General features: G+C 69.6%; 51 protein-coding genes (2 of these 51 only partly in view). 22 read left to right on the top strand and 29 right to left on the bottom strand.

Annotation, left to right across the window (positions count from 1 at the left end; all coding sequences use genetic code 11):
- The 8 genes from GRI72_RS09215 to GRI72_RS14575 form a co-directional block, all read right to left on the bottom strand.
- On the bottom strand, window positions 1–398 hold the 5' end (the start) of the coding sequence (locus tag GRI72_RS09215) for a cation:proton antiporter domain-containing protein (RefSeq protein ID WP_160733598.1). The gene continues 1258 nt to the left of window position 1, outside the view; only the first 398 of its 1656 coding nucleotides appear in the window; it begins with the start codon at window positions 396–398; its stop codon lies beyond the left edge, outside the window.
- 76 nt (window positions 399–474) lie between these two features.
- Window positions 475–1533: a phytase gene (locus GRI72_RS09210; RefSeq protein WP_160733597.1), complete on the bottom strand. Its 1059-nt coding sequence runs from the start codon at window positions 1531–1533 to the stop codon at window positions 475–477.
- Window positions 1533–4364, bottom strand: coding sequence for a TonB-dependent receptor (locus tag GRI72_RS09205; protein ID WP_160733596.1), 2832 nt, complete (start codon window positions 4362–4364; stop codon window positions 1533–1535). The genes GRI72_RS09210 and GRI72_RS09205 overlap by 1 nt, the downstream gene beginning before the upstream one ends.
- A 246-nt stretch (window positions 4365–4610) precedes the next feature.
- Window positions 4611–5126, bottom strand: a complete 516-nt coding sequence (gene rpsI / locus GRI72_RS09200; RefSeq protein ID WP_160733595.1) for a 30S ribosomal protein S9 — start codon at window positions 5124–5126, stop codon at window positions 4611–4613.
- A complete protein-coding gene (rplM, locus tag GRI72_RS09195; protein ID WP_160733594.1) occupies window positions 5126–5605 on the bottom strand; it encodes a 50S ribosomal protein L13 in 480 nt (159 codons plus the stop codon). The genes rpsI and rplM overlap by 1 nt, the downstream gene beginning before the upstream one ends.
- Before the next feature lie 132 nt (window positions 5606–5737).
- Entirely contained in the window at window positions 5738–6454 is a 717-nt protein-coding gene (locus GRI72_RS09190) for a hypothetical protein (RefSeq protein ID WP_160733593.1), read from the bottom strand.
- Window positions 6451–6783, bottom strand: a complete 333-nt coding sequence (gene cutA / locus GRI72_RS14580; RefSeq protein WP_202389028.1) for a divalent-cation tolerance protein CutA — start codon at window positions 6781–6783, stop codon at window positions 6451–6453. The genes GRI72_RS09190 and cutA overlap by 4 nt, the downstream gene beginning before the upstream one ends.
- A complete protein-coding gene (locus tag GRI72_RS14575; RefSeq protein WP_202389027.1) occupies window positions 6780–7841 on the bottom strand; it encodes a COX15/CtaA family protein in 1062 nt (353 codons plus the stop codon). Before GRI72_RS14575 ends, cutA begins: the two co-directional genes overlap by 4 nt.
- A gap of 159 nt (window positions 7842–8000) precedes the next feature.
- Between GRI72_RS14575 and GRI72_RS09180 the strand changes: the two genes are divergently transcribed.
- The 4 genes from GRI72_RS09180 to GRI72_RS09165 all read left to right on the top strand — a co-directional run bounded on the left by GRI72_RS09180 (window position 8001) and on the right by GRI72_RS09165 (window position 10779).
- Window positions 8001–8372 carry a MerC domain-containing protein gene (locus GRI72_RS09180; protein ID WP_160733592.1) on the top strand — a complete coding sequence of 124 codons (372 nt, stop codon included), beginning with the start codon at window positions 8001–8003 and terminating at the stop codon, window positions 8370–8372.
- A 17-nt stretch (window positions 8373–8389) separates the two neighbouring features.
- Window positions 8390–9373, top strand: coding sequence for a sulfur carrier protein ThiS (thiS, locus tag GRI72_RS09175; RefSeq protein WP_160733591.1), 984 nt, complete (start codon window positions 8390–8392; stop codon window positions 9371–9373).
- A gap of 85 nt (window positions 9374–9458) precedes the next feature.
- The gene (locus tag GRI72_RS09170; protein WP_160733590.1) at window positions 9459–9986 is read left to right on the top strand and encodes a hypothetical protein; all 528 of its coding nucleotides are present in this window, start codon (window positions 9459–9461) and stop codon (window positions 9984–9986) included.
- 67 nt (window positions 9987–10053) lie between these two features.
- Window positions 10054–10779, top strand: coding sequence for a sterol desaturase family protein (locus GRI72_RS09165; RefSeq protein ID WP_160733589.1), 726 nt, complete (start codon window positions 10054–10056; stop codon window positions 10777–10779).
- A gap of 7 nt (window positions 10780–10786) precedes the next feature.
- Here GRI72_RS09165 and GRI72_RS09160 read toward each other — a convergent pair whose 3' ends face one another.
- Window positions 10787–12016 carry an ABC transporter permease gene (locus tag GRI72_RS09160; RefSeq protein WP_160733588.1) on the bottom strand — a complete coding sequence of 410 codons (1230 nt, stop codon included), beginning with the start codon at window positions 12014–12016 and terminating at the stop codon, window positions 10787–10789.
- A complete protein-coding gene (locus tag GRI72_RS09155; RefSeq protein ID WP_160733587.1) occupies window positions 12013–13005 on the bottom strand; it encodes an ABC transporter ATP-binding protein in 993 nt (330 codons plus the stop codon). Before GRI72_RS09155 ends, GRI72_RS09160 begins: the two co-directional genes overlap by 4 nt.
- 48 nt (window positions 13006–13053) lie before the next feature.
- Here GRI72_RS09155 and queG point away from each other — a divergent pair, with 48 nt between their 5' ends.
- A complete protein-coding gene (queG, locus tag GRI72_RS09150) occupies window positions 13054–14115 on the top strand; it encodes a tRNA epoxyqueuosine(34) reductase QueG (protein WP_160733586.1) in 1062 nt (353 codons plus the stop codon).
- Here the strand turns inward: queG and GRI72_RS09145 are convergent.
- The 8 genes from GRI72_RS09145 to GRI72_RS09110 all read right to left on the bottom strand — a co-directional run bounded on the left by GRI72_RS09145 (window position 14099) and on the right by GRI72_RS09110 (window position 24041).
- Entirely contained in the window at window positions 14099–15322 is a 1224-nt protein-coding gene (locus GRI72_RS09145; protein WP_160733585.1) for an NAD(P)/FAD-dependent oxidoreductase, read from the bottom strand. The two genes, queG and GRI72_RS09145, sit on opposite strands and share 17 nt — an antisense overlap.
- Window positions 15323–15379: 57 nt before the next feature.
- Window positions 15380–20104 (bottom strand): NAD-glutamate dehydrogenase, encoded by a 4725-nt coding sequence (locus tag GRI72_RS09140; RefSeq protein WP_160733584.1) that lies wholly within the window; start codon window positions 20102–20104, stop codon window positions 15380–15382.
- Window positions 20105–20276: 172 nt separating this feature from the next.
- On the bottom strand, window positions 20277–21257 hold the full coding sequence (locus GRI72_RS09135; RefSeq protein ID WP_160733583.1) for an LLM class flavin-dependent oxidoreductase: 981 nt from the start codon (window positions 21255–21257) through the stop codon (window positions 20277–20279).
- Window positions 21254–22087 (bottom strand): tetratricopeptide repeat protein, encoded by an 834-nt coding sequence (locus tag GRI72_RS09130; RefSeq protein ID WP_160733582.1) that lies wholly within the window; start codon window positions 22085–22087, stop codon window positions 21254–21256. The genes GRI72_RS09135 and GRI72_RS09130 overlap by 4 nt, the downstream gene beginning before the upstream one ends.
- A gap of 30 nt (window positions 22088–22117) precedes the next feature.
- Window positions 22118–22873 carry an alpha/beta hydrolase gene (locus tag GRI72_RS09125; RefSeq protein ID WP_160733581.1) on the bottom strand — a complete coding sequence of 252 codons (756 nt, stop codon included), beginning with the start codon at window positions 22871–22873 and terminating at the stop codon, window positions 22118–22120.
- Window positions 22874–23029: 156 nt separating this feature from the next.
- Window positions 23030–23221, bottom strand: a complete 192-nt coding sequence (locus GRI72_RS09120) for a helix-turn-helix transcriptional regulator (protein ID WP_160733580.1) — start codon at window positions 23219–23221, stop codon at window positions 23030–23032.
- Window positions 23218–23769, bottom strand: a complete 552-nt coding sequence (locus GRI72_RS09115; RefSeq protein ID WP_160733579.1) for a hypothetical protein — start codon at window positions 23767–23769, stop codon at window positions 23218–23220. The genes GRI72_RS09120 and GRI72_RS09115 overlap by 4 nt, the downstream gene beginning before the upstream one ends.
- A gap of 65 nt (window positions 23770–23834) precedes the next feature.
- Window positions 23835–24041, bottom strand: coding sequence for a hypothetical protein (locus GRI72_RS09110; RefSeq protein ID WP_160733578.1), 207 nt, complete (start codon window positions 24039–24041; stop codon window positions 23835–23837).
- 336 nt (window positions 24042–24377) lie between these two features.
- On the opposite strand from GRI72_RS09110, the gene thrS reads away from it, so the two are divergent.
- The gene (gene thrS, locus GRI72_RS09105; RefSeq protein WP_160733577.1) at window positions 24378–26402 is read left to right on the top strand and encodes a threonine--tRNA ligase; all 2025 of its coding nucleotides are present in this window, start codon (window positions 24378–24380) and stop codon (window positions 26400–26402) included.
- Window positions 26403–26411: 9 nt separating this feature from the next.
- Window positions 26412–27155 (top strand): TSUP family transporter, encoded by a 744-nt coding sequence (locus GRI72_RS09100; RefSeq protein ID WP_160733576.1) that lies wholly within the window; start codon window positions 26412–26414, stop codon window positions 27153–27155.
- A gap of 161 nt (window positions 27156–27316) precedes the next feature.
- Here the strand turns inward: GRI72_RS09100 and GRI72_RS09095 are convergent, their stop codons facing one another.
- On the bottom strand, window positions 27317–28285 hold the full coding sequence (locus GRI72_RS09095; RefSeq protein WP_160733683.1) for an agmatine deiminase family protein: 969 nt from the start codon (window positions 28283–28285) through the stop codon (window positions 27317–27319).
- A gap of 40 nt (window positions 28286–28325) precedes the next feature.
- Entirely contained in the window at window positions 28326–30011 is a 1686-nt protein-coding gene (locus GRI72_RS09090) for a M28 family metallopeptidase (RefSeq protein WP_160733575.1), read from the bottom strand.
- Between the two features lie 114 nt (window positions 30012–30125).
- Between GRI72_RS09090 and glnE the strand changes: the two genes are divergently transcribed.
- The 6 genes from glnE to GRI72_RS09060 all read left to right on the top strand — a co-directional run bounded on the left by glnE (window position 30126) and on the right by GRI72_RS09060 (window position 40389).
- Window positions 30126–32846 (top strand): bifunctional [glutamate--ammonia ligase]-adenylyl-L-tyrosine phosphorylase/[glutamate--ammonia-ligase] adenylyltransferase, encoded by a 2721-nt coding sequence (glnE, locus tag GRI72_RS09085; protein WP_160733574.1) that lies wholly within the window; start codon window positions 30126–30128, stop codon window positions 32844–32846.
- Entirely contained in the window at window positions 32843–33316 is a 474-nt protein-coding gene (locus GRI72_RS09080; protein WP_160733573.1) for a peroxiredoxin, read from the top strand. Before glnE ends, GRI72_RS09080 begins: the two co-directional genes overlap by 4 nt.
- The gene (locus GRI72_RS09075) at window positions 33313–34158 is read left to right on the top strand and encodes a ferritin-like domain-containing protein (RefSeq protein WP_160733572.1); all 846 of its coding nucleotides are present in this window, start codon (window positions 33313–33315) and stop codon (window positions 34156–34158) included. The genes GRI72_RS09080 and GRI72_RS09075 overlap by 4 nt, the downstream gene beginning before the upstream one ends.
- 109 nt (window positions 34159–34267) lie before the next feature.
- Complete coding sequence (locus GRI72_RS09070; RefSeq protein WP_419880242.1) at window positions 34268–34975, top strand: M23 family metallopeptidase; 708 nt, start codon at window positions 34268–34270, stop codon at window positions 34973–34975.
- Window positions 34976–35186: 211 nt separating this feature from the next.
- Entirely contained in the window at window positions 35187–36737 is a 1551-nt protein-coding gene (locus tag GRI72_RS09065) for an acyl-CoA synthetase (RefSeq protein WP_160733571.1), read from the top strand.
- 436 nt (window positions 36738–37173) lie between these two features.
- Window positions 37174–40389 carry a type ISP restriction/modification enzyme gene (locus GRI72_RS09060; RefSeq protein WP_160733570.1) on the top strand — a complete coding sequence of 1072 codons (3216 nt, stop codon included), beginning with the start codon at window positions 37174–37176 and terminating at the stop codon, window positions 40387–40389.
- A gap of 87 nt (window positions 40390–40476) precedes the next feature.
- On the opposite strand, the gene GRI72_RS09055 is transcribed toward GRI72_RS09060, so the two are convergent.
- Complete coding sequence (locus tag GRI72_RS09055) at window positions 40477–41376, bottom strand: UTP--glucose-1-phosphate uridylyltransferase (protein ID WP_160733569.1); 900 nt, start codon at window positions 41374–41376, stop codon at window positions 40477–40479.
- 93 nt (window positions 41377–41469) lie between these two features.
- Between GRI72_RS09055 and murA the strand changes: the two genes are divergently transcribed.
- The 3 genes from murA to GRI72_RS09040 all read left to right on the top strand — a co-directional run bounded on the left by murA (window position 41470) and on the right by GRI72_RS09040 (window position 43635).
- A complete protein-coding gene (gene murA, locus GRI72_RS09050) occupies window positions 41470–42753 on the top strand; it encodes a UDP-N-acetylglucosamine 1-carboxyvinyltransferase (RefSeq protein ID WP_160733568.1) in 1284 nt (427 codons plus the stop codon).
- An 80-nt stretch (window positions 42754–42833) separates the two neighbouring features.
- A complete protein-coding gene (locus GRI72_RS09045; protein WP_160733567.1) occupies window positions 42834–43061 on the top strand; it encodes a hypothetical protein in 228 nt (75 codons plus the stop codon).
- Window positions 43062–43128: 67 nt separating this feature from the next.
- Window positions 43129–43635, top strand: coding sequence for a DUF305 domain-containing protein (locus GRI72_RS09040; protein WP_202389026.1), 507 nt, complete (start codon window positions 43129–43131; stop codon window positions 43633–43635).
- A gap of 60 nt (window positions 43636–43695) precedes the next feature.
- Here GRI72_RS09040 and GRI72_RS09035 read toward each other — a convergent pair whose 3' ends face one another.
- The 3 genes from GRI72_RS09035 to GRI72_RS09025 form a co-directional block, all read right to left on the bottom strand.
- Window positions 43696–43938, bottom strand: a complete 243-nt coding sequence (locus tag GRI72_RS09035; RefSeq protein WP_160733680.1) for a ribbon-helix-helix domain-containing protein — start codon at window positions 43936–43938, stop codon at window positions 43696–43698.
- A gap of 13 nt (window positions 43939–43951) precedes the next feature.
- On the bottom strand, window positions 43952–44674 hold the full coding sequence (gene phbB, locus GRI72_RS09030; RefSeq protein WP_160733566.1) for an acetoacetyl-CoA reductase: 723 nt from the start codon (window positions 44672–44674) through the stop codon (window positions 43952–43954).
- Window positions 44675–44828: 154 nt separating this feature from the next.
- The gene (locus tag GRI72_RS09025; protein ID WP_160733565.1) at window positions 44829–45566 is read right to left on the bottom strand and encodes a hypothetical protein; all 738 of its coding nucleotides are present in this window, start codon (window positions 45564–45566) and stop codon (window positions 44829–44831) included.
- 344 nt (window positions 45567–45910) lie between these two features.
- Between GRI72_RS09025 and GRI72_RS09020 the strand changes: the two genes are divergently transcribed.
- From GRI72_RS09020 to holA, 4 genes are all read left to right on the top strand, one after another.
- Complete coding sequence (locus GRI72_RS09020; protein WP_160733564.1) at window positions 45911–46357, top strand: DUF3576 domain-containing protein; 447 nt, start codon at window positions 45911–45913, stop codon at window positions 46355–46357.
- Window positions 46358–46462: 105 nt separating this feature from the next.
- Window positions 46463–48982, top strand: coding sequence for a leucine--tRNA ligase (gene leuS / locus GRI72_RS09015; protein WP_160733563.1), 2520 nt, complete (start codon window positions 46463–46465; stop codon window positions 48980–48982).
- Window positions 48979–49473, top strand: coding sequence for an LPS assembly lipoprotein LptE (gene lptE, locus GRI72_RS09010; protein ID WP_160733562.1), 495 nt, complete (start codon window positions 48979–48981; stop codon window positions 49471–49473). Before leuS ends, lptE begins: the two co-directional genes overlap by 4 nt.
- Complete coding sequence (gene holA, locus GRI72_RS09005) at window positions 49470–50495, top strand: DNA polymerase III subunit delta (RefSeq protein ID WP_160733561.1); 1026 nt, start codon at window positions 49470–49472, stop codon at window positions 50493–50495. Before lptE ends, holA begins: the two co-directional genes overlap by 4 nt.
- A 6-nt stretch (window positions 50496–50501) precedes the next feature.
- Here the strand turns inward: holA and GRI72_RS09000 are convergent, their stop codons facing one another.
- From GRI72_RS09000 to GRI72_RS08990, 3 genes are read right to left on the bottom strand one after another with little or no spacing between them, the layout of a single operon-like run.
- Window positions 50502–51071: an LptA/OstA family protein gene (locus GRI72_RS09000; protein WP_160733560.1), complete on the bottom strand. Its 570-nt coding sequence runs from the start codon at window positions 51069–51071 to the stop codon at window positions 50502–50504.
- Complete coding sequence (locus GRI72_RS08995) at window positions 51071–51736, bottom strand: LPS export ABC transporter periplasmic protein LptC (protein ID WP_160733559.1); 666 nt, start codon at window positions 51734–51736, stop codon at window positions 51071–51073. The genes GRI72_RS09000 and GRI72_RS08995 overlap by 1 nt, the downstream gene beginning before the upstream one ends.
- Before the next feature lie 24 nt (window positions 51737–51760).
- Entirely contained in the window at window positions 51761–52378 is a 618-nt protein-coding gene (locus GRI72_RS08990; RefSeq protein WP_160733558.1) for a ribonuclease D, read from the bottom strand.
- Between the two features lie 81 nt (window positions 52379–52459).
- On the opposite strand from GRI72_RS08990, the gene ung reads away from it, so the two are divergent.
- Entirely contained in the window at window positions 52460–53149 is a 690-nt protein-coding gene (gene ung, locus GRI72_RS08985; protein ID WP_160733557.1) for a uracil-DNA glycosylase, read from the top strand.
- Here the strand turns inward: ung and GRI72_RS08980 are convergent.
- Window positions 53139–54464: a carbohydrate porin gene (locus GRI72_RS08980; protein ID WP_160733556.1), complete on the bottom strand. Its 1326-nt coding sequence runs from the start codon at window positions 54462–54464 to the stop codon at window positions 53139–53141. The genes ung and GRI72_RS08980 overlap by 11 nt on opposite strands.
- A gap of 129 nt (window positions 54465–54593) precedes the next feature.
- Here GRI72_RS08980 and GRI72_RS08975 point away from each other — a divergent pair, with 129 nt between their 5' ends.
- A complete protein-coding gene (locus GRI72_RS08975; RefSeq protein WP_160733555.1) occupies window positions 54594–55700 on the top strand; it encodes a DUF3667 domain-containing protein in 1107 nt (368 codons plus the stop codon).
- A gap of 22 nt (window positions 55701–55722) precedes the next feature.
- On the opposite strand, the gene ftsH is transcribed toward GRI72_RS08975, so the two are convergent.
- On the bottom strand, window positions 55723–56549 hold the end of the coding sequence (gene ftsH, locus GRI72_RS08970; RefSeq protein WP_160733554.1) for an ATP-dependent zinc metalloprotease FtsH. Its footprint extends 1135 nt past the window's final position; only the last 827 of its 1962 coding nucleotides appear in the window; its start codon lies off the right edge, out of view; its stop codon occupies window positions 55723–55725.

Genomic DNA, 56549 nt, shown 5'->3' with positions numbered 1-56549 from the left:
AGGAGGACGACCGTGCTGGCAACCGAGAGCGCGAGGCCGAAGACCAGCCCGGCCGCGATCGACCAGCCGAGCCAGGTGGCGAGGGCGAGGCCCAGCCCGGTCGCGACCGCGATCTGCAGCACCGCGCCGGGCAAGGCGATCCGCCGCACCGAGAGGAGATCGCGGAAGGAGAAATGGAGCCCGACGCCGAACATCAGCAGCATGACGCCGATTTCCGCCAGTTCGTTGGCGAGCGCGGTATCGGCGACGAAGCCTGGGGTGAAAGGCCCGACCAGCACGCCCGCGAACAGGTAGCCGGCGACCGGGGAAACGCGCAGCTTGTGCGCCAGCGCCCCCATCAGGAATGCGGCAACGAACCCGGCGACTATCGTTCCGATCAACGGGGTGTGGTGCGGCATCGCGTTCTCCGTGGCTGCGCGCGCTTTCTCGGGCACGCGCAGCCACGGGTCAACTCGTTGCCGGGCGGTGCGCGCCCTAGTTGCCGTCGGCCGTGGCTTCGGGGCCGACGCCGCGCGCCAAGGCCTCGCGGATCGCGTCCCACCGCACGAGCTTGAAGTTCTGCGCCGCCGCGCCGTTCATGCCGTCCTGCGCGACGAACAGGCCGCGGGGGAAGGCGGGCCCGAAATCGCCGAGGACGAGATCGATGCCGTCAGTTTCCTCCGCGCCGCCGAGCGCGCCGTCGACGATGCGGAACCGGCCGACCGGTTCCATCCCCGGCAGGCGGAACGCGGCATAGGCATTGTCGCCCTGGCTCGAAGCGACGAGCAGGCCGCCCTCGCGCCCTTCCGGCGCGATCGCGAGCCCCTCGACATCGGCGACCAGCATCGCGTTGTCCACCGGCGCGACCAGTTCGCCGGGGGTGCCATCCATGCGGAAGCGCCAGATCCCGGCCGTCTCTTCCCCGACGTAGAGCGTGCCGTTGCGCGGATCGACCACGCACCCTTCGGGCTGGGTCGCCAGCTTGTGGCGGAAGACCGTTTCCACCGCCGGGCGGCCGCCGTTCCAGCGCAGCGCCTGGCCGTGCAGCGAACCGTCCTTGACCGGCGAATAGAGCATCGCGTCGGCGCCGTCGCGGCCCGGCCCCATGCAGAAGCCGTAGCCTTCGCCCGGGCCGACATCGAACGTCTCGACCCGGTTGAGCCGGCCGCGCGCGGTATCGAGCGTGAACAGCGCGACCCGGGCCAGCGCCGGGTCGGTCCGGTCGCTCGCGCCCACCAGCACCGTGCCGTCGGCCAGTTCGACCAGATCCACGTTGTTGAGCCGCCCGCCGGCAAGGAAGTGGCGCGCCTTCCCGTCGAGGCCATAGACGTAGAGCCCGGCCTTCTTGTCGGTCGCGACCACCAGGCTCGCGGCCGGGTCCGCGGCGTTGCGCCAGATCGCGGGATCGTCCGCCGCGTCGGCATTGGCCGTGCCGACCGGATCGGTTTCTGCCGTCGCGGTCACCGCGACCGCGGGATCGCCCACGATCGGCGTGGTCGTGCATCCTGCCGCGAGCATTGCGGCCAGCGTCGCGGAAATCACTGCGCCCCGCATCAGAAGGTCACCCGTGCGCCGAGTTTCATGGTCCAGCTATATTCCTCGAACTGGTAGAGGTTCTTGCGCGCGCCGACCGTGTTGTAGGCGAAGTACTTCGCGTTGTTGATGTTCACCCATTCGTAGAACAGCTGGATATTGTCGTTCACGCGGTACTTCGCGCTCAGGTCCAGCTGGAAATGGTCGTCCACCAGGCGGTCTTCCGCCGCCTCGTCGCCCAGCTCGTCGAGGTACTTGTCGCGGTATGTGCCGGCGAGGCGCAGGCTGACCGGGCCCTTCTCGTAACCGAGCGCGATATTGGCCGTGTGCTTCGAGGTCGTCGGCAGCATGATCTCGCGCAGGTCGTCGGGGTCACCGTCGATCGGGACGCGGCCGGTCGCGTCGGTATAGGTATAGTTCGCCTGGGCGATCAGGCCGTCGAAGGGCGATGGCAGCATGTCGAACTTCTGCGCGATCGAGAACTCGGCGCCGAAGACTTCGGCGCTCGGACCGTTGATCGGGATCTCGGCCTCGTCGAAGGCGATGCCCCGGTACTCCCCGTCCTCGCGCACGGTATCGACGATGAAGTTCTTGATATCCTTGTAGAACACCGCGGCCGTGATCGCCCCGTTGCCGGAAAAGTAGTATTCGGCCGAGGCATCGAAGTTCCATGCCTCGTAAGGCAGCAGGTCGGGGTTGCCGAATTCGCCCTCGCGCTCGCCCTCGTCGTTTTCCTCGACCACGAAGCGCGGCGGCAGCTTCGACAGCTTGGGCCGCACGAGGCTGCGGTAGGCGGCCGCGCGCAGGACCAGGTCCGCCTGCGGCTGGTAGCGGACGGTGAGGCTGGGCAGCCAGTGATCGTAATCGCGCTCGCTGGCGGTCGGCGTCACCAGGACGGTGTCGTCCTCCGCCTCGCCCCCGCCCGGCAACTGGCCGCCTTCTTCGACCAGCAGGACATCGTTGCCGACGATGTCGTTCTTCGTGTGCTCGTAGCGCACGCCGCCGATGACGCGCAGCGCGGCGCTGTCCCACCGGCCGAGCAGGTAACCGGCCATGACGTCTTCGGAGATCGCGTAGTCCTCAACCGCCGAATCGAAGGCCGTGTCCACCGCGTTGAGATCGAAGGCGTCGCGATTGGCGTGGAAATAGTCGCGCGCGCCGGTGAAGTTGGGGACCGGTGAGATGTCGGTCAGGCGGTAATCCTGCGTGCCCAGAACGTCGGCCACCGTGAAGGCGTCGTTCTCCCAGTACTCGGCCTCCATGTCGTACGACTTGTCGCGCCAGCGCCCCTTGAAGCCCGCCTGGACGGTGAAGGTCCCCGCGCCTGAAACGAACGCGCGGCCGAGATCGAACCTGGCGGCATATTCCTCGTCCACCGAATCCGACAGCGCGGTGATCGTGATATCGTCGAGGGCATAGCCTGCCGGATCGAAGAAGTCGTCCGCCGCGGCACCCGAGATCGCGTAGAGCGGCACGCGCGGATCGGAGAAGTCGAACCCGGCGACGAGGCCTGTATCCTCGAACGCCTGTTCGAAATTGGCCGGATCGACCGAGCCGTCTTCGCGTTCCGAGCTCTTCGCCCAGCTGACCGAGTAATCGGCTTTCCAGGTGCCGGTGTCGGTTTCGCCGCCGAACACGACCGAGCGGATCTTCTGCGTCTCGAAGCGGTCCTTGATCGACCGCTGGAGCGCCAGTTCGCCCCCCGCATCGGAGAACTCGACCGTGGTGCCGCCGCCGTCGATCTCGCCGGCGTCTTCCAGCTTGAAGCTCACCTCGCGGCGATATTCCTGGTCCTCGAACTGGCTGTAGAGGCCGCGCAGGTAAAGCGCGGTGCTGTCGCCGAGGCGGACGTCGAAGTTGAGGTTGGCGCTGATCCGCTCGCGCTCGACGTTGTAATCGCGGTAATTGACCTCTTCGGGGAAGATCAGCCCGTCATCGTCACTCCAGCCGTCGGCCTCGACATTGTCGGTTTCGAACTTGCGCTGGTAATAGGATGCGCCGCCCGAGATGCCGAAATTGTCGCTGATCCGCGCCGCGAAATCGACGCTGCCCTTGGGCGAGACGTGATCGGCGAGATCGTTGTAGCTGCCTTCCGCCTTGGCGGTCAGCAGGTTCCGGCGCCGGTCGAAGGCGCTGGTCGTCTCGATCTCGATCGAGGCGCCGATGGTGTCGGCATCCATGTCGGGCGTCAGCGACTTCTTGATCTCGATCGATTCGATGATGTCGCTGGAAATGACGTCGAGCGCGACCGAGCGCACGTCGGATTCGGGCGCCGGCAGGCGCACGCCGTTGAGCGACGTGGCGTTAAGCTCGGGATCGAGGCCGCGCACCGACACGAAGCGCCCTTCGCCCTGGTCGTTCAGCACGTTGACGCCGGGCATGCGGCGCATCGATTCGGCGACGTTCTGGTCGGGGAACTGGCCGATCGCGTCGCGCGTCAGCACGTCGCTGATCCCGTCGTTCGCCCGCTTGCGCGACAGCGCGCTGGCGAGGTTTGCGCTCTGGCCAAGGACCAGGATCTCGCGCGAGTTGTCGCCCCCCACCAGGATGTCGGCCCGCACGAAGCGGTCGGCCGGGACGACGACGGTGCGGCGCACGGCCGGCGCGCCGACATATGTGACCTCCAGCGTGTATTCGCCGGCCGGCACGTCGGCGAACAGGAAGCTCCCGTCGCGCTCGGTCGTGGCGACCCGGTCGAGCTCCACGATCCGGACCTGCGCGGCCTGGAGCGTGATCGTTTCGCTCGCATCGAGGACCGTGCCGACGACGTCGCCCGCCAGGGCCGGGGTCGCGATGCTGGCCGCGAGGGCCGCACCGGCGGATGAAACGAGACAGCGCTTGCGAATTTTCATTGGAACTTGCCCTCCAGAACCGATCTGGAGCGGCCGCTAGTCCCGCGGCGTTACCGCTGCATGGCGATTGCGTGACGTGGCGATGACAGGGCCGGCTGGCGCCGCCGCCGCCGCGGCGGATCGCCTGCCGCTTGCGAGCCTGCCGCCATGCGAAACCTGCCCCATGCGAAAAGGGCGGCCCCTTGCAGGACCGCCCTTCGCGTTGTCTTTCCCGGCGCTCCTGCCGAAGCGGATCGCCGAAGCGGGTCAGCGCTTCGAGAACTGGAAGCTGCGGCGAGCCTTGGCCCGGCCGTACTTCTTGCGCTCCACCACGCGGCTGTCGCGGGTGAGGAAACCGGCGGCCTTGACCGTCGAGCGCAGCGCCGGCTCGTACTTGGCGAGCGCCTGCGAGATGCCGTGCTTGACCGCGCCGGCCTGGCCCGAAAGGCCGCCGCCCTTGACGGTGGCGATCACGTCGAACTGGCCCGCGCGATCGGTGATCGCGAACGGCTGGTTGATGATCAGGCGCAGCGTCGGACGCGCGAAATAGGTTTCCTGGTCCTTGCCGTTGACCGTGATCGTGCCCTTGCCCGGCTTGATCCAGACGCGCGCGACGGCGTCCTTGCGACGGCCGGTGGCATAGGCGCGGCCATGCTGGTCCAGCTCCTGCTCGCGCAGGGGGGCGGTGCTTTCCGCGATCGTCGCGGCGTCACCTTCGGGCGCGTCGCCGGCGATGTCCTTGAGGTCCGACAGGTCGGACACGGTGTTCTTCTCGTCAGCCATTATGCGGACACCTTGTTCTTGCGGTTCATCGAGGCGACGTCGAGCACTTCGGGCTTCTGCCCGTCGTGGGGATGCTCGGTGCCGGCATAGAGGTGCAGCGCCTTCATCTGCTGGCGACCCAGCGGACCGCGCGGGATCATCCGTTCGACCGCCTTTTCCAGCACGCGTTCGGGGAAACGGCCTTCGAGCACCTTGGCCGGGGTCGTTTCCTTGATCCCGCCGGCATAGCCGGTGTGCTTGTAATAGACCTTGTCACCCAGCTTGTTGCCGGTGAAACGCACCTTGTCGGCATTGATCACGATCACGTGATCGCCGCAATCGACGTGCGGGGTGTAGCTCGGCTTGTGCTTGCCGCGCAGGATATTGGCGATGATCGAGGCGAGGCGGCCGACGACCAGGCCCTCGGCGTCGATCAGGTGCCATTTCTTCTCGACCTCGGTCGGCTTGATCGACCGGGTGCTCTTGTGGAGCGCCTTCATGGCTGGAATTCCTTCGAAATGTTGCCGCCGCGAATCTGCCCAGGCAGCCGCGGGAGCGGCGCATTTGTCGTTTCGGGCCGCCAAAGTCAAGCAAATGCGCGCGTTACGGGAGAGGTAAAATGGTACCTTGGCCTAATCGAAGGCTTCGAGGCGCCATGTTTCGAGCGAGATCCGCTCGCTTCCCCCGACCCGGGTGACGATCCGGCGGCGTGCACTGGCGAGGTGCCCGTCGGCCGGGTCCAGCGTCCCTTCGAACCGCACGCTCACTTCCCCCGCCTCGGCCCCCGGGACCGGCACGGCGGCGGTCCTCTCGCGCGCCGGGCCGGGAAAGAACAGGTCGCCGGGCCAGCGGCTGGCCATGCGCGCGCCGGCCCGCTGGACGTCGGCGACATAGTCCATCGCCTCCGCCTGCCGGTCCGGGCTGCGCCGGGCGACATAGGCCCGCGCGGCCTCCGTCAGCCCGGGGACCGGCCCCGCCGCGCCCGGCCCGCCCTCGACGATCCGCCCCTGGCGGTCGAGCGCGATCGGAAACGGCCCAGCCTGCGGGTTCCTTCGCTCCACCTCCGCCAGCGGCTCGAGCGCCGGCGGGACCTCGACCGCGACCTCCAGTGGCTCGCCGTCCACGAGGTAGCCGGCCCCCTGGCGATGGAAGCGGACCCGCCAGCTGCGCGTGACCACCACGCTTTTCCCGTCGCCCAGGCGGCGTTCGAGCACGCGGGTCAGCTTCATCGGCCCGGCCGGCGGATCGAACTGGCGGGCCTGCGCGGCCATTGTCGTTGCCGGCGCTGCCGCGCTGCCGGCGACCAGCAGCACGATCGCCAGTGCGGACAGGGCGGCGCGCACGATCACCCGCGCCCCCCGCCGCCAGCCCCTGGCAGCGCGCCGAGCCAGGCCGCGGTGGCCGCACCCGCGGCATCGCAGCGCCAGCCGAGCACGGCCGGCTCGTCATAGGGATGGAGCGCCTCCAGCCGGGCCACCGCGGCATCGAGGAGGCCGGCATCGGTCTTGACCAGCAGGCCGCATTCCTCGGCCTCGTCCAGCCCGTCCTTCCACGCGAAGACCGAGTGGACCGGGCCGATCGCGTTGCCGCAGCCGGCCAGCCCTTCGGTGACCAGCTGGCGGGCCAGCGCCAGCGCCGTCTCCCGATCGGGGCACGGGCACCAGGCCAGCGCGCTCAAGGCCGCCTCCCCAGGACATGCATGCCCCAGGCCGCCGCCATGACCAGCAGCGCGCCGACCGCCTGGTGCGCGGTCGCCACCCACAGCGACACCCCGGTCCACACGGTCGCGATGCCGAGGACGATCTGGAGGCCGAAGGCGGCGTGGATCGCGATCGACGCGCGCCGATCGAACGGGCGGACCTTGCGCGCGAGCACGACCAGCGCCGCCACCGCCGCCCAGGCCCACCAGCGGTGGAGGAAGTGGATCAGGAAGGGATCGTGCGTCAGCGCCCAGCCCAGCCCGCGCGACAGGTCGAATTCGGGCACCAGGCGCCCCTGCATCAGCGGCCAGGTGTCCGACGCGTGGCCGGCGTTGAGCCCGGCGACCCAGGCGCCGAGCAGGAGCTGGACGAACACGACCAGCGCGATCGCCGCGCTCGCGCCGCCCAGGCGGGCCGGGCGCGCCCCGGGAACGCGGGCGAGCCGCCGCAGATCGAGCGCGGTCCAGACCACGGCGGCCAGCGTGAAGAGCGCGGTGAGGAGATGGATCGAGAGCCAGAAATGGCTGACGTCGGTCATCTCCCCCGACAGGCCCGAGCGCACCATGAACCACCCGAACGCGCCCTGCAGTCCGCCCAGCGCGAGCAGGCCGACCAGCCGCGGCTTGAACCCGGCGGGGATCGCGCCCCTGATCCAGAACCAGGCCAGCGGCAGCGCGAAGGCGAGGCCGATGAGCCGCCCGATCAGCCGGTGCGCCCATTCCCAGAAATAGATGAACTTGTAATCGGCCAGCGTCATCCCGGCCGGCCCGGTGACGTGCTTGTACTCGCCGATCTGCTGATAGGCCTGAAACTCCGCCTGCCACTGTGCCTCGTTGAGCGGGGGGATGGCCCCGGTGACCGGCTTCCACTCGGTGATCGAGAGGCCGGATTCGGTCAGCCGCGTGATCCCCCCGACAATCACGATCGCGACGATCAGCCAGGCAACGACCCAGAGCCAGCGGGCCAGCGCGGCCGGTCGGGCCGAAGCGGGAAGGGTCGCCGATGCGGCGGGCGGGGAAGAAGCGGGCGTGGCCATGGGCACGCCTGATGCGACGACGGGGGCCGAATCTCAAGACTTTCCATCGCCGCCCCTGCGCCCCTGCGCCCTCCGCCCCGGTGGCGGCAACCAGCCCGCAGCGCGCGGGGCAATTAGCCCTTGCATCATGTTACACCGTCTCATACATGGCGGGCTTCCATGGATGCGCCTCATTCCTCGATTCGCGGACGGCTGGACCGCGCCGGCATCATGCTGTCGGGCCTGTGCATCGTGCACTGCATCGCCTCGATCGTGGTCGTTTCCGCGCTCGGCATCGGGGCCGAGTTCCTGCTGTCGCCCGCCTTCCACAGGGTCGGGCTGGCCGTGGCCCTGGTGATCGCCGCGATCGCGATCGGCTGGGGCGCGCTGACGCACCGGCGGCGCGTGCCCTTCGTCACCGCGATGACGGGCCTGACGTTCATGGGCGGCGCGCTGGCCATGCCGCACGGGGCGGGCGAGGTGATCCTGACCGTGATCGGCGTGGTGCTGGTGTCGATCGGGCACCTGCTGAACTTGCGCCGCGCGGATTGAACGCTATCTCGCCGGGCATGTCTGCCCCGCTCACCCTCACCGTCAACGGCGAAACCCGCCGCACCCATGCCAACACGATCGCCGCCCTCGTGCGCGAGCTCGATCTCGCGCCCGAGAAAGTCGCGGTCGAGCGCAACGGCGAGATCGTGCCGCGCTCCACGCTGGGCGAGGCCCCGCTGGCCGAGGGCGACAAGCTGGAAATCGTCCACTTCGTGGGCGGCGGCAGCGGCGACGACGACAGCTGGACCGTCGCCGGCCGCACGTTCCGTTCGCGCCTGATCGTGGGCACCGGCAAGTACAAGGATTTCGCCCAGAACGCCGCCGCGGTGGAGGCGTCGGGCGCCGACATCGTCACCGTCGCGGTGCGCCGCGTCAACGTCAGCGATCCGAAGGCGCCGATGCTGACCGACTTCATCGATCCGAAGAAGGTCACCTACCTGCCCAACACCGCCGGGTGCTTCACCGCCGAAGACGCGATCCGCACCCTGCGCCTGGCGCGCGAAGCGGGCGGCTGGGACCTGGTGAAGCTGGAAGTGCTGGGCGAAGCGCGCACGCTCTATCCCGACATGCGCGAAACGCTGAAGGCGACCGAGACGCTGGCGAAGGAAGGGTTCCTGCCGATGGTCTACTGCGTCGACGACCCGATTGCCGCCAAGCAGCTGGAAGAGGCCGGCGCGGTGGCGGTCATGCCGCTGGGCGCGCCGATCGGGTCCGGGCTGGGGATTCAGAACCGCGTCACCATCCGCCTGATCGTGGAAGGGGCCAGCGTCCCGGTCCTGGTCGATGCCGGGGTCGGCACCGCCAGCGATGCCGCGGTGGCGATGGAACTGGGTTGCGACGGCGTGCTGATGAACACCGCGATCGCCGAGGCGAAGGACCCGGTGCGCATGGCCCGCGCGATGAAGCTGTCGGTGGAGGCCGGGCGCGAGGCCTATCGCGCCGGGCGGATGGCGACGCGCAAGTATGCCGACCCGTCCAGCCCGCTGGCCGGGCTGATCTAGCGCTTGCGGAGCCGCGCGCAGGCGCGGGCTAACGCCAAATTAACCAAGTCGGGCGATGGTGGCCCTGCAACAGGGAACCGCCACCATGCCCAAGGCCGCCACAGCATCGCTCACCATCGCCGAAATGCGCGAATTCGCGAGCTTCACCCCTGCCGAACAGCGTTATATCCGCCGCAGCCTCGACATCGGGCTGGGCCGCCAGGACGCCTTCAAGCGCTGGGCCCGCGACGCCGGGGAAAGCGCGGCGATCCGCAGCCAGTACGTCGCCTACCAGGAACTGAAGGTCCTGCGCGAAACCGTGCCGGCCGAAAGCCGGCCAGACATTGCCGAAAGCTTCATCGGCAAGCTGACCCGCGTGGCCGCCTTCGACCTGGCGCAGGAACGGATCGAGTGCTTCTCGGCCTTCCGGTTCCTCTACGAACGCCTGCTGGGCGCCGCCGTGCGCCCCTGGCTGCCGAGCGCATTCTGCGCCGCCAGCGCGCTGCCGCAGATCCGCCCCCACCGGCGCAAGCTCCTGCTCCAGTCGCTCAGCGAGGCGGCGGCAACGGCACCGGGCTGGTCCGACCGCGCGCCGGCCTTCTATCCCGAGTACATCGAGCGCGAAGCCGCCTGACACCGCCGGCGGCCGGTGCGAAAGACTGTCGCCCGGCGGGCCGGGTTCGGGCATACTGGCCGCCGTCATGGTCGTGGCCATCATCCTGTCCGCGCTGGCGATGACCGCCATCGTCGCGCTGCGCTATCTCGCCGCCAGCGGGCTGTTCGCCTGGGCCACCGAGCGCGTCCGGCCCGGGCTCTACGCCGGCCTCGCCCCGCAGATCCGGCGCGAGATCGGCTGGTCGCTGCTCTCGGCCGCGATCTACGGCGTGCCCGCCGGTATCGTCGCCTGGGGCTGGCACGAGCGCGGCTGGACGCTGATCTACAGCGATCCGCAGGCCTACCCCCTGTGGGCCATGCCCCTCTCGCTCTTCGCCTATCTCTTCGCGCACGATACCTGGTTCTACTGGACGCACCGCTGGATGCACCGGCCGCGCCCGTTCCGCCTCGCCCACGCGGTCCACCACGCCAGCCGCCCGCCGACCGCCTGGGCGGCGATGAGCTTCCACCCGCTGGAGGCGATTACCGGCGCGGTGGTGATCCCGGCGCTGGTCTTCCTCATCCCGATCCACGTCGGCGTGCTCGCGCTCGTCCTCGCGATCATGACCGTCATGGGGGTGACCAACCACATGGGATGGGAGATCTTTCCCCGCGCGCTCGTCCGGTCGCGGATCGGCGGATGGCTGATCACCGCGAGCCACCACCAGCGCCACCACGACCACTATCGCTGCAACTACGGGCTCTATTTCCGCTTCTGGGATCGCCTCTGCGGCACCGATCGCGGGCTGTCCGACCGCTTCGTGCGCCCCTGACGCGGCCCTATCGCCGCGCGAAGAGCGCCCGCCAGCCGCGGCCCGGCTTCGCCGGTGCGGGGCCCGATTTCATCACCCGCCGGCGGAACAGGCGCGCGCCGAAGCGGACGAAGACCACGACCGACAGGACCTGCCAGGCAAGCGCGACGAGATGCGGCCAGAGCGCCGGCTCCTGCGCCGCCCGCGCCACCATCGCGTAAGGCGAACTGAGCGGGAAGGCCACCGCCGCCAGTTCCACCGGCGACCCGATGTCGGTCATCGCGAAGCTGGCGAGGAAGAACACGAGGAGTTGCAGGATCGTCGCCGGCATCGACATCGTCTGCACGTCGCGCACGGTCGGCGCCATCGATCCGATCGTGAGGAAGATCGACCCGATCAGCAGGTAGGCCATCGCGAAATAAGCGAGGAACAGCGCGGCGAAGGCGGGCCAGCCCACGGCGGGCGGGGAGAAATCGTCCAGAACCCCGGTCGCGACGACGATCGCCCCGGCGGCGCTGCCCCAGATCGCGATCCCGACGAAGCTGACCGCCAGCATGGCGAAGAGCTTGCCGAAGAAGACCGCGTCCATCGGGATGGCCGCCGCCAGGATCTCGATGATCTTGTTGCCCTTTTCCTCCACCAGGTTCGACATGACCATGCCCGCCAGCAGCATCGTGAGCAGGAACAGCAGGATCAGGCCGGCGGTCGCTGTCGCGGCATTGGCGCTGCGCTTGCTGGCGACCGTGGCCGCTGTCGGCTCGAGCGCGACCGCGGGATAGCCTGCCGCCGCCCCGCCCTGCGCCTCTGCCGCGAGCAGGGCCACGCGCCCGCTCCAGCTCTCGATCCGTTCGGCCGTGCCGGTCAGCCTCGGCGCGGCCAGCGTGCCGCCCAGCACGGCGCCGAAATTGCGCGCGTCATCGGCGAGGAGCCGCGCGGCGTCGTTCGCCTCGCCAGCCTCCACCACCTCGATCTCGGGCAGGTTCAGCAGCGCGTCCAGCCCGGCATGGGCCGCGGCGAAGGCGCGCCCTTCCGCCGGCGGGAGGGCGACCGCCAGGCGCGGGCTGTCCACGCTGCCCACGGCCTGCGCGCTGAGCGCGCCCGCAGCGCCGCTGATGCCGATGAAGAACAGGGGCCCGACGAGGAAGAACAGGAACGCCTTCGACAGCAGGATCGCGGTGAAATCGCGCCGCGCGATCACCCAGGCCGCGCGCCACAGCGGCAGGCGCGCCCTTGCGCCGGCGGGGGAAGCGTCGCTCATCGGCCGGCCTCCGCCGTGCTGTCTTCCTCCAGCGCGCGGGCCGCCGCCTCGCCCGCGATATGGACGAAGGCATCGTGCAGTCCCGCCCGCTCGATCGAAAGCGAGAGAATGCCCGCCTCCCCCTCGATCAGCGCGCGCAGCAGGGGCTCGATCCCCGTCGCGGGGAGCGAGAAATACCAGAAATCGCCTTCGCGCCTGGCATCGCCCGGCAGGGCGTCGCGCCAGCGCCCCTCGCGCGCGCGCGTCTCCAGCCGGACCTGCGCCGGGATGCGGTCGCGCGCGGCATCGACCGATCCGGCATAGGGCACCTTGCCCCCGGCGATGATGGCGACGCCTTCGCACAACCGCTCCGCATGGGCGATCACGTGGGTCGAGAAGATCACCGTCGTCCCGCGCGCCGCGAGGCCGCGGATCAGCACTTCCAGCTTGCCCTGGTTGATCGCGTCGAGGCCCGAAAACGGCTCGTCGAGGATGACGAGGCGCGGGTCGTGGACCAGGGTGCCGAGCAATTGCACCGTCTGGGCCATGCCCTTCGAAAGCTGGCGGATCTGTTTGTCCGCCGCGTGGCCCAGGCCGTGTTCCTCCAGCAAGGCGCGCCCGCGCTCGCGCGCGTCGGCCAGCGCCATGCCGCGCAAGGCGCCCATGAAGGCGATCGCGTCGCAGGCCTTCATCGCCGGGTAGAGCCCGCGTTCTTCGGGCAGGTAGCCGATCAGACCGGCGATATCGTGCGGATCGTCGTGCCCGAACAGGCGCCGCACGCCCCGGTCGGGATCGATGATCCCCAGCAGCATCCGCAGCGTCGTCGTCTTGCCTGCGCCGTTGGGGCCAAGCACGCCGTAGATCGCGCCTTCGGGCACGGCCAGGTCCACGCCGTCCACCGCCGTCGTCGCGCCGAAGCGCTTGACCAGCCCGCGCGCCTCGATCGCCAGCGGGTGCGATGGTGCGGTATCGTTGCCCGCGCGGGGCGGATCGCTTAGCGCGGTTTCCATGTTTCGCGCGGTAGCCTCCGCGCCTTGCAGGGAGCAACCCCCGTTCGCATGTCCGGCGACAGAGAAGATGCCACGCTGCGCGACGAGCTGCTTGCCGAGGCGGCGCGGCTGGGCTTCGTCGCGGTGGGCATCGCCCCGGCGGCGGACGACCCGGAGCGGGCGCGGCGGCTGCGCGAATGGATCGCGGCCGGCCACCACGCGACGATGGAATGGATGGAGGACCGGGCCGACGTGCGCCAGGGCCCGCAGGCGATGTGGCCCGAGGCGAAGAGCGTCATCGCCCTGGGCATGAGCTATGCCCCCGCGCACGACCCGCTGGCGCTGGAGGGCGACCGGGAACGCGCTCGCATCTCGGTCTATGCCCAGGGGCGCGATTACCACGACACGGTGAAGAAGGCGGCGAAGGCGCTGGCGCGCTGGCTGGTCGAACGCGCGCCGGGCACCGAGCTGAAGGTCTTCGTCGATACCGCGCCGGTGATGGAAAAACCGCTGGGCGAGGCGGCGGGGATCGGCTGGCAGGGCAAGCACACCAACCTGGTCAGCCGCGAGCATGGATCGTGGCTGTTCCTGGCCGCGATCTACACCACGCTGGAGCTGGAGCCGGCGGCGCCCCATCGCGACAATTGCGGATCGTGCCGCGCCTGCCAGGACGCCTGCCCCACCGACGCCTTCCCCGCGCCCTATCGCCTCGATGCGCGCAAGTGCATTTCCTACCTCACGATCGAGCACAAGGGCCCGATCCCGCACGCGTTCCGCAAGGCGATCGGCAACCGGATCTACGGCTGCGACGATTGCCTGGCGGTGTGCCCGTGGAACAAGTTCGCCGCCACCGCCGCGCGCAACCGGGCCTTCCTCCCGCGCGCCGAACTCGTCGCGCCGCGCCTCGCCGAACTGCTCGCGCTCGACGATCCCGGCTTCCGACGGCTCTTTTCCGGCTCCCCGATCAAGCGGATCGGACGCGACCGTTTCGTGCGCAATTGCCTGATCGCGGCGGGCAACAGCGGCAACCGCGCGCTCGAAGGGCCGGTACGCGCGCTGCTGGACGATCCCGACCCGGTCGTGGCCGAAGCGGCCCGGTGGGCCCTGGGCGAGCTCAGACCAGCGCCTTGAGCGATATCTCCGGGTCGGCGAGCGCCTCGCGGTCCGGGCGCGCACCAGCCTCCACCAGCTTGCGCCCCTGGGCATAGTCCTTGGTCGCATTGACGCAATCGAGCGCGATCACCCGCCCTTCGCTGAGGTAGACGACCGAGAACTTGCGCGCATCGGGGTCGCCGCGCAGCACCGTCTCGTCGTGGTCGAGCGAGAGGCCCACGGTCTGCAGGCGCAGGTCGTACTGGTTCGACCAGAACCAGGGCACGGCGTTGTAGGGGCGCGCCTCGCCGCAGATGGACCGGGCCGCGACATTGGCCATGTCGTTCGCGTTCTGCACCGATTCCAGCCGGATCACCGCGCCGCCGGCATAGGGATTGGCATGGGCCGCGCAATCGCCGATGGCATAGACGTCGTCGAGCGAAGTGCGGCAGAACTCGTCCACGTCGACCCCGTTCGCCCCGGCGGCCCCGGCCGCGATCAGCGGGCCGACCGAAGGGACGATCCCGATACCCACGACCACGAGGTCCGCCGGGATGGTCTCGCCCCCGTTCAGGGCGACGCCGGTGACCTTGTCTTCCCCAACGATCCGCTCGACCGCGGCCTCCAGCCGGACGTCCACGCCCTGCCGGCGATGCTCGGCCTCGTAGAAGCGCGAGAGTTCTTCCCCCGCCACCCGGGCCAGCACGCGGGGCAGCGCCTCCAGCAAGGTGACCTCGCAGCCGACCTTGCGCAGGACCGCCGCCGCCTCCAGCCCGATATAGCCGCCGCCGATCACCACCGCGCGGCGCGCGCCGGCCTCCAGCTCGGCCATCATCCGGTCAACGTCGCCCCGGTTGCGAACCGAGTGCACGCCCGGCAGGTCGGCACCCGGGCGATCCAGCCGACGCGGATCGCCTCCGGCGGCCCAGACCAGCTTGCCGTAAGCCATGCGGCTTTCGTCGGACAGGACGACTTCGCGGGCCTGCGGGTCGATCGCGACCACCGAAGTCCTCAACCGCAGGGCCACGTCCTTGTCGGTCCAGAACTGCGGCGGGCGGATATAGATCCGCTCGAACGGCTTTTCGCCGGCAAGGTATTCCTTCGACAGCGGCGGCCGTTCGTACGGCGGCTCGCGGTCGCGGCCGATCATCGCGATCGATCCGGCAAACCCGTTCTGGCGCAGGGCGATGGCGGCCTGTGCGCCGCCATGCCCCGTGCCGACGATAACGATATCGGCGCTCTGCATCCCGCCGGGTTTGGACAAATCCGGCGCCGGGTCAAGCCCGCCGGCCGGCCCCGCCCGTCAGCGCCCGAGCAGGTTGCGCGCCTGGCTGGCGATCTGCGCCAGCATCGCGGGGGCCACCGGCGAATGTGCCTGCGCCCGCCCGATCATCGCGCGGAATTGCCGGATCGCGGTCTCGTTCTCCTCCGCCCACGCGGCGACCGCCCCGGCCGGGTCGGACCTGGCATCCTTGCGCCGCGAGAGCCGCCGCAGGAAATCGAGCCGCATCTGCTGGAAATCGCGGGCAAGCCCGGCCACCAGCAGGCGCTCCCACACGTCGGACGGGTCCATCAGAGCGGCGGTTCCCTGCGCCCAGTCGAGCCCCAGCCGGGCCCCGAGATCGGTGAAGGCGCAAGTGAGGTTCCGCGCCCCGATCTCGGCATCGCGGGCGAGGCGGGCGAGGCCGACCGCGCCGTCCATGTCGAACAGGTGGGCGACATCGGCGGCAATGTCGGCCGGCGCGCCCATCTCGGCAAAGGCGGCGCGCATCTTGGCCGATTGCTGGCGCGATTCGGCCGCAAGCAGCCCCTCGGTGTCCGAGGCCAGTTCGCCCACGCCGCGCGACAGTTCCTCGACGATGCGCGAGGGGCCGGCGCGGCCGACGCCGGCGCGCAGGAGGTCGGCCATCTGGCTGCGCATCGCGGTCGCGACCCGGTCGAACAGCATGATCCGCGCCGATTCGGGCATGGCGGCCCGGTCGAGCCGGTCCCACAACGCCTCGATCCCGAACAGCTTCTCCGCGGCGACGAAAGCCGCGGCGACCTGCGCCAGCTCGACCCCTTCCTCTTCCGCCAGTTCGAACGGGTTGACGAGGCCGAGGCGGTTGACGATCCGGTTCGCAAGGCTGGTCGCAATGATCTCGCGGCGGAGCCGGTGATCGAGGATCTGCGCCTTGAACTTCGCCCGCATCGGCGCGGGGAAATACCCGAACAGGTCGGGCTCCAGCGCCGGCTCGTCGGGCAGGGGCGACTGCTCGATCGCGTCCTGCAGGACCAGCTTGGTGGAAGACAGGAGCACCGCCAGCTCGGGCCGGGCCAGGCCCGCGCCGTCGCTCGCCCGGCGCGCCAGGGCTTCGCCGTCGGCCAGCCCCTCTGTCCGCCGGTCGAGGTACCCGCGATCTTCCAGCGTCTCGATCAGGCGCAGCTGCGAGGCGGTCGCCTTCGCGCCGCCCAGCTCGGCGATCGAGAGTGCCAGGGCCTGGAGCCGGTTGTCTTCCAGCACCAGTTCCGCGACCTCGTCGGTCATCTCGGTCAGCAGCTTGTTGCGCCGCGGTTCCGACAGGCGGCCGGCCCGGCGGGCGCCGGCCAGCGCGATCTTGATGTTCACCTCGTTGTCCGAACAGTCGACCCCGGCCGAGTTGTCGATGAAATCGGTGTTGATCCGCCCGCCGCGCAGCGCGAACTCGATCCGCCCGGCTTGGGTCACGCCCAGGTTGGCGCCTTCGCCGATCACCCGCGCCCGCAGGTCCGCGGCATCGACGCGCAGGACATCGTTCGCCGGGTCGCCGACCTGGACGTTGTTCTCCGAACGGCTCTTTACATAAGTGCCGATGCCGCCGAACCAGATCAGGTCCACTTGCGCCTTCAGGATCGCGGAAATCAGCGCCTCGGGCTCCAGCTCCCTGGCATCGACCCCCAGCAGGCGGCGCATCGGGGCGGAGATCGGGATCCGCTTGGTCGTGCGCGACCAGACCCCGCCGCCCTTGGAGATCAGCGCCTTGTCATAGTCTTCCCAGCTCGAGGCCGGGAGGTCGAACAGGCGCTTGCGTTCCTGCCAGCTTTTCGCCGGATCGGGATCGGGGTCGATGAAGATGTGGCGATGGTCGAAGGCGGCGACCAGCTTGATCGCCTTCGACAGCAGCATGCCGTTGCCGAAGACGTCGCCCGACATGTCGCCGCAGCCGGCCACGCGCACCGGCTCGCTCTGCACGTCGATCCCCATTTCGAGGAAGTGCCGCTGGACCGAGACCCAGGCCCCGCGGGCGGTAATGCCCATGGCCTTGTGATCGTAGCCGTTGGACCCGCCGCTGGCGAAGGCATCGCCGAGCCAGAAATCGCGTTTCTCGGCGATCGCGTTGGCGACGTCGGAAAAGCGCGCCGTGCCCTTGTCGGCCGCGACCACGAAATAGGGATCTTCCCCGTCGCGGATCACCACCCGCGGCGGGTGGACGACCTTGTCGCCTTCGAGGTTGTCGGTCACCGACAGCAGGGTGCGGATGAAGATCTCGTAGCTCGCCTGCCCTTCGGCGGCCCAGGCGGCGCGGTCCTTGTCCGGGGCGGGCAATTGCTTGGGATAGAACCCGCCTTTCGCGCCGGTCGGCACGATCACCGCGTTCTTGACCCGCTGGGCCTTCATCAGGCCGAGGATCTCGGTCCTGAAGTCGTCCCGCCGGTCGGACCAGCGCAGGCCCCCGCGCGCGACCGGGCCGGCGCGCAGGTGAATGCCCTCGACCCGCCGCGAATAGACGAAGATCTCGCGCCAGGGGATCGGCCGCGGCAGGTTGGGCACGAGCTGCGAATCGATCTTGAAGGCCAGCGCCTCCTGCCCCGCCGGGGCAAAGGCGTTGGTCCGCAAAATCGCGCCGATGACGGCGTGATAGAGGCGCAGCAGCCTGTCGTCGTTGATCGCCGCGACCCGGGCGAGGCCCTGCTTGATCGCCGCCTCGCACTCGCGCGTGGCCGCTTCCCGGTCGCCCTCGAAATCGGGATCGTGGCGGGCGGCGAACAGGCGCACCAGCGCGCGGGTGACGCCGGGCGCGCGGTCGAGCGCATCGACGACGGTATAGATCGTGAAGCTGACCCCCGCCTGCCGCAGGTAGCGATAGAACGCGCGCAGCCAGTTCGCCTCGTCCGCGCTCAGGGCGGCGCCGATCACCAGCCGGTTGAACGGGTCGTCCTCCGCCCAGCCGTTGAGGACCGCGGCAATCGCCTGCTCGATCGCGTCGGCCCGCTCCAGCAGCGGGTCGATCGCATCGCCTTCGGGCAGGGCGAGCGTGAAATCGTGGACCGTGCCCAGCCGTCCGTCCTCGAGCGGGGTCGGGATCTCGGCCAGGACGCGGAAACCGAAGTTCTCCAGCGCCGGCACGGCGTCGGAAAGCGGCAGGGCGCCTTCGTGCTCGTAGATCTTGAGCCGCAATTCGGCCGCGCCGTCGCGCTCGAACGCATAGAGACGCGCATCGCGCTGCAGGGGGGCCTCGCCCGGGGTTTCCGATTCGAGCGCCGAGAGATGGCGCATCCGGGCAATGTCGCGCGCGGCCTCTGCCGGGCCGTAGTCCGCGCGATAGGCGGCGGGAAAAGCCTCGGCGAACCGGGTCGCGATGGCGGCCGCGCGGCCGGCTTCCATCTGTTCGGCCAGTTCGCCCTCGACCGCCTCGGCCCAGCCGCGCAGCATCTTCTGCAACCGCGCTTCCAGCTCCGCCTCGGGCGTGGCGACCTGGCCGCCGCGCAAGTCGAGCACGAAGCGCAGCATGGCGAGGTTGCCGCCTTCGACCTGCAGGCTCCAGTCGAGCATCGTCGCCCCGGCGCCCTGCTCCAGCAGGTCCACGATCTGGTGGCGCACCTGGGTCGAGAGCATGTCGCGCGGCATCCACACGAAGGCGAAGAGGTGCCGGGCGAGCGGCGCCTCGACCAGCGCGAGGCGCGGGCGCGGGCGATCGACCAGGCTCATCATCGCGGTCGCCACCCGCTCGATATCCTCGTCCGAAAAGCCGATCACGAGATCGTGCGGCAGCGCGGTCAGCGCATGGACCAGCGCCTTGCCCGCATGGCCGCCGGCGTCGAACTCGAATTTCTCCATCAGGCTGGAAACCCGCGCGCGCAGGCGCGGCACCTGGGTCGGGGTGGCCGCGAGGGCCGCGCTCGTCCACACGCCGGCATGGATCGACAGCGCGGTGACCTTCCCGCCCTCGCGGATCGGGGCGATGAACAGGTCGAGCGGGACCCGGCGATGGACGTTGGAAAGGCGGTTGGCCTTGATGATCAGCAGTTCGCGCCCTTCCTCGGCCGCGCCGAACCAGTCGAACGCGCGTTCGTAGGACGCATCGGCCAGGATCTGGCGCGCGCTCTTGCGGCAGATCCCCAGGAGATCGGAATGGCTGCCGTCGCGGTGGCGGCGCAAGTGGCCGAGCTGCGTCAGCATCCCGCCTTCGAGCCAGCGCAGCAGCTCCGCCCCTTCGGCATCGTCGATCCGCGCGGCGTCGGCGCGCATCGCCTCGCGCATTTTCGGCCAGTCGGCCACGGCGGCATGAACGTCGGCCAGGGTCGTGCGCAGCTCGCGCTCCAGCCCCCGCCGCTGGCGCGCGTCGATCCGCACGGTCTCGACGTAGACCATCGATTCGCGCCGCGTGTCCTCGCCCCGCTGGGAAGCGATCTCGCGCAGCGTGCCGTCCGCGTCGCGGCGGGTATGGATCACCGGGTGGACCAGCCGGTCGATCGCCAGCCCCTGCGCCGCGATCGTCGCCGCGATCGAATCGACCAGGAACGGCATGTCGTCGTTGATCAGCGCGATGCGCATGAAGCGCCGCTCGTCGGTGGCGGAAGCGAGCGCGATCGCCGCTTCACCCGGTTCCCGCCGGGCCGCCGCCTCGAGCATGAAACCGGCCGCGTCGCGCACCTTCTCGGTCGCGAAAGGCGTATCGCCGGGCAGGAGCGAATCGCAGATCCGTTCGGTCAGCGCGCCGACGAGAGAGGAGGGAACGGCCTGTTCGCGTTGAGACTTGCCGGAAGGCGCAGCTGCTCGGGAACCCATCGAAATCGCTCCATCGGGCGCTCGAACGCCCGCCCAAAGACGCCGACGACGCGGCAATAATATTGCGCGCCTACGCCCAAGTCGTTCGCGCTGCAAGCCACGTTTCCGGCCCGCCTTTCCGCTACGGCGGGGGCGGGCGAAAACCCGCCCGCCCGGCCGCCGGGGGGCCGGCTCAGGCCAGGGCCTCGGCCACCAGTTCGAGCGTCCGGGCCCGCGCTTCGGGGGCATATGTCGCGCCCGAGAGCATGATCTCGTCCGCCCCCGTGCGCGCGACGAAGGCCTCTATCCGGTCCTTCACTTGCGCCGGGGTCCCGATGGCCGAGGCTTCGCCGATGTGGTCGAGGATCGCGCGCGCCTGTGGCGGCAGGGAGTCGCGATAGCCGGGAACGGGCGGCGGCAGGCGCCCCGGGTTGCCGGTGCGCAGCCGGACGAAGCTCTGCGCCTGCGACGAGGCGATCAGCTCCGCCTCTTCCTCGCTCGGCGCCGCGAACACCGTCATCGCCGCCATGACATGCGGCCGGCCGAGGTGTTCCGAAGGCTGGAAGTCGCGGCGATAGAGCGCCAGGGCGGCATCGAGGTGGGTCGGCGCGAAATGGCTGGCGAAGGCGTAGGGCAGGCCCAGCCGCGCCGCGAGCTGTGCGCCGAAGAGGCTGGAGCCGAGCATCCACATTTCCACTTGCGCGCCGTGGCCCGGCGTCGGCCGGACCGCCAGGTCCGGATCGCCCGACAGCATGGCGCGCAGCTCGGCCACGTCCTGCGGGAAGAGCTCGGCGGCGCGGTGAAGATCCTTGCGCAAGGCGCGCTGCAGTTCGGGCCCGGCGCCGGGGGCACGGCCGAGGCCGAGATCGATGCGCCCGGGGAAAAGCGCGGCGAGCGTGCCGAACTGCTCGGCGATCACGAAGGGGTTGTGGTTGGGCAGCATGATCCCGCCCGCGCCGATGCGAATGGTCGAGGTCGCCTGGCCGACATGGCCGATCACGACCGCGGTCGCGGCCCCGCCGATCCCCTCCATCGCGTGGTGTTCGGCGATCCAGAAACGCTTGTAACCGGCAGCCTCCGCCGTGCGGGCGAGCGCGGCGCTGGCGGCATAGGCTTCTTCCAGCGTGCCGCCTTCGCGCACCGGGACAAGATCGAGAACGGAAAGGTCGGTCATGCAGGCTCCAGTCGGTCGATATAGGCCTGGGCGCGCGCCGCGGCCGGGCTGTCGGGTGCCATTTCGATTACCGAGAGCCAGCTGCGCCGCGCGGCCTCGTCGCGGCCGGCCATGGCGGCGATGACGCCCGCCTCCAGCCCCACCGCCGGATCGCGGGGCGCCAGTTCGGCCGCGCGTTCGATCCGCGCTTGGGCCTCGGCCAGGTCGCCGGTGCGGCGCGAGAGGGTCGCCGAAAGCAACCAGGCCTGGGCATTGTCGGGCAGGGCGGCGCGCGCCGCCGCCAGGGCCTGTGCCGCCTCGTCCGCCCGGTCGAGCGCGACGAGCGCGATCGCCCGGTCGAGCGCGATCTGCCCGGCAATCGTTCCTTCCCCGGCCGCGCGCGCATCCTCGCGCGCGACATCGAGCAGCGCGAGCGCGCCGGCGGGATCGCCTTCGCCCAGCAGGGCGCCCCCGGCGAGCGCGCCGCGCAGGGCCCGCAGGCGCAAGTCGCCTTCCGGGGTCGCGTCGCGCGCGGCCAGGAACGTCTCGGCCGAAGCGGCCCCCTGCCCCAGCTGCGCCTGGGCGACGCCGAGGCACTGGCCCGCGTCGCCCCGCTGCGCTCCGCGCGCGCTTTCCAGCCAGGCCTCCGCCTCCTCCACCGCGCCGCCTGGGTCGCGGCGGGTGCGGGCAAGGCACTGGGCCAGCCTGCTGGGCGCCACGACGTCTTCCGCGGCCGCGGCCCGCCGCGCGCGGTCGGCGCGCTGCTGCTCCATCTCCGGCGGAAGCGCGGGGATCGGCTCGGAGGTCGGCGCGGGGCCGACCTGGAGCATGAGGGCAAGAAGCAGGGTCATCGGGGCAGGCTCCTGATCGTTTGCTGCCTGCTATGGGATGGGGAGCGCGGCCAGCGTCCGCAACAGCAGGGCGATATCCTGTTCGCGCGAGAGGCGATGATCGCCGTCTTTCACGAAAGTCACCTGTACGTCGTCCGAACGCAGGGCAGCGGCGGTGCGCAGGCTGGTCCCCCACGGGACGTCGGGATCGGCCTGGCCATGCAGCAGGCGCACCGGGCAATCGATCGCGATCTCGCGCGAAAGCAGGCGCTGGCGCTGCGCGTCCTGCCAGAAACCCGGGTGGGTCGGGGTCGGCTCGGGCCCGTAGGGATTGTCTTCGAACACCGTGTGCCCGGCCGCCAGCTGGGCCTTCTGGTCATCGTCGTACCCCCAGTCGGAGAAATCCGGCGCGGCCGCGATCCCGACCATTCCGGCCAGCCGGCGGCCGAGCGCCTCCCCGGCCAGCAGCATCAGCCATCCGCCCATCGAGGAGCCGACCAGGACGACGGCGCCCGCGACCTGCGCCTCGACCAGCGACAGCACTTCCTCGCGCCAGCGCGACAGCGTGCCCTGGGCAAAATCGCCCGTGCTGCGCCCGCATCCGGAATAATCGAGCAGGAGGCACGGCTGCCCCCGGGCCACGGCCCAGCCATGGATCGCCGTGGCCTTTCCCCCGGCCATGTCGGACATGTAGCCGGGCAGGAAAACCAGCGTCGGCCGCGCCGCGCCCTCGCCCTCGCCCGGGTGGTGACGGAAGGCGATACGGCGGCCATCGCCCGGTTCGTGGAAATCGATTTCGTCGGTCATGCCCCGGCCATGCCCGCCGGGCGGGGCCCAAGGCAACCCGCGTCAGTAGAGCGGCGGCGCGTATTCGAAGTACGACGGCTCCTCCGTCCGCCCGTTGCACCCGGCAACCAGCAGGCAGGCGAGCAGCAGTGCAGCGACGTGCTTCATGGCTCCCTCTCAGTCGGGGATGAATATATCCTCGATCGGCATTTCGAACAATGCCGCAATACGGAAGGCCAGCGGGAGGGAGGGATCGTAACGCCCCGTCTCGATCGCGTTGACGCTCTGGCGCGAAACTTCCAGCCGCCGCGCCAGGTCCTGCTGGCTCCAGTCGCGTTCGGCGCGAAGCACCTTGAGGCGGTTCTTCACTCTTCGCCACCCGCGCGATCGCGCCAGGCCATCCAGCCCTGCGACACGCCCATGCCGATCGCCCAGACCGGGAAGGTCCACCAGGCCCAGATATGCGGAACCACGCCGAAAGTCTCCAGGAACCCCCAGAAACTGCCCAGCGCGAGCACGACGCCCAGCCCGAACAGCGAAGCGAGCGTCGCACGGTGACGCAGGAACTCGTCGTCCTCCTCGACAAGATAGCGCCCCATCGCCCAGATCATGGCGAAAACCGGCAGCACCGGCAGCAATGCGATGGCGAAGGCTTCCGGACCGCTCAGCCCCATCCGCTCGTGCAGCATCACAGCCAGGCCCATTCCCAGGACATAGCCGAACGTCGCACCCATGAAGCGCCGGGTGTAGCGCAGGACGGCCGGGCTGAGATGTCCGGTTTCGCGCTGGTGCGCCAGTCCGGCGCGAACGAGAGGGATCATCTGCAACATGGCCAGAGCGAGCAGGATGAAGCCGGTCGGTTCATTGATCGCCCCGCTCGAGCGCAGACCTGCGATCACGGCGAAAGATGCAACCATCAGGCCGCCCCACAGCCAGCGGGCGCGACCGGCCGGCGGTCGGCCGGAAACGGAACGGTCGGATGTCACTGGTCGATCCCCTTCGCAGGCCGGCAGTGCATTCCCGAGAGCGTAGCCATGAACGGCAGCGTCAGGATCGCAGCGATCGTCGCCCAGTCGGGCAGCACATCAGCGATGTTGAGCAGCGCCACGGTGACAACGGCAATCGCCCAGAGAAAGGGCCGGATAGAGGGCATAAGGTCAAGCTCCCTTGATTCGATGTAAAGGAACATGGACACAATAACACTCCATGTCAAGGACGCTGGACATTTTGACGGGCTGGCTTGTCGTTCCTCCTGCCTTGATCCGCCACCCGCCACCGGCTATCGCGCCCGGCATGAACGCGACACGCTTCTTCGCGGCGACTACCACCACTACCCGGCCCCGCCGGGTGCGGTCGGTCGCGCGCTGACGCGATCCGCCGCCGCCCGGTTTCGGGTGGTGCGGCGTTCCTCCCCGAAATCGCCAATCAGCCAACGCCGCTCTTCAAGCGCGCGCGCGCCTGTGCCATGGCACCTGCGACCGGTGCCGACGGGGGCGCCGCACGCGAAAAACGGTAACGGGAAACGATGACGGAACTGCTCAAGATCAGCCTGCCCGACGGATCGGTGCGCGAGGTCGAGCCGGGGACGACCCCGGCCGACGTCGCCGCCGCGATCGGCCCGGGCCTGGCCAAGGCCGCGCTGGCGGCTCGGGTCGATCACGGCACGGGGGGCGAGGTGCGCGACCTCAACCGCCCGTTCGAGGGCGATGCCGAGTTGGCGCTGATCACCGCGCGCGACGAGGACGAGGCGCTGGAGCTGGTCCGCCACGATTACGCCCACGTCCTGGCGGAGGCGGTCCAGGCCCTGTGGCCGGGCACGCAGATCACGTTCGGCCCGGCGACCGACGACGGGTTCTATTACGACGTGAAGGCCCCCGACAGCCGCGATCCGTTCTCGATGGACGACCTGCCGGCGATCGAGGAGAAGATGCGCGAGATCATCAGGGCCGACAAGCCGCTGGTGCGCGAGGTCTGGAGCCGCGAGCAGCTGATCGCCAAGTGGGAGGCCGAGGGCGAGACGTTCAAGGCCGAATGGGCGAAGGAACTGCCGGAAGACGAGGAGCTGACCGTCTACTGGTCGGGCGAGCCGGGCAGCGAGGGCGCCTGGCTCGACATGTGCCGCGGGCCGCACCTCGCCAGCACCGGCAAGCTCGACCCCCAGGCGTTCAAGCTGATGCGGGTGGCCGGAGCCTACTGGCGCGGCGACCAGAAGAACGCGCAGCTCACGCGGATATACGGCACCGGCTGGCTCAACAAGAAGCAGCTCAACGCCCACCTGACCCGGCTGGAGGAGGCCGCCAAGCGCGACCACCGCAAGCTGGGCCGCGAGATGGACCTGTTCCACCTGCAGGAAGAGGCTCACGGCAGCGTGTTCTGGCACCCGCAGGGCTATCGCATCTGGCGCGCGCTCGAATCCTACATGCGCCGGGCGATCGACGATGCCGGCTATCGCGAGATCAAGACGCCGCAGGTGATGGACGCGCGCCAGTGGGAACAGTCCGGCCACTGGGGCAAGTATCGCGAGAACATGTTCGTGATCCCGGACGAGGTTCCCAATGTCGAGGACGAGGGGCCACTGGTGTCCGACGCGGCCGAATGGATGGCGCTCAAGCCGATGAACTGCCCGGCCCACGTGCTCGTCTTCAAGCAGGGCATTACCAGCTATCGCGACCTGCCGCTGCGCCTCTACGAGAACGGCTGCTGCCATCGCAACGAGCCGCACGGGGCGCTGCACGGCCTGATGCGGGTGCGCCAGTTCACGCAGGACGATGCCCACATCTTCTGCACCGAGGGCCAGATCGTCGACGAAGTGCGCAAGTTCTGCGAGCTGGCTGACCGGATCTACAAGGATTTCGGCTTCACCTACGAGATCAAGCTCGCCCTGCGGCCCGAGCAGCGTTTCGGCAGCGACGCCGACTGGGACAAGGCGGAAGCGGAACTGCGCCAGGCGGTGATCGATGCCGGCATGGCGACCGCGGAATACGGGTGGGAGGAACTGCCCGGCGAAGGCGCGTTCTACGCCCCCAAGCTCGAATGGCACCTGACCGATGCGATCGGCCGCACCTGGCAGGTCGGCACGATCCAGTCCGACCGGGTCCTGCCCGAACGGCTCGACGCGACCTATGTCGGCGAAGACGGCGAGAAGCATCGCCCCGTCATGCTGCACCGGGCGATCTTCGGCTCCTACGAACGCTTCATCGGCATCCTGATCGAGCATTACGCCGGTCGCCTGCCGGTCTGGCTCGCCCCGACGCAGGCCGTCGTCGCGACGATCGTTTCGGATGCAGACGGTTATGCGGGGGAGGTGTTGCAGAAGCTGGCCGACGCCGGGATCCGGGCAGAAAGCGACCTGAGGAACGAGAAGATCAACTACAAGGTGCGCGAACACTCGCTGGCCAAGGTCCCGCACCTGCTGGTCGTGGGCAAGCGCGAAGCGGAGGAAGGCACGGTCGCCGTGCGCACCCTGGGCCAGCAGCAGCAGAAGATCGTGCCGCTGGACGAAGCGATCGCGATGCTGGCGGAGGAAGCCACGCCGCCCGACTTGCGCTAGCCCGCGGCGGTGGAACTCGTCGCAGGGTTTACCTGGCCGGCGATCGCGATCGCGCTGGCAATCACGTTCGCCGGCGCGTTCGTGCGCGGGGTGGCCGGCTTCGGCATGGCGATCATCCTCGTGCCCGTCCTCGCGCTGGCGCTGACGCCGGTCGAGGCGGTGCTGGTCACCAATGTCGTCGCCCTGCTGGTCGGCCTGGCCGAACTGCGGCGCCTGCTGCGCGAGGCGGATCGCTCCGCCCTTGCCATATCGGCGCTGGTCGCGGTGGCGACCGCTCCCGGCCTCGCGCTGCTGGCCGTCACGCCCGCGCCCCTGGCGCGAATGCTGATCGCGCTGGTCGCCATTTCCGCCTTCGTCGCCGTTCTGCGCCCGGTGCGCGCCGCGAACCGCCCGGGCCGGGTCGCGACCGTGGCGACCGGCCTTTCGAGCGGGCTCCTGACAGGCTTCGCGGGGATGCCGGGGCCGCCGGTCGTGCCCTATTACGTCGGCCGCGCGATCGCGCGCCGCACGGCCAAGGCCTCGATGCTGCTGATCTTCACCGTCGCCGCGCTCGCGGGGCTGCTCTCGGGCGCGGCGCTGGGCGTCATGCACTGGCGCCTGGCGCTGCTCGGCGTTCTGCTCTTCCCGATGGTCGTGCTCGGCAACTGGCTCGGCAACCTCGCGTCCGACCGGATCGACGACCGCGCCTGGCGGGGGTTCGTCGCGCTGGTCCTCGCCGCCTCGGCCGTGGCCGCGCTGGTCAAGCTCCTATAGCGGCAGCGCGGGGGCCAGCGGCCCTGCGCCGATCAGCGCGCCCGCGCAGGCGCATACCAGCCCGGTGCGAAGCCATGCGACGGCCCGCGGTTCGGGCGCGGGGGCAAGGGCGCGTTGCAGGTCCATGCCGCCCGCTATGCGCCGAGGTGGCTAACGAAGGGTTAAGCGCGCGGGCCCAGGGCCGGCATCTGCTGGCTGGCGCAGTGGAACCCGCCGCCGCCGGCCAGGACCGCGTCGGCGGGAAGGCCGATCGTCGCCCGATCGGGGAATAGCGAGGCGATGGCCGCGACCCCGTCCTCGTCGTGGATCGAGCCGAACGTCGGCACGACCACCAGGTTCGTCGTGATCGCGAAGTTGGCGTAGCTTGCCGGCTCGACGATATCGCCCCGCGTCACCAGGCCGGGGGACGGGATCTCGCACACGTCCACCCCGAACGCCTCGGCCCGGTCCCGCGCATCGGCATAGATCGCGGCATTGGGATCGTCCGGCCCGGTCGCGCGCGGCAGGGCCAGCCGGCCGGGGCCGACGAAGCGGGCGAGGTTGTCGACGTGCCCGTCGGTATGGTCGTTGACCAGCCCGTCGCCCAGCCACAGCACGCGGGTGAAGCCGAGGTCGCGCGCCAGCCGCGCCTCGATCTCCGCCCGCGAGAGAGCGGGGTTGCGATTGGGGTTGAGCAGGCACTGCTCGGTCGTCACGACCAGGCCGGTCCCGTCCCCGTCGATCGCCCCGCCTTCGAGGATCCAGTCCGACACGGCGAGCGGCAGGCCGGCATCGCGCGCCAGATCCGCCCCGATCTCGCGGTCGCCGGGCATCTCGTACTTGCCGCCCCAGCCGTTGAAAGCGCAGCGCAGGGCAGAGCCGTCGTCGCGGACCAGCGGGCCGGTGTCGCGCAGCCAGATGTCGCCGAAGGTGCGCCGTTCCAGCCGGACGCCGGCGGAGACGAGCGACCGCGCGCGCGCCTCGTTCGCGGCATCGCGCACCAGCAGCCGCACGTCCTGCCCGCTTTCGGCCACGGCATTGGCGAAAGCGGCCACCTGCTCCTGCGCCCGTTCCAGATAGCCGGGCCATTCGTCGGCATCGTGCGGGAAGCCGATCCACAGCCACGCCTGAGGCGCCCATTCGGGGGGCATCGTCGGCATCTGCCGGACCCCTGCGATCAACGGCCGGGCGTCAACACCCGCCCTCCGCGGCGCAGGACTCGTCGCGGGTGCGGCGGAACTCGTCGCCTTCGCGCCAGTTCGGCCAGGCGGTGGACATCGCCAGCATCCGGCCGAGCCGGTAATAGAGGCGCAGGTCCTGGGCGACGCCCGACCAGTCCCAGTTCTCGTCGAACTCGTCGCCGACCGCGTGATAGGCGGTTTCGCGATAGCGGTCTTCATAGGCCTTGCCGGCTTCGGTGCCGCCTTCGACCAGGTCCTGCCCGCCATCGACGTAGAGCATCGGCAGCCCGCGCTTGGCCATCGAGAAGTGGTCGGAACGATAGTAATAGCCCGCCTCGGGCGAGGGGTTGGGCGTACCCACGCGGCCTTCGGCTTCCAGCGCGGCGGCAAGGAAATCGTCGAGCTGCGACTTGCCCGGGCCGACGACGGTCACGTCGTTGGCCGGCCCGGCGAGCGAGAGCGCATCCATGTTGACCCCGCCCACCGTCCGTTCGAACGGGAAGACCGGGTTCGCGCCGTAGTATTCGGAGCCCAGCAGCCCCTGTTCCTCCGCCGTCACGGCGAGGAACACCAGCGTCCGGTCGGGCGCCCCGGCCTTGGCGTGGGCTTCGGCCAGCGCGATCAGCGCCGCCGTGCCGGTGGCGTTGTCGATCGCGCCGTTGCAGATCTCGTCCTCCTCCCCGGGCGCACACCGGCCGAGGTGGTCCCAGTGCGCGGTGTGAAGCACGTATTCATCAGGGCGCTCGGCCCCGGGAAGGATGCCGACCACGTTCTTCGAGGAGAAACTGCGGGTGTCGTTCGCGAACGATGTCGAGACCGTGGCCCCGAGCGGCACGGGCTCGAACCCCTTTTGCTTCGCCGCGGCCGACAGGTCGGCCAGGCTGTGCCCCGTGGCATCGAGGATCCGTTCGGCCACTGCCTTCTGGACCCAGCCGTTCATCACCGTCTGGTCTGCCCCGCCGTCCTCGCGCTGGGCATAGGCCTGCGGGCCGGACCACGAGTTGCGCACCGTCGTCCACCCGTAGGAGGCGGGATAGGTGTCGTGAACGATGATCGCGCCGGTCGCGCCCTGGCGCGCGGCCTCTTCGTACTTGTAGGTCCAGCGACCGTAATAGGTCATCGCCTTGCCGTTGAACGGCCCGTCGAGCGTCTCGGCCTCGTAATCGGGGTCGTTGACCAGGATGACCGCGGTCTTGCCGGTCATGTCCACGCCCTCGTAATCGTTCCAGCCTTTCTCCGGCGCGTTGATGCCGTAGCCGACGAAGACGAGTTCGCTGTCTTCCACCGTGGTCCGCGGCGTTTCGCGGTAGGACACGCCGACCCAGTCGTCGGCATAGTCGAACGTCATCGTCTGTTCGCCGGCCTCGACCGTCAGCGGCGCGAAGTCGCGGCCGGTGATCTCCACCAGCGGCACGTCCTGGAACCAGCTGCCGTCGTTGCCCGGCTGCAGGCCGGCCTGCTCGAACTGCTCGACCAGGTAGGCGAGCGTCTTCTCCTCGCCCGCCGTGCCGGGCAGGCGGCCCTCGAACTCGTCGGACGAGAGGACCCGCGTCGCCTCGCGGATCGTGTCGACCGGGATTTCGGGCACTTCGACCTCGGGGATGTCGAGCGCGGCATCGGCCTGCGATTCTTCCATGGCGGCATTGCAGGCGGCGACCGACAGCGCCGCGGTGGCGGCGAGGACGTGGCGGATCATGGCAACTCTCTCTCAAGGTTCTGCGATGGACCCTGCTTGGCAGGTCGCGCGCGCGCCCGCAAGCCGTGCGGCAAGCCGCTTGTGCCGATCGCGGCGAGTGGGCAGGGAGCGTGCATGGACTTCGACTGGCCAGACGCGATCGCCCGCGCCCGCGCCCATGCGCCGTTCCTCGCGCGCGCGCTCGACCGCCAGCCGGACTTGGAATCCCTCCTGCGCGAGGGGCAGGGGGAGGACGCGCTCGCCTGGGCGCGCGCCGCGGGCGACGGGGCGCCGGGCTGCGAGGCGGCGCTGCGGCGCGAGCGGCTCGCGCTGGCGACGGCGCTGGCGATCGGCGACCTCGCCGGCGCCTTCCCGCTGGCGCGCGTGATGGCCGAGCTGTCCGACCTGGCCGACCGCGCGCTCGACGACGCGATCCGCGAGGCCATCGGCCGCCGCGTGGACGGGGCCGCCAGCGACGGGTTCGCCGCGCTGGCGCTGGGCAAGCACGGCGCGGGCGAGCTGAACTACAGCTCCGACATCGATCCGATCCTGCTCTACGATCCCGAAACGCTGCCGCGCCGTGCGCGCGACGAGCCGGGCGAAGCGGCCCAGCGCTATGCCCGCGACGTGGTTCAGCTGATCTCGGCCAACACGGCCGAAGGTTACGTTTTCCGGGTGGACCTGCGGCTGCGCCCGGCGTCGGAGGTCAGCCCGCTCGCGATCTCCTTCGATGCTGCGTTGAGCCACTACGAAAGCTCCGCCCTGGCGTGGGAGCGCGCGGCCTATATCCGCGCGCGGCCGGCGGCGGGCGATCGGGCCGCGGGGGAAGAGTTCCTCGCCGCCATCCGCCCCTTCGTCTGGCGGCGCAGCCTCGATTTCGGGGCGATCGAGGACATCGGCCGGCTGACGTCGCGGATCCGCGAACAGTATTCGGGCCCGCTCGAGCCCGGGCCGGGGTTCAACCTGAAACAGGGCCGCGGCGGCATTCGCGAGATCGAGTTCTTCGCCCAGGCGCACCAGCTGATCCACGGCGGGCGCGACCACGGCCTGCGCGAACGCGGGACGCGCGCCGCGCTCGACGCCCTGGCCGCGGCCGGGCACGTCTCGGCCGAGGATGCGGCCCGCCTCGGCGACGCCTACGACCGGCTGCGCACGATCGAACACAGGCTGCAGATGATCGAGGATCACCAGACGCACAGCCTGCCCGAGGGCGAGGCGCTCGACCGCGTGGCCCGGCTCGACGGCCTTTCCGGCGGGGCGGCCCTGCTCGACGAGCTGCGCCCGCTCTGCGCCGATGTCGCGGCCCGCTACGCCCGCCTGCTGGGCAAGGACGATCCCGCGGGCGGCACCGCGACGGCGGGCGCGGCGGCGGAGGAAAGCCTGCCCGCCCGCCTCGAGCGGCTCGGCTTTCCCGACCCCGCCGCGCTGGCCGAGCGCATCGCCGGGTGGAGCGACGGGCGCATCCGCTCGCTTCGGAGCGAGGCGGCGCGGACATCGTTCGAAGCGCTCCTGCCGCGCCTGCTCGACGCGCTCGCCGAGGCGCCCGATCCCCGCCGCGCGCTGATCCTGTGGGAAGACCTGATCACCAAGGCATCGAGCGCGATCAACCTGTTCCGCCTGCTCGACGCCCGGCCCGCCCTGCTCGACCAGTTGATCGGCGTGCTGACCCTCGCCCCGCCGCTGGCCGAGGAACTTGCGCGCCGCCCCGACCTGCTCGACGCGCTGATCGATCGCAGCGCGCTCGACCTGCCGGGTGACGTGCCCGAACTGGCCGCGCGCATGGCCCGCGGCGAGGCGGGCGACGATTACGAGGCCGCGCTCGACCGCATTCGCATCGTCACCGGCGAAACGCGCTTCGCCCTCGGCGTCCAGCTGATCGAGCGGGTCCACGATCCGCTGGACATCGCCGCCGCGCTCTCGCGCACGGCGGAGGCCGCGCTCGACATCGCGGTCCGCACGACCGAGCGGGACTTCGCCGTCCGCCACGGCGTCGTGCCCGGGTCGGAACTGCTGGTCCTCGGCCTCGGCCGGCTCGGCGGCGGGGCGCTGACCCATGCCTCGGACCTCGACATCATCTACCTCTTCACCGGCGACCACGGCGCCGAATCGGACGGCGAGCGGCCGCTCGGGGCCACGCTCTACTTCAACCGCCTGGCGCAGCGGGTCAGCGGCGCGCTCAGCGTGCCGACCGCGCAGGGCGCGCTCTACGAGGTCGATACGCGGCTGCGGCCGCAGGGCGCGCAGGGCCCGCTTGCCGTCAGCCTCGACAGTTTCGCCCGCTACCAGCGGGAAGACGCCTGGACCTGGGAACACATGGCGCTGACCCGGGCGCGGCCGCTCAACGGCTCGCCCGATGCGCGCGCCGCGCTGGAGAGCGCGATTGCCGACGTCCTCCTGCGCCCGCGCGAGGCGGACGCGCTGCGCCACGACGTCCTGCGGATGCGCGCGGAGATGGCGGCGAACAAGCCCCCGCGCGGCCCGCTCGATGCCAAGCTGCTGCGCGGCGGCCTGGTGGACCTGGAATTCCTGGTCCATTTCCTGCAACTGCGCGACAGCACCCACCGGGGGGGCTGCATCGTCCCCGACCTCGCGCAGGCCGTCGCCTGCCTGGTCGAGCGGGGCCACCTGCCCCCCGCCATGCGCGAGGCGGAAGCGACGATGACCCGCCTGCTGGTGGCCGCGCGGCTGCTGGCGCCCGATCTCGTCGCCCCGCCGCCCGCGGCGGCCCGCGCGCTCGCCGGTGCCTGCGGTTGCGACGGCCTGGACGACCTGCTGGATCGCCTGGCCGCCGCGCGCCGGTGCGTCGCAGGCGCCTGGCACGCAATATTCGACGAACCACTGGAGACCGACCGATGAGCCAACCTGCCCAAGCCGGCGACATGATGCCCGACGTGGCGATGGAAACCCCCGATGGCGGCACCGTGCGCCCGTCCGATTTCCGCGGGCGCAAGCTCGCGCTGTTCTTCTACCCGAAAGACAACACGCCCGGCTGCACGACCGAGGCAAAGGACTTCACCGCGCTCGCCGCCGAGTTCGAGAAGGCCGGCACCGCGATCCTCGGGGTGAGCAAGGATTCGCCGCAGAAACACCGCAACTTCATCGCCAAGCACGATCTCGGCATTCCCCTCGCCACCGATGCGCAGGAAGGCGGCCTGTCCGATGCACTCGGGGCCTGGGGCGAGAAGAAGATGTACGGCAAGACCTTCATGGGCATGATCCGCACGACCTACCTCGTCGACGCCGATGGGCGGATCGCGCAGGTGTGGAACAAGGTGAAGGTGAAAGGGCACGCGCAGGACGTGCTCGACGCCGCCCGCGCGCTTTGACCGGCGCGCGCACGCAGACGGGCGAATCGGTCGCGGCGGCGATTCGCCGCGCGCTTCTGACCCCCGAACCGCGGGCGAAAGTCTTCGCCGCGCGCGAAGTGGCCCGCAACTGGCGCCTCGGCCGGCTGGCCTGGCGGTTCGACGTCGCCATGCCCGACCGCCCCGCCTGGCCCGACCGGCCCGAGCTGCTCGCCCCGAACCGGATGCCCAAGCGGGGCAAGGCCGGCTCGGAGCGGGGGCGGATCGCGCTATGGCACGCGCTCGCGCATATAGAGTTCGTCGCGATCGACCTCGCGCTCGACATGGCGGGGCGCTTCGGGGCGGCGGCAGGCCGCGCGCTGGTGGACGATTTCCTCTCGGTCGCGGCGGACGAGGCGATGCATTTCGCGCTGCTCGAACGCAAGCTGCGCCGCCTCGGCAGCCATTACGGCGCGCTGCCGGCGCACGGCGGCCTGTGGCAGGCCGCGCACGAGACGCGTCACGACGTTCGCGCGCGCCTGGCCGTGGTGCCGATGGTGCTGGAAGCCCGCGGGCTCGACGTGACCCCGGCGACCCGCGACCGCGTGCGCGCGCAGGGGGACGAGGACGGCGCGCGAATCCTTCAACGAATCCTTGACGACGAAATCCGCCACGTCCGTTTCGGCACAAGGCATTTCGTCCAGGGCTGCGAAAAGGCGGGCGAAAACCCGCCGGAATGCTGGAAAACGCTGGTGAAAAGGCATTTTCGCGGGGCGTTGAAGCCGCCATTCAACGACTCGGCGCGTTCGGCAGCCGGTTTGTCGCGAGAGTTCTACGCTGCGGTTGCGTCCGGGGCGAATGCCCGGTTACCCCACAATACCTGAGACGGCGGGGGGTTCCCAAGTCTCGCATAAAAATGTCGCGCCGGCCGCTCGGCCGGGTGCGAATACGGATCGCTGCGGCCCTTGCGCCGCGAACAAAGAGGACGGGACTTTGGTCGCAACTCCTTTCATTCGGCAGATCGCCCGTGCGCTGGCGATGGCCGTCGCCGGCGCCGCCACGCTCGCCGCCACGCCCACGCTTGCCAATTCCAGCGCCGCCGCCGTCGACATGGCCGCCCCGGTGCAGGATGCCCAGGCCGGGCCGGCCGGCGGCGACGCGCAGTTCCGCGAACTCTTCGCCAGCTGGCGCTCGCTCGACGGGGCCGACGAACAGCCGGTCGCCACCCCGGGGATCTCGATCCCCTCGCGCATGCCGCTCGACGATTCGCGGCTGACGAGCGGTTACGGGATGCGCAACCACCCGGTGCTCGGCGGACGCCGCGCGCACAGCGGGGTCGATCTTGCCGCGCCGACCGGCACCCCGGTCTATGCCACGGCCGACGGCATCGTGGGCCGCGCCAACTGGTTCAGCAGCTACGGCCTGTTCATCCAGATCGAACACGGCGCCAACCTGCAGACGCGCTATGCCCACTTGTCCAAGCTCGCGGTGGCCGATGGCCAGCGGGTGAAGAAGGGCGACCTGATCGGCTATGTCGGCTCGACCGGCCGCTCCACCGGGCCGCACCTTCACTACGAAGTGCGGGTGGACGGCAAGGCGGTGAACCCGATGCCCTACATGATCGAGAGCGAGGCGCAGCAGGCCTTCGCGCTCGCCACCGGCGAAGGTGGCATGGGCGGGGGCGACGAAGCGGCCGAGTAACCCGGCCGGCACCGTGCGCCCCGCGGACGGGGCACCTTGCGGGCACAAGTCCTTCCATAAAGGCGGCGGGTTTCGACCTGCCGCCTTTTTGCTTGCCGCGCGGGCAGGGCAAGCTAGGTTTCTAATCACAACCAGACGCCCCTGGCGGTACCGGGCAAAGCCGGGCCGGCGCGAAATGCAAAGGGGCGCAGCGAGTGGAGAGAGACCGCCGATGCACCCGATAACCCATGCCCGGACGCGCCCCGACCGCCCCGCCATCGTGATGGCCGGTTCGGGGGAGAGCGTCACTTATGCCGAGCTGGACGATACCGCCAACCGCTTCGCCCACTTCCTGCGCGAGCAGGGCCTCGGCCGCGACGACGCCTTCGCCCTGCTGATGGAGAACAACGCGCTCTATCTCCAGCTCGTCTGGGGATCGCAGCGCGCGGGCACGATGATGGTGCCCGTTTCCACCCGCCTCACCGCGCCCGAGATCGCCTATATCCTCGAAGACAGCGGCGCGAAGTTCCTCGTCGCCTCCACCCGCTATGCCGAGGTGGTCGAGACGCTGCGGCGCGAGCGGCCCGATCTCGCCGTGCACATGGTCGGCACGGGGGAGGAAGGCTCGCTCGAGGACGCGCTGGCGCGCCAGCCGGCGGGCCCGATCGACGATCCCTGGCCCGGCCTCTACATGCTCTATTCCTCCGGCACGACCGGCCGGCCCAAGGGCATTCGCCCGGCCCCGCCGAAGGAGCCGGACGTCGAGGCGAGCAATCCGCTGGTCATGCTCGCCACGATGGGCGCGGGAATGCCAGCGGACGGCGAGATGGTCTATCTCTCGCCCGCCCCGCTCTACCACGCCGCTCCGCTCGGCTGGTGCTGCACGGTCCACCGGCTCGGCGGCACGGTGGTGGTGATGGAGAAGTTCGATCCCGAAGGCGCGCTCGCCGCGATCGAGCGCTACCGCGTGACCGACAGCCAGTGGGTCCCGACCCATTTCGTCCGCATGCTCAAGCTCGACGAGGCGGCGCGCAGCCGGCACGACCTCTCCAGCCACCAGCGCGCCATCCACGCCGCCGCGCCGTGCCCGATCCCGGTCAAGCAGGCGATGATCGACTGGTGGGGGCCGATCGTCACCGAGTACTACGCCGGCTCCGAAGGCGTGGGGATGACCCTGATCCGCAGCGACCAGTGGCTGACCCACCCGGGCTCGGTCGGCCCGGCGATCCACGGCAAGGTCCACGTCTGCGGGCCCGACGGGGAGGAGCTGCCCGCGGGCGCCGACGGGCTGATCTACTTCGAGAACGACACGATCCCCACCTATCACAACGATCCGGCCAAGACGGCGGAGGCGATGCATCCGCAAGGCTGGATGACGCTGGGCGACATCGGCCACGTGGACGAGGACGGCTTCCTCTACCTGACCGACCGCAAGAGCCACATGATCATCTCCGGCGGGGTCAACATCTACCCGCAGGAGATCGAGAACCTCCTGATAACGCACGAGAAGGTGATGGACGCGGCGGTGATCGGCGCGCCCGAGCCGGACCTGGGCGAACAGGTCGTCGCGGTCGTCCAGCCGCGCGACATGGACGCGGCACGGGGCGAGGGCGCCGCCGCGCTGGAGCAGGAGCTGCGCGATTTCCTCGCCCCCCAGCTCGCGCGGATCAAGATGCCGCGCCTGTTCGACTTCCGCCCCGAGCTGCCGCGCGAGGCGAACGGCAAGCTGTACAAGCGCGAGTTGCGCGAGGAGTTCGCCGCCCGCGCCCGGGCCGAGGCCTGACCGCCGCCGCCCCACCCGCCGCTCCGCCGAAGGTCACGCCCACCCGTTACGCTCGTTGCACGAGTTGAAAGCGTGACCTTCCGCGCCCCCGCTCCGCGGGCGGGCACGCCGCAAGTGCCGGCGCATGGGCGCAACCCACTGAAACCACTCCACCAATCCGCACACCCACGCCCGCCACACCATCGCCCGGCGCACCGGAACCACGCGGCCCCGCACCGCGCGAGTGTGACCTTCCACCGCCAACGCCCCTCGTGACCTTCCACGCACGCCCGCGCCCCCATAGGCCCGAAACCCGCCGCCCAGGCCGCCAACAATGCCCCGCAAATCCGCGCATGGCGGACATTGAAGCACACCGGGGCAGCTGTAGGAAAACCATTTGCGCAACCGCGCCCCGCCGGGCGATAGGAAGCGGGCGACAGGGGGAACCGGCACGACGATGGATATCGCCGCTTATCTGGAAGAAGTTCGCAAGGTTCACGCCACCGGCGTGGCAAGCGAGCACAGCTATCGCCCCGCCTTGCGCGATCTGTTCGCCAGCATCGATCCCGATCTGGACGTGATCAACGAGCCGCGCCGGGTCGAGGTGGGTGCGCCCGATTTCATCTTTCAGCGCGATGGCGTGGCGCGCGGCTGGTGCGAGCACAAGGACATCGACAAGGATGTCATCAAGCTCAAAGGCTACAGCAAGGAGCAGAAGGAGCGGTATCGCAGCGGCCTGCCCAACCTGATCTATACCAACGGGCTGGATTTCGAGTTTCTGCGCGATGGCGAACAGACCGCCTTCATCACCATCGCCGACATTACCAGCCCCGCACTGCCCGCCCGGCCGGAAGAGTTCGAACGTCTGGAAACGCACTTGCGCGCTTTCGCGGCGGAAAAGCCGATCAGCATCCGCAGCGCACGGCGACTGGCCGACCTGATGGCGGGCAAGGCCAAGCTGATAAAAGACGTGCTGGGCAATGTGCTGAAGGAAGACGCCGACCTGCAATCGGACCTTGCGGGGCAGTACAAGAGCTTCAAGGCGAACCTGCTGCCCAACCTGACGCCGGGCGAATTCGCCGACATCTACGCCGAAACGATCACTTACGGCATGTTCGCGGCGCGGTTTCACGACCAGACGCCGCAGACGTTCGACCGGCGCGAGGCGCTGGAGCTGCTGCCCAAGTCCAACCCCTTCCTGCGCAGCCTGTTCCAGTTCGTTGCCGGGTACGATCTGGACGACCGGATCGCATGGATCGTGGACGATCTGGCCGAGGTGCTGCGCGCCAGCAACCCGCACGACCTGTTCGAGGATTTCGGCCGCTTCACCGCGCGCAACGACCCCTTCATCCATTTCTACGAAGACTTCCTGGCCGCCTACAATCCGAAGAAGCGCAAGAGCCGGGGCGTCTGGTACACGCCCGAACCGGTGGTGGATTTCATCGTCCGCGCGGTGGACGACGTTCTGAAGACCGAATTCGGCCTGGCCGACGGGCTGGCCGACACCGGCAAGGTGACGGTGGACTGGGACACCGGGCAAACCGACAGGAACGGCAAACCTGTCACGATCAAAAAGGATGTTCACCGGGTCCAGATTCTCGACCCGGCGACGGGCACGGGCACGTTTCTGGCCAAGGCGGTGCAGACAATTGCCGACCGGGTGAAGGCGCGGGCGCCGGGCATGTGGTCAAGCTATGTCGAAAACGACCTGCTGCCGCGCCTGCACGGGTTCGAACTGCTGATGGCCAGCTACGCCATGTGCCACATGAAGCTGGACATGCAGTTGACCGAAAGCGGCTATGTGCCGAGCAAGGACCCGCCGCGCCTTTCCGTCTGGCTGACCAATGCGCTGGAACCGGCGGACCGCGACATCGCCGATCTGTTCATGCCGGCCCTGGCGAAGGAGGCGAAGGGCGCGAGCGAGGTCAAGCGCCAGACCCCGATCATGTGCGTGATCGGTAACCCGCCTTATTCGGGCGAGAGCGCCAACAAGGGCGATCACATCATGGGCCTGATGGAAGCCTACAAGATGGAGCCGGGCGGCAAAGAAAAGCTAAGGGAGAAACAGCCGCGTTGGCTGCTTGATGACTACGTCAAATTCATCCGCATGAGCGAAGATCTGATCGCCAAGAACCGTTCAGGCGGCGTGCTTGGATTCATCACCAACCACAGTTACTTGGACAACCCGACCTTTCGAGGCATGCGTTGGCATTTGCTCAAGACTTTTGACAAAATTTGGGTCCTGGATCTGCACGGAAATTCCAAAAAGAAGGAGATCAGTCCCGACGGTACAAGTGACAAAAATGTGTTCGATATCCAGCAGGGCGTCGCGCTCATAATTGCCGTGCGAAAAGCCGCAGATAGCACAAGCCTCGCAGAAGTTCGGCATGGCGATCTATGGGGAAGTCGGACCGACAAGTACCACCGTCTTGCAGAAGAGAATCTCAGCAGTGCTTTTTTGCAACCCCTTGAAACTCAGCACCCCAACTATCCATTCGAGGTGCGGGATTACAGAATGTTATCAAGCTACGATAGAGGGGTGCCTCTCTCTCAGCTATTTCCGACTAATTCTGGTGGCATACTCACGGCGAGGGATGCTTTGTCGATTGATTTCGAAGCTGATCAACTTTGGGAGCGTATCGACGCTTTAGTGCATTCCAACACCGAGGATTTCCGTTCGCAGTTTTCTATCGGGAAAGATAGTAAGAGCTGGACTCTGGAAGCTGCAAAAAGCGATGCTCTAAACAATTTCGCTCGATCGTTCATCAAGAACGTAACTCTCCGCCCATTTGAAATTCGAAAAACCTATTTTACAGGCAATCCAAGCGGGATCCAGTTCGCGCCTGCACCTAAAACTATGAAGCCCATCGCTTTTCATAAAAATCTGGCGCTACTTTCGTGTCGTCAAACAAAGGAGCAGGGAGGTGCGTTCGTAACCAATAATATTTCAATGCATAAATCATTCAGTGCTTATGATATCAGCTCATGCTTCCCCCTCTACCTCTATCCCGACGACACCGCCGACCAAGCTGACGCGCTCGCCCCTACCGAACGCACGCTCAACCTCGACCCCAAGCTCTACACCGCCATCTGCGAAGCCGCCGGGATCGACCCTGCCGACACGGCCGGGCCGGAGGATGATTTCCGCGCGCCGACCGGCGATGCGCGGCCGAGCGAGATCAAGGTTTTCGACTATATCTACGGCGTGCTGCACAGCCCCGATTATCGCGAGACGTTCGCCGAATTCCTCAAGATCGACTTCCCGCGCATTCCCTATCCACCCTCGCCCGAGGTCTTCCGCCATGTCAGCGAAAAGGGGGAACAGCTACGCCGCCTCCACCTGATGGAACCGGCGGCGATTGGCGACACGCCCTATCCCTTCGACGGAGAAGGCGACAATGTCGTCGCGCCCCGGCACCCGAGGTTCGAGAAGGGGCGGGTCTATATCAACGGCAAGGGGGCCGAAGGGCAGTATTTCGACGGGGTGCCGGACATCTCCTGGGGCTTCTACATCGGCGGTTACCAGCCGGCGCAGAAATGGCTAAAGGACCGCAAGGGCCGGGCGCTGAGCTGGGACGATATCGGCCACTATCAGAAGATCGTGAAAATCCTGGCGGAAACCGACCGGATCATGCGCGAGATCGTCCTGCCGCTCGATACGGGCGAGGCGTAAGGCGGCCCCCTCTCCTTCCGGCGCTGGCGCGCCTTCTTCCTCTCCCCTGAAGGGGAGGGGGCGTTATGGCTGCCCCGGCGGCCGCCCCTACCCCAGCAACCTTTCCGCCATCGCGCGCACTTCTTCGCCCATGTCCTCGCGCTCCAGCGCCAGGGCCAGGGTGGCTTCGACGAAGCCGGTCTTGCTGCCGCAGTCGAAGCGGCGGCCATTGAAGGTTACGGCGTGGAACGGCTGGGTGCCGATCATGCGCGCCATGGCGTCGGTCAACTGGATTTCGCCGCCCGCGCCTTTTTCCTGCCCTTCCAGCGTGCGCATGACTTCGGGCTGGAGGATGTAGCGGCCCGAGACGATCTTGTTCGACGGCGCTTGTTCCACCGGCGGTTTTTCCACCAGGCCGCGCACTTCGGTCAGCGCGCCGCGGCTTTCGCCCGGGGTGATCACGCCGTAGCTCGACACGTCTTCGCGCGGAACCTCGAGCACGGAGACGAGGTTGCCGCCCACTTCCTCGTAAGCTTCCACCATCTGCTTCATGCAGCCGGTGCCGCCGGTGCCCGCCCCTTCTCCCCGGTTGCCGACCATCAGTTCGTCGGGCAGGAGGATGGCGAAAGGTTCGTCGCCGACGATCGCGCGCGCGCACCAGATCGCGTGGCCAAGGCCGAGCGGGACCTGCTGGCGCACGGTGATGATGTCGCCCGGGGTGGCGCGCGTGGGATCGAGGATCGAGAGATCCTTCCCCCGTTCCGCCATCGTCGATTCCAGTTCGTAGGCGACGTCGAAATGTTCGACGATCGCCGACTTTCCGCGCCCGGTGACGAAGATCATCTGTTCGATCCCCGCCTCGCGCGCCTCGTCCACCGCGTACTGGATCAGCGGGCGATCGACGATCGGCAGCAATTCCTTGGGGATCGCCTTGGTGGCGGGGAGGAAACGGGTGCCGAGCCCGGCGACGGGGAACACGGCCTTGCGGATCGGTTTGCGTTCGCTCATCCACCATGGATAGGTAGCGGCCCGCGCCGGTGCAAGCGGTGACGCGGGCGAACGCGAACTTGCCGCGACCTCGATTCCGGCTAAAGCGCGCGGATGGACAAGATCATCATCGAAGGCGGCAAGCGCCTTTCCGGCACGATCCCGATCTCGGGCGCGAAGAACGCCGCGCTCACCCTGATCCCCTGCGCCCTGCTGACCGAAGAGCCGCTGACGCTGCGCAACCTGCCGCGGCTGGCCGATATCGACGGGTTCCAGCACCTGGTGAACCAGTTCGGGGTCACGACCTCGATCCAGGGTTCGCGGCCGGAGGATTTCGGCCGGGTCATGACGCTGGAGGCGCCGCGGATCACCGGCACCGTCGCCCCTTACGAGCTGGTGCGCAAGATGCGCGCATCGATCCTCGTGCTCGGCCCGATGCTGGCGCGCATGGGGGAGGCGACCGTCTCGCTGCCCGGCGGCTGCGCGATCGGCAACCGCCCGATCGACCTGCACCTGAAGGCGCTGGAAGCCTTCGGCGCGGAGATCGAGCTGGCCCAGGGCTACGTCCGCGCCCATGCGCCCGACGGCGGGCTGCCGGGCGGGGAGTTCGACTTCCCCGTCGTCTCGGTCGGCGCGACCGAGAACGCGCTGATGGCCGCGGTGCTGGCGAACGGGACCTGCCGCCTCTACAACGCCGCGCGCGAGCCGGAGATCGTGGACCTGTGCAACCTGCTCGTGGCGATGGGGGCGGAGATCGAGGGGATCGGCACCTCCGACCTAACCGTCCACGGGGTCAGGCGGCTGCACGGCGCGACCTACCGCGTCATGCCCGACCGGATCGAGGCCGGTTCCTATGCCTGCGCGGCCGCGATCACCGGCGGCGAAGTCCTGCTCGACGGGGCGAAGGCGGACGAGATGCAGGCCACGCTCCACGCGCTGCGCACGATCGGCGTCCACGCCGAAGGCGAAGGCAAGGGCGTGCGCGTCGCGGCCGACGGCACGCTGCGCGCGGCGAACCTTTCGACCGCGCCCTACCCCGGCCTCGCCACCGACATGCAGGCGCAGCTGATGGCCCTGCTGACCCGGGCCGAGGGGACGAGCGTGCTGACCGAGACGATCTTCGAGAACCGTTACATGCACGTGCCCGAGCTGAACCGCATGGGCGCGCATATCGAGACATCGGGCCGCACCGCGATCGTCCACGGCGTCGGCCGCCTGACCGGGGCCGAAGTGATGGCGACCGACCTGCGCGCCTCGATGAGCCTGGTGATCGCGGGCCTCGCGGCCGAGGGGCAGACCCAGGTGCGCCGCCTCTACCACCTCGACCGCGGGTACGAGCGGCTGGAGGAGAAGCTGGCGCTGGTCGGCGCGCAGGTGGAACGGGTGGGCGACGAGTAGGCCCGCCCGCGCCCGCCGCCGCGGACCTTTCCGCCCCGTCCGGCGTTGACCGGGCAAACGCGTGAAAGGAGACCGTTTCGATGGCACTGATCAAACTCGCCGCGCTCGGCGCGCTCGGCTACGCCGGGTACAAGTTCTACGAGAAGCAGAAGGCCGACCACGCCGCTTTCGCGGGCAACCAGGGCGAGGCGGACGTGCGCGACGCCGGCCCGGAATCGATGCGCGACAAGCCCAAGCGCGGGTGGAGCAAGGCCGACGAGGCCAGCGACCAGAGCTTCCCCGCCAGCGACCCGCCGGCCAATTACTGAACGCGCGCGCCGGACCCGGCATGGAAGGCGGGCGGAACCGATCGCGGTTTCGCCCGCTTTTTCGTGCATGGCAGACACATCGCAGCATTCCGGCATGGGCTACACCCGCTTCCTCGCCATGATCGCAACGGGGACAGTGGTCATGTACGGCCTCATGTACCTCAACACCTATGAATGGGACCACGTTCGCTTCAGCCAGACGCGCGTCTGGATGGCGCTGCTGATGGGCGCGACGATGGCGGTGATCATGCTCGGCTTCATGTGGCGCATGTATGGCCGGCTGCAGCTCAACCTCGCGATCCTGGGCCTCGCCATAGCGGGCTTCGCCGGCTCGCTCTGGCTCGTGCGGAGCCAGGAGACGGTGGGCGACGTCAGTTACATGAAGGCGATGATCCCGCACCATTCGATCGCGATCATGACCAGCCGCCGGGCCGAGATCTCCGACCCGCGGGTGCGCGACCTCGCCAACCGCATCATCGAGGCGCAGGTGAAGGAAATCGACGAGATGAACACGCTGATCGCCGATATCGAGGCGAACGGCGACGCCGCGGGCGAACCGGCGCCAGTGCGCTAGATTCGTTCCCTGCGGAGGGTGAAGCGGCGCCGGCCCGCGCCGGCTCGATCGAGAGCGACGCTAGCCGTCCGGCGCGGGGGCATTGGCGACCAGCCACAGGCGGATCGCGCCGGCCAGCCCGGGCGGCACCTCGGCCCGGATGCGCTCCTCGTCGATCCGCGCGACCAGCGCGTTGACCGGCACGCCCTCGCGCGCGGCGGCCGCGCGCAGCATGTCCCAGAACAGCGGCTCGAGGCTGATCGAGGTCTTGTGCCCGGCGATCTCGACCGAGCGCTTCACCGGCGGATGATAGGGGGCGGGCAGCGATCGTTCCCGGTCAGTACATGTGCTGGCCGCCGTTGATGCTCATCGTCGAGCCGGTGACGAAGCCGCCCTCGTCGCTGGTGAGGAAGGCCACGCCGCGCGCGATCTCCTCCGCCTGGCCCAGCCGCCCGACGGGGATCTTCGCGACGATCTTCTCCAGCACCGGCGCGGGCACGGCGGCGACCATGTCGGTATCGACATAGCCGGGCGCGATCGCGTTCACCGTCACCCCGAACCGCGCGCCTTCCTGCGCCAGCGCCTTGGTGAAGCCGTGGATGCCGCTCTTGGCCGCGGCGTAGTTGACCTGGCCGTACTGGCCCGCCTGGCCGTTGATCGAACCGATGTTGACGATCCGGCCCCAGCCGCGCTCGCGCATGCCGGGAAAGCAGGCCTTGGCCATGTTGAAACAGCCGCCGAGATTGATCCGCATGACCTCGTTCCAGTCGTCGAAGGTCATCTTGTGCAAGGTGCCGTCGCGGGTGATCCCCGCGTTGTTCACCACGATGTCGATCTCGCCCACTTCGGCCTCGACCCGCCGGCACCCGTCCAGGCACGCCTCGTGGTCGCCCACGTCCCACTTGTAGGCGGGGATGCCGTGGGCTTCGGAAAAGCGCCGCGCCTTTTCCTCGTTGCCGGCATAGCTGGCGACGACGGTGCGGCCCTGGGCCTTCAGCGCCAGGCTGATCGCCTCGCCGATGCCGCGCGTTCCGCCGGTAACGATTGCAACCCGTGCCATGCGAAGGATTCTCCCGTCAAAAGGCGCCCCCGATGCCGCGCCTGCCGGGCGGAGTTTATGCCCCGCGCGCCCAGATACAACGAAAAACCCCGCCGCGAAGCATTCGGGCGGGGCGGATCGTGCCGTGCCTGCGCGCGGCCGCGCGCGCGGCGCGTCAGAAGCGGAACTGGGTGCCGACGTAGACGGCCTGGCTGTCGTCTTCCATGTCGGTCAGCGGGGCGAGCCGGTTGCGATCCTGCGACAGGCGCACGCCGGCGGTCACGTCGAGGTTGCGCGTCACCCGGTAGGCGCCGCCGAGGTCCACCGACTGGTCGCTCATCCCCTCGAGCGTGCGCGGCGAGCGGCCGAGCGCGCGATCGCGTTCGAACGAGATGCGCGGCTGCAGGCGGGCCGGCTTGTCCTTCACCCCTTCGGAAGGCTTGAACGTGGCAAGGTCGGGCACGTCCATCTCGCGCACGCCGGCCGGGAGGGCGGGCGTCTTGGCGAAGCTCTGGTACCCGCGGGCAATGCCGAGGTTGTAGCGCGTGGCGGCCAGCGCCGGGGCCTTGCCCGGTTCACCCGAGGCGGCGGCGAGCGCCGAACGGAACGAGATGGCGCGCGCGGTTTCGCCGTCCACGCGGACCGCCACGGTGACCGTGCGGTCGAGCGGCCGCGCCGGGCCGGCCGGCGTGAAGCGCAGCGCCTGGCCGCGCGCGGCGACCCGCTGCGCCAGTTCGGGATCGACCGAGGCGGGGGTGAACGGGGCGATGCGGGCCGGATCGGCGAAGGCATCGCCGGCATCGATCCCGGCAAGCGCCATCCCGGCCGAGGGAATCGCCAGCGCCAGGCAGGCAGCCGACAGCAGCACGGGTGCGAACCCGCCCTTGCCCGTCTTGTTGCCTGGCCGTGCCATAACCTTCTTCCAGCCCTTTCCCCGTCTATCCAGACGCGCCTGCGCCTGAACGGTTCCTGTCTGCTCGCTGCGTGCCCCGCTGCCAGGAGTGGGAATCGCTCTCCACTCGGTCGCCAAACTAGGTGCAAATGCGCGCTTTGGCCAGCTTTTCCACAAGCCGCCGCGCGCGAATGCGCGGCGACTGTTGCGCCGGGCACACAGGCCCGGCCGGCGATTAAGGCGTTGTTCAAGCGCGGGAAGGCCAACCGGGCGCACCGGCAGCGTTTGCCACGCTGCGCTTGCCGCCCGCGCGCGGGGGGTTATAGAGGCCGACGAGCATAGCGACAGGACATCACCGGATCATCATGAACGTCACCCGCTTTTCACCGACCGCATCCCGCGCCCTTCTCGCGACGCTGGCCCTCGCGGGCCTCGCCGCCTGCGGCGGTCGCGACCGCCCGGCGGCCGATCTCGCCGCCAGCCAGGTGACGACGATCGGCGTCAATTCCTATCTCTGGCGCGCGGCGCTGGAAACGGTCAGCTTCGCCCCCCTGCTCCAGGCCGACAGCGCCGGCGGGGTGATCGTGACCGACTGGTATGCCAACCCCGACAACCCGGCCGAGCGGGTCAAGCTGACCGTCTCGATCCTCGACCAGGACCTGCGGGCCGACGCGGTGCGCGTCGCCGCCAGCCGCCAGGTCAACCGCGGCGGCGCCTGGGTCGATGCCCCGGTCCAGGCCGCGACCGTGCAGAAACTGGAAAGCATCATCCTGACCAAGGCGCGCGACCTGCGCCGCCAGACGGTCAGCTGATCGCCGGCCCCCGCCGGCGAGCTGCCGGCGCGCGGGCCCTGGGGGCCGATCCCGCCTGCAACTCGCGCCTTCCAATAGCGCGCAAATCGCCTAACAGGGCGTGCGATGACCGATAACCGTTTCAATCCCGCCGAAGCCGATGCGCGCTGGCAGCGCGCGTGGGACGAAGCCTGCTGCTTCGAAGCCGACAGCCATTCGGACAAGCCGAAGAGCTACGTGCTCGAGATGTTTCCCTATCCTTCGGGGCGCATCCATATCGGCCATGTCCGCAACTACACGATGGGCGACGTGCTGGCCCGCTACAAGCGGATGACCGGGCACGAGGTGCTCCACCCGATGGGCTGGGACGCCTTCGGAATGCCGGCGGAAAACGCGGCGATGGAAAAGGGCGTCCACCCCGGCGGCTGGACGCGCGACAATATCGCCAACATGAAGGCGCAGCTCAGGCGGATCGGCTTCGCGCTCGACTGGAGCCGCGAGGTCGCGACCTGCGATCCCGAGTATTACGGCCACGAGCAGGCGCTGTTCATCGATCTCTACGAAGCCGGCCTCGTCTATCGCAAGGAGAGCGAGGTAAACTGGGACCCGGTCGACATGACCGTGCTCGCCAACGAGCAGGTGATCGACGGCAAGGGCTGGCGCTCGGGCGCCGAGGTCGAGAAGCGCAAGCTCAACCAGTGGTTCCTCAAGATCACCGACTTTGCCGAGGATCTGCTCGAAGGGCTCGGCAAGCTCGACGACTGGCCCGAGAAAGTCCGCCTGATGCAGGAAAACTGGATCGGCAAATCGCGCGGGCTGCAGTTCGCCTTCGACCTTTCGAACGGCGAGACGCTGCCCGTCTATACCACCCGGCCCGACACGATCTTCGGCGCGACATTCGTCGCCGTCGCGCCCGATCACCCGCTGGCCCAGGCGGTCGCCGCGCAGAATTGCGACGCGGCGAAGTTCATCGAACGCTGCAAGCGCGGCGGCACGACCGCAGCGGAGCTGGAAACGGCGGAAAAGCTCGGCTTCGACACCGGGATCGGCGCCCGGCACCCGTTCACCGGCGAGAACCTGCCCGTCTTCATCGCCAACTTCGTGCTGATGGATTACGGCACCGGCGCGATCATGGCCGTGCCCGGCCACGACCAGCGCGATTTCGAATTCGCGACCAAGTATGGCCTGCCGATCCCGCGCGTCGTCGCCCCGAGCGTGGAAGATGCCGGCAAGCCCTTCGACGGCGAGGCCGAGTCGGGCGAAGGCGTGATCGTCAATTCCGACTTCCTCGACGGGATGGACGTCGAAAGCGCGAAGCGCGAGGTGATCCGCCGGATCGAGGGCGAAGGGCGCGGCGAGGGCAAGACCGTCTGGCGCCTGCGCGACTGGGGCGTGTCGCGCCAGCGATACTGGGGCACGCCGATCCCCTTCATCCATTGCCCGACCTGCGGCGTCGTGCCCGCGCCCAAGGACAGCCTGCCGATCACCCTGCCCGAAGACGTCGATTTCCAGACCCCGGGCAACCCGCTGGTGCGGCACCCGACCTGGAAGCACGTCGATTGCCCGAAATGCGGCGGCAAGGCGGAGCGGGAGACCGACACGCTCGACACGTTCGTGGATTCGAGTTGGTATTTCCTGCGCTTCGCCAGCCAGCCGGCAGACCGGCCCTTCGACCGCGAGGAAGTGGCCGCGTGGCTGCCGGTGGAACAGTACATCGGGGGGATCGAACACGCGATCCTGCACCTGCTCTATGCCCGGTTCTGGACCCGCGCGCTGCAGCGCATGGGCCATCTCGACTTCGCCGAACCGTTCGCCAGCCTGTTCACGCAGGGCATGGTGACGCATGAGACCTACAGCCGCGAGGAAGGCGGCAAGACCGTCTATTACGCGCCGGACGAGATCAGCCGCGAGGCCGATCGCGCCCTGTCGAAGGCCGACGGGGGCGAAGTGTCGATCGGCCGCGTGATCAAGATGTCCAAGTCGAAGAAGAACACCGTCGACCCGGACGAGATCATCGCGAAATACGGCGCCGACGCGGTCCGCTGGTTCATGCTGTCGGACAGCCCGCCCGAACGCGACCTGCCGTGGTCCGAAGCGGGGATCGAGGGTTGCTGGCGCTTCGTCCAGCGCCTCTGGCGCCTGTTCGGCCGGCACGAACGCGATGCCGCGGGCGAGGACAAGGCGCTGCTGCGCAAGACCCACCAGACGATCGCCGCCGTGGCCGAGGACATCGAATCGCTTTCGTTCAACAAGGCCGTGGCGCGCCTTTACGAACTGGCCGGCGCGATCGAGAAGGCCGAGCCCTCGGCCACGCGCAGCGAGGCGATCCGCACGATCCTGCTGCTTTCCAGCCCGATGATGCCGCACCTGGCCGAAGAAGGCTGGGCCGCGATCGGGGGCGAGGGGCTGGTCGCCGACGCGCCCTGGCCCGCCTTCGACCCGGCCCTGCTGGTGGAGGACGAGGTGACCATCGCCGTCCAGCACAAGGGCAAGCTGCGCGATACGCTGACGGTCGCCAAGGGGCTGCCGAAAGAGGAGCTGGAGACGCTTGCCCTCGCCAGCGAGAAAGTGCAGCGTTCGATCGACGGCGCAAGCGTGCGCAAGGTGATCGTGGTGCCCGACCGGCTGGTGAACATCGTTACATGATCCGCGCGCTCGCCCTTGCCGCGGCGCTCCTCGCGCTGGCCGGCTGCGGGCTGCAGCCGATGTACGCCGGCGGGGGCAGCGGCACGGTCGCGCGCGGCCTGGCGGCGGTGGACGTCCCCCCGATCGAGGGGCGCGCGGGATGGCTGGTGCGCAACGCGCTGCGCGACCGGCTGGGCGCGGCCGGGGCGGAAACCCCGCGCTACCGGCTCGACGTGCGGCTCGACGACCAGCTCGAAGGTCTCGGCGTGCTGAGCGACGACACGGTCGGCCGCGAACGGCGCACGCTGCGCGCGCGCTACCAGCTGGTCGACACGGCGGACGGGACGATCCTGCTCGACGCCACGGCCGGTTCCGACGCGGGGATCGACGTCGTCTCCAGCGAATATGCAACCATCGCGGCCGAACAGACCGCGCTGGAAAACCTGGCGCAGGAAGTGGCCGAGCGCATCGTCACCCAGCTTTCGCTGACCTTGCGCCAGCAGGACCGGTGAAGGCGACCCAGCGCGATTTCGCCGGCGCCGCGCAACGGGCGGCGCGGCAGTGCCGGGTGTTCTTCTTCTGCGGCCCGGACGAGGCCGGCGCCTCGGCCGCCGCCGACCGCATCGTGGAACTGCTCGACGATCCGGGCGAGCGGGTCGAGCTGGCCGGCGCGGCCCTGCGCAAGGACCCGGTCCTGCTGGGCGACGAGGCCCGATCCAGCTCGCTGTTCGGCGGCGCGCGCCATATCTACGTGCGCGCCACAGGCGACGAGGCGCACGATGCCGTCGCCAACCTGGTCCCGGGCACCGGCGATGCCTGCCCGGTCCTGATCGTCGCCACTTCCGCCACCGACAAGTCGCGCACGGCCAAGCTTCTGGAGAAGCGCGACGATGCGCTGGTGGCGATGTTCTGGCCGCCGGACCTGCCCTCGGTCACCGCCAGCGTGCGGACGATGGCCGATGCCGCCGGGCTGCGGCTCAACGGCGACATCGCCGAACGGATCGCACGCGCCGCCGGGCTCGACGTGCGGCTGGCGCGTTCGGAGGTGGAGAAGCTGGCGCTCTATCTCGATGCCTCGCCCGCCGCCCCGCGCAACGCCGATGCCGAGGCGCTGGAGGCGATCGGCGCGACGGCCGAGGAAGACGGCTTCGCCGCGCTCGTCAACGCCGTGCTGGGGGGCGAGGTGCGCAAGATCCCGGCAGAGATCCAGCGCATGCGAACGCTCTCGCTGAACCCGGTCGGCGTGCTGCTGGCGATAGAGCGGCGCGCGGCGCAGCTCGCCCGGCTTGCCGCGACCCTGGGCGGGCGGCGGCTGGGCGACCTCGACCGCGGGGCCAAGGCGCGGCTGGGCATCTTCTGGAAGGAAGAACGCGACATCGCCGCCCAGCTCCAGCGCTGGCGCGGGCGCGACCTCGACCGGCTGGTGGCGAAAGTCGTCGCGCTCCACCGCGCGCTGCTGGCCAACAGCCAGTCGGCCGAGCTGCTGCTGGCGCAGGGGCTGGCGGAGATCGCCCGCCACGCGGCGCGCCGCTGACGGCGGCTAGTTCTGCGGCACTTGGAACGTGCCCGACACGCGCCCGTCCGAACCGCGGGTCTGCCCGGTCACCCCGGAAGAGCCGGCCGCGCTGCCGTCCACGCTGGAAACCCCGCTGGCGAGATCGATCACCAGGCGGCCGCCGTTCAGCGTGTCGTTGCCGCGCCGCAGGCGGACATTGCCCGCCATCGTGATGATGCGGCGGTTGAAATCGTAAACCGCGACGTCGCCGGTCGCCGATTCGCTGCCGCGCGTCACCCGCACCCCGCCGGTCGCGGTGATGCGCTGGATCCTGAGCGTCCCGGCATCGGAGTAATTGACCAGCGTGCGCGCCGCGCGCACGCGCAGCCCGGCCTGGGTAATATCGACGTTGCCCGACAGGACGACGCGGTTCTGCCGGTCCTGCAGCTCGATCCGGTCGGCGGCATAGTTCACCGGCGCGTTCGAATTGTGCCCGGCGATCGCCTGCGCGCCCGCCTGGATGCCGGCGAAGATCGCCAGGGCGCCGACGAAGCCGCCAAGGCCCCAACGCGACACGGTGGACCGGCGCGATGCAGTGGAAAGGTGCGAAGTCATCAGGGCATCCTCAATTCACCGGGAACCATGCGCAAGCGGGCATTGCCGTCAAGCGCCACCGTGCGGGCCTCCAGGTCGGCCTCGAGCCGGTCGGAGGAGAACGTGCCGGCCGGGATTGCCCCCTCGATCCCGCCGGTGCCGACCATGCGCTTGGCCGCGAGATCGACAGAAACCCCGCGCGCGACCATGCGGTAACCGTCGGCCGCGGTCAGCCGGACCGGGCCGAACACGGTCACCAGGTCCGCGCTGATGTCGTAGGCTCCGGCCTGCGCGGTCAGCCGCGCGGGCCCCTCGGTCATCGCGAGGCGCGCGACGAGGTCGTTCATCCGCACCACCCCTTCCGCGCTGGAACGCTGGACCGCCTCCCCCGCGGTCAGCGAGAACGGGCGGCCGCGGTCGTCCTGGCCGCGGTACATCGCGTTATCGACCCGCAGCCGCTCGTCGATCATCGCGACCTTGTTGCGATCGAGCAGGAAGCTGACTTCGCCGCGCGGGCTGAGCGGGGTGATCACCATCAGCGCCGCGACCACGCCGACACCCATCGGCAGGGCCCGGGCGAGAAACCCGACCAGCCGGTCGTGCGAGCCGCCGGGCGCGGCGAAATGCTGGCGCTTGCTGCGCAGCTGCGCCGCTTCGCGGGTTTCTATGCGTCGCTTGATAACCATCGACCGGGCCTGCCGCTGCGCCCCCTAGGCATGGCTGAATATGTCCTGTTCAGCCCATCCTGCAAGGTCCAGCCGGGCGCGGGTGGGCAGGAAATCGAAACAGGCCTGCGCCATTTCGCTGCGCCCCTCGCGCGCGAGCCGCTCGACGAAGACCTCGTGCAGGCGGTGGAGGAAGCGCACGTCGGACGCGGCATAGTCGCGCTGCGCCTCGTTGATTTCTTCCGCTCCCCAGTCGGAGCTCTGCTGCGCCTTCGAAATCTCGCCGCCGAGCAGTTCCTGGACGAGGTTCTTCAGGCCGTGGCGATCGGTGTAGGTCCGGGTCAGCTTGCTCGCGATCTTGGTGCAGAACACCGGGGCGGCGGTGACGCCGAGGTAATATTCGATCGCCGCCAGGTCGAACCGGGCGAAATGGAACAGCTTGAGGCGCGCGGGATCGGCGAGCACGGCCTTGAGGTTGGGCGCGTCGAACCGGCTGCCGACCGCGAAACGCACGAGGTGTTCGTCGCCCCCGCCGTCGCTGATCTGCACCAGGCACAGCCGGTCGCGGGGGGTGACGAGACCCATCGTCTCGGTATCGACGGCGACCGGCCCGGGCGCGAGAACGCCTTCGGGCAGGTCTTCTTCGTGAAAATGCACTGCCATATGGCCCGCCCTTAGGCCGATTGGGGATTGAGGGGAAGGGCTGCTGGCGGGCGGCGGCGACCGGCCCTATCGTCGCGCGCGATGAGCGAGGCGATCCCCGAGAGCTGGCAGGCGGCGCTGGAGCCGGTGCTTTCCGCGCCCGAGGCACGGCGGCTGGGCGGCTGGCTGCAGGCCGAGGAAGCGGCCGGGCGCACGATCTACCCGCCGCGCGGCACGCGCCTCGCCGCGCTCGACCTGACCCCGCTCGACCGGGTGCGCGTGGTGATCCTGGGGCAGGACCCCTATCACGGGCCGGGGCAGGCGATGGGCCTGTGCTTCGCCGTGCCCGAGGGGGTCCGCGTTCCGCCGAGCCTGCTCAACATCTACAAGGAACTGGAAAGCGATCTCGGCCTGCCGCGGCCCGGCCACGGCGATCTCAGCGCCTGGGCGCGGCAAGGGGTCCTGCTGCTCAACAATGCCCTGACGGTGGAGGCCGGGCGCGCCGGCAGCCACGCGGGCAAGGGGTGGGAAGCGATCACCGACGCCTGCGTCGCGGCGGTCGCGGCGCGGCCGGAACCGAGCGTGTTCATCCTCTGGGGCAGCCACGCCCAGGCCAAGGCCGCGCGGATACCCGACCTCGCCGGCACGCAGCGCCACCTCGTCCTGCGCTCGCCACATCCCAGCCCGCTGTCGGCCCATCGCGGCTTCTTCGGCTCGCGCCCGTTCAGCCGGGCCAATGCCTTCCTCGAGACGCAGGGCCGCGGCGCGATCGACTGGCGGCTCAGAAGCTAGTCGTCAGCCGCAGGCTCCCGATCACGCCCAGGTCGCGCGCGGAGATCGCCGGGTCGACCGCCTGGAGATCGATCGTCAGGCGCAGCCGCTCGGCCAGCGCGAGGGTGTAGAACGCCTCCACCCCCTCCTCGTCTTCCAGCGCGACCCGGCCCGCGAGGGCGGAGACGAGCCGGTCGGTCAGCGAATAGCGGAAATAGGTCAGCCCGAACCGGTCGCGCGGGCGCGGGCGCGGGTTCCCGGCAATGCCGATGAAGCCGCTGCGGTCGAGGAACGTCGGGTCGCCGTTGGACAGGTAGACCTGGCCGAACAGGCCGATCCCCGCGCCCGGGTGCTCCGGGTATTCGGCGATGTACTGGTAGGCCGCGATCACGGCGCTGATTTCGCCCCGGCGGCCGCCGAAAGGCGCGCCGGGCGGGGGCACGAGCACGGCGGGCAGGGCATCGTCGGCAATGCTGTCGCGCGTCGAACCGGCCAGCTTGACGGCATAGTATCCGCGCCGCCCGCCCAGCCTGGCCGGGACCGTGACCGAGCCGAGGAAGCCGACCCCGTCGGCGAAGGGGCTTTCCAGCCCGCTGCGCTGCGATTGCAGCTCGGGATCGAAGACCCAGAGGCGCAGCAGCGCCTTGTCGGTCGGCACGCTGAGCATCGCCCCGGTCAGCGAACCGGGCACGATCGCGCTGGGCGGCAGGGCCAGCGCGAGGTTCTGGAACCCCTCGTGCCCGCCCCCGCCCACGATCGGCAGGTCGGCGGCGAGGTCGAGCACGTTGATCTTGCCGACCGTCAGGCTGGTGCCGCTGTCCCAGCGCCGGGTGACGTCGATCGAGAGATCGAAGGCCGTCCCCTCGCTGTCGGGATAATAGAGCGCCGTGTTCGACGGTATCAGGCCCAGCGCGCCGTTGGCGCTGCGGCCATAGCGCAGCTCGGGGTGCAGGTTCAGCGTCCAGCCCCCCTGCGCCCCGAAGGCATCGCCCGCGATCGCGACATGGGCATCGACCTTGCCGCCGTGGCGCAGCACCGCGTCGGCATCGCCGGCCAGCGGGAGATCGGCGAACTGCGACCAGACCGCGCGCACCTCGATCCTCTCCGCCGGGGCAGCGGCCGCGGCGGGCGCTTCGGGCGAGGGGGTGTCGGCCTCCGCGGGCATGGCCGGGGCGGTCGGCAGGGGGGCGGGCAGGGGTGCGAATGGCGCAGGGGCGGCGGGCGCCTCCTCTGCCGCTTCCCGGGCCTGCGCCGGCGCGGCGAGGGCGAGCAGGCAGGCGCCGAGGGGCGCGGCCGCCGCGCGCAGGGATCGCCGCCGATGAACGTGCCTGCCCATTTGCCCCGGGGCCTGCCGCCGGCGCGGCCTGCCCGATCCCCTCCCTGCTATGCGCCGGGCACAGTAAACGCGCCCGCGCGCGCTGTCACGGCCATTGCCGCCCGGCCGATCGCGCCGTAGAACGGCGCCATGGCGGGAGACATCGGGGAAAGCGTGGCCGACATGGCCACCGGCGGCCTGGCAGCGCGGGCGCTGGAGCCGCGCGCGGAAGGCGCGAAGGCCGCCGGTGCCACCCCCGGCTCCGCACCCGGCCCGGGCGGGCATACCCGCGAGGAGGCCTGCCTCAACTGCGGCACGCGCCTGGTCGGATCGCATTGCCACGCCTGCGGCCAGCGCGCCCACGTCCACCGCACGCTGAGCGCGTTCGTCCACGACCTCGTCCACGGCGTGCTCCATTTCGAGGGCAAGACCTGGCGCACGCTGCCGCTGCTCGCCTGGCGGCCGGGGCGGCTGACGCGCGAATATATCGACGGGCGCCGGGCGAGCTACGTCAGCCCGATCGCGCTGTTCCTCTTCGTGGTCTTCCTCAGCTACGCGACGTTCAGCATGCTCGGCGGCGGCAGCGCGCTGGGGACCGAGGTCACCGGGATGGAACGGGTGCGCGAGGTTCACGCGGCCAACGCGGAACGGCTGGCCGAGCTGGAGGAGGAACGCGCCGCCGTGCCCGACGAGGGCGAGCGCGCGGCCGAGATCGACACGCGCATCGCCGCGCTGGAGGACGACCAGGCCGGGCTGGAGCTGGTGCTGGGCGAACCCGACAACGACTTCGCCACGCGCTTCGCCTCGGGCTTCGAACGCACGCCCCTGCCCTCGGGCAGCGCGGTGGCGAAAGCGTGGGAAAAGGCATCGGCCAATCCGCAGCTCACGATCTACAAGCTGCAGACCAACGCCTACAAGTTCAGCTGGATGCTGATCCCGCTCTCGGTGCCCTTCGTCTGGCTGCTGTTCCCGTTCAGCCGGCGCTTCCGCGGCTACGACCACACGGTCTTCGCGACTTATTCGATCACCTTCATGATCGCGCTGGCCGCGGTGTCGAGCCTGCTGTTCTTCTTCGGCTACCCGTCGATCGGCGGGCTCGTGCTGCTCTACGCGCCATGGCACATGTACCGCCAGCTGCGCGAGGCCTACGGCCTCGGGCGGTTCGGCGCATTCTGGCGGATGCTCGCGCTGAGCCTGTTCGCGTGGATCGCGATCAGCCTGTTCGTCACCGGGATCGCGATGATGGCGGGCGGCTGACGGGCCGCCGCCGGGGCGCGGTTCAGGCGCCCTGGGGGGCGCCCTCGCCGCTGGACCCGAAACGCTTGCCCGCCTTGGGAATGGCCGAACCGGTCACCGGCCGCACCGCCGGGCCCTTCGGCTCGTCCGGGCGGTCGATCTTGCCGTTGTCGAGCAGTTCCCTGATCTCGTCGCCGGTCAGCGTCTCGTACTCGAGCATGGCCTGGGCGAGCAGGTGGAGCTTGTCCTCCTGCTCCTTCAGGATATCGGTCGCACGCTTGTGCGCGCCCTCCACCAGCTTGCGGATCTCGGCATCGATCAGCTTGTTGGTATCGCCCGAACCCATCGTGCGCGCGGTCTGGCCCATGCCGAGATAGCCTTCCTGGCTTTCCTCGTACTGCAGCGGGCCGAGCTTGTCGCTCATCCCCCACTTGGTGACCATGTTGCGCGCCAGCTTGGTCGCGTACTGGATATCGGACGAGGCGCCGCTCGACACCTTGTCGTGGCCGAAGATGATCTCTTCCGCCACGCGCCCGCCCATCGCCACGGCGAGATCGGCATGCATCTTGTCGCGGTGGTACGAGTAGTTGTCGCGTTCCGGCAGGCGCATGACCATGCCCAGCGCGCGCCCGCGCGGGATGATCGTGGCCTTGTGGATCGGGTCCGACGCGGGCTCGTTCAGCGACACCAGGGCATGGCCCGCCTCGTGATAGGCGGTCATCTTCTTCTCGTCGTCGGTCATGACCATCGAACGGCGTTCGCTGCCCATCATGACCTTGTCTTTCGCGTCCTCGAACTCCTGCATCGCGACGAGGCGCTTGTTGCGCCGCGCGGCCAGCAGGGCCGCCTCGTTGACGAGGTTGGCGAGGT

It is taken from the genome of Pelagerythrobacter marinus, assembly GCF_009827515.1.
Classification (GTDB): Bacteria; Pseudomonadota; Alphaproteobacteria; order Sphingomonadales; family Sphingomonadaceae; genus Pelagerythrobacter; species Pelagerythrobacter marinus.
This window is presented reverse-complemented; position numbering and strand designations above follow the sequence as displayed.

Coding starts and splice junctions, on each gene's coding strand:
- GRI72_RS09210 (WP_160733597.1), bottom strand. CDS start 1,533: ATGCGGGGCGCAGTGATTTCCGCGACGCTGGCCGCAATGCTCGCGGCA.
- GRI72_RS09205 (WP_160733596.1), bottom strand. CDS start 4,364: ATGAAAATTCGCAAGCGCTGTCTCGTTTCATCCGCCGGTGCGGCCCTC.
- rpsI (WP_160733595.1), bottom strand. CDS start 5,126: ATGGCTGACGAGAAGAACACCGTGTCCGACCTGTCGGACCTCAAGGAC.
- rplM (WP_160733594.1), bottom strand. CDS start 5,605: ATGAAGGCGCTCCACAAGAGCACCCGGTCGATCAAGCCGACCGAGGTC.
- GRI72_RS14575 (WP_202389027.1), bottom strand. CDS start 7,841: ATGGCCACGCCCGCTTCTTCCCCGCCCGCCGCATCGGCGACCCTTCCC.
- GRI72_RS09180 (WP_160733592.1), top strand. CDS start 8,001: ATGGATGCGCCTCATTCCTCGATTCGCGGACGGCTGGACCGCGCCGGC.
- thiS (WP_160733591.1), top strand. CDS start 8,390: ATGTCTGCCCCGCTCACCCTCACCGTCAACGGCGAAACCCGCCGCACC.
- GRI72_RS09170 (WP_160733590.1), top strand. CDS start 9,459: ATGCCCAAGGCCGCCACAGCATCGCTCACCATCGCCGAAATGCGCGAA.
- GRI72_RS09165 (WP_160733589.1), top strand. CDS start 10,054: ATGGTCGTGGCCATCATCCTGTCCGCGCTGGCGATGACCGCCATCGTC.
- GRI72_RS09160 (WP_160733588.1), bottom strand. CDS start 12,016: ATGAGCGACGCTTCCCCCGCCGGCGCAAGGGCGCGCCTGCCGCTGTGG.
- GRI72_RS09155 (WP_160733587.1), bottom strand. CDS start 13,005: ATGGAAACCGCGCTAAGCGATCCGCCCCGCGCGGGCAACGATACCGCA.
- queG (WP_160733586.1), top strand. CDS start 13,054: ATGTCCGGCGACAGAGAAGATGCCACGCTGCGCGACGAGCTGCTTGCC.
- GRI72_RS09145 (WP_160733585.1), bottom strand. CDS start 15,322: ATGCAGAGCGCCGATATCGTTATCGTCGGCACGGGGCATGGCGGCGCA.
- GRI72_RS09140 (WP_160733584.1), bottom strand. CDS start 20,104: ATGGGTTCCCGAGCAGCTGCGCCTTCCGGCAAGTCTCAACGCGAACAG.
- GRI72_RS09135 (WP_160733583.1), bottom strand. CDS start 21,257: ATGACCGACCTTTCCGTTCTCGATCTTGTCCCGGTGCGCGAAGGCGGC.
- GRI72_RS09130 (WP_160733582.1), bottom strand. CDS start 22,087: ATGACCCTGCTTCTTGCCCTCATGCTCCAGGTCGGCCCCGCGCCGACC.
- GRI72_RS09125 (WP_160733581.1), bottom strand. CDS start 22,873: ATGACCGACGAAATCGATTTCCACGAACCGGGCGATGGCCGCCGTATC.
- GRI72_RS09115 (WP_160733579.1), bottom strand. CDS start 23,769: ATGGTTGCATCTTTCGCCGTGATCGCAGGTCTGCGCTCGAGCGGGGCG.
- GRI72_RS09110 (WP_160733578.1), bottom strand. CDS start 24,041: ATGTTCCTTTACATCGAATCAAGGGAGCTTGACCTTATGCCCTCTATC.
- thrS (WP_160733577.1), top strand. CDS start 24,378: ATGACGGAACTGCTCAAGATCAGCCTGCCCGACGGATCGGTGCGCGAG.
- GRI72_RS09095 (WP_160733683.1), bottom strand. CDS start 28,285: ATGCCCCCCGAATGGGCGCCTCAGGCGTGGCTGTGGATCGGCTTCCCG.
- GRI72_RS09090 (WP_160733575.1), bottom strand. CDS start 30,011: ATGATCCGCCACGTCCTCGCCGCCACCGCGGCGCTGTCGGTCGCCGCC.
- glnE (WP_160733574.1), top strand. CDS start 30,126: ATGGACTTCGACTGGCCAGACGCGATCGCCCGCGCCCGCGCCCATGCG.
- GRI72_RS09080 (WP_160733573.1), top strand. CDS start 32,843: ATGAGCCAACCTGCCCAAGCCGGCGACATGATGCCCGACGTGGCGATG.
- GRI72_RS09065 (WP_160733571.1), top strand. CDS start 35,187: ATGCACCCGATAACCCATGCCCGGACGCGCCCCGACCGCCCCGCCATC.
- GRI72_RS09060 (WP_160733570.1), top strand. CDS start 37,174: ATGGATATCGCCGCTTATCTGGAAGAAGTTCGCAAGGTTCACGCCACC.
- GRI72_RS09055 (WP_160733569.1), bottom strand. CDS start 41,376: ATGAGCGAACGCAAACCGATCCGCAAGGCCGTGTTCCCCGTCGCCGGG.
- murA (WP_160733568.1), top strand. CDS start 41,470: ATGGACAAGATCATCATCGAAGGCGGCAAGCGCCTTTCCGGCACGATC.
- GRI72_RS09045 (WP_160733567.1), top strand. CDS start 42,834: ATGGCACTGATCAAACTCGCCGCGCTCGGCGCGCTCGGCTACGCCGGG.
- GRI72_RS09040 (WP_202389026.1), top strand. CDS start 43,129: ATGGCAGACACATCGCAGCATTCCGGCATGGGCTACACCCGCTTCCTC.
- phbB (WP_160733566.1), bottom strand. CDS start 44,674: ATGGCACGGGTTGCAATCGTTACCGGCGGAACGCGCGGCATCGGCGAG.
- GRI72_RS09025 (WP_160733565.1), bottom strand. CDS start 45,566: ATGGCACGGCCAGGCAACAAGACGGGCAAGGGCGGGTTCGCACCCGTG.
- GRI72_RS09020 (WP_160733564.1), top strand. CDS start 45,911: ATGAACGTCACCCGCTTTTCACCGACCGCATCCCGCGCCCTTCTCGCG.
- leuS (WP_160733563.1), top strand. CDS start 46,463: ATGACCGATAACCGTTTCAATCCCGCCGAAGCCGATGCGCGCTGGCAG.
- lptE (WP_160733562.1), top strand. CDS start 48,979: ATGATCCGCGCGCTCGCCCTTGCCGCGGCGCTCCTCGCGCTGGCCGGC.
- GRI72_RS09000 (WP_160733560.1), bottom strand. CDS start 51,071: ATGACTTCGCACCTTTCCACTGCATCGCGCCGGTCCACCGTGTCGCGT.
- GRI72_RS08995 (WP_160733559.1), bottom strand. CDS start 51,736: ATGGTTATCAAGCGACGCATAGAAACCCGCGAAGCGGCGCAGCTGCGC.
- GRI72_RS08990 (WP_160733558.1), bottom strand. CDS start 52,378: ATGGCAGTGCATTTTCACGAAGAAGACCTGCCCGAAGGCGTTCTCGCG.
- ung (WP_160733557.1), top strand. CDS start 52,460: ATGAGCGAGGCGATCCCCGAGAGCTGGCAGGCGGCGCTGGAGCCGGTG.
- GRI72_RS08980 (WP_160733556.1), bottom strand. CDS start 54,464: ATGGGCAGGCACGTTCATCGGCGGCGATCCCTGCGCGCGGCGGCCGCG.
- GRI72_RS08975 (WP_160733555.1), top strand. CDS start 54,594: ATGGCGGGAGACATCGGGGAAAGCGTGGCCGACATGGCCACCGGCGGC.